The sequence below is a fragment of the Pseudomonas furukawaii genome (assembly GCF_002355475.1).
Lineage (GTDB): Bacteria > Pseudomonadota > Gammaproteobacteria > Pseudomonadales > Pseudomonadaceae > Metapseudomonas > Metapseudomonas furukawaii.
In genome coordinates this window covers 1,303,960-1,358,903 of record NZ_AP014862.1, presented here as the reverse complement: position 1 = coordinate 1,358,903, position 54,944 = coordinate 1,303,960, and the positions used below count along the sequence as shown (strand labels likewise).

The window sequence follows — 54,944 nt, the reverse complement described above, 5'->3', positions numbered from 1 at the left end:
GCAACCTCCAGGCCATCGGCTGGGCGGCGGTCAGCACCCTGCTGCTGGCGGCGCTCTGGCGTAGCCTGCGGGTACGCGCCTGATCCGGCCCCCACATTGGGAAAAGAAAAAGGACGCCCAGGGCGTCCTTTTTCGTATCCGGCGAGCCGGTCAGCCCCGCGCGGGAGACCGCACCAGGCGCAGGCCGGCAATGACGCAGGCGAAGACCGCGAGGCTCGCGGTGTAGAGCACCAGCGCCGGCAGGGCGAACAACAGCGCCAGCAAGGCCAGTCCCCAGCCGGCGCGAGCGGGCACGAAGAAGGCGACCAGCGCGGCCACCAGCGCGATCCAGGCAATGACGCGGAAGTGAATCAGCAGGCCGAGACCGGAGCGCACCTGGCACTCCCAGCGCTGGGCCTGATCCACGCACAGGCCGACCCACTGGCCGTCCTCCATCAGGGCGAAGCGGACCCCGTAGCTGGCCGCGAGCCAGAGCGGCAGCAGGATCAGCAGCAGGATGAGGGACGAACGGCTGGACATGATGGTCTCCAAGTGGGAAAGCGGCGCCAAGAATACGCACCCGCTCGCCGTATGCAAGGACCGCCGCATCCCCCGCCCCACCTCCGCCCTGACGGAAGGACCGCACTCCAGGGACTTGCGATTGTCATAGCTCCGGTATTCACTCGTGGCGTTTCCTCATGGGGAACGCCGCCCGAAGCACCGGGCGAGTGGCAGGAGCCCACCCTCGGGACAAGGCTCCGCAAGCTCTGAACAGGGACTCTTCCTATGCTATGTCGTCAACTTGCCACCCTGCTGGGTGGCCTGGCCTTCTGTGCGCACCTGCTGGCCGCGAACCCGGATGCGGAGAGCTACGGCTTCCCCATCACCAACCCGTTCGAGGCGACCATCGCCACCACGCCGCCGGACCTGCGCAGCCCGGTGCCGGCGGACAGCGACATCGACCAGGCCGACTACGCCATGCAACTGCGTCCGGAGCGGGAGAACGCACTGCCGGAGAACTTCTGGCCGGTGAAGAAGCTGCGCTATCGCCTGGCACGGCAGCAGGGGCCCGCGCCCCTGGTGTTCATCATCGCGGGCACCGGCGGCCACTACTCCAGCACCCACGCCGAGAACCTGAAGAAGCTGTTCTATGGCGCCGGCTACCATGTGGTGCAACTGTCCTCGCCAAGCAGCTACGACTTCATGGCTGCGGCGTCACGCCACGCCACCCCCGGACTGTCCAGCGAAGACGCCGATGACCTCTACCGGGTCATGCAGGCGGTGCGGGCCCAGCACCCCGGCCTGCCGATAACGGATTACCACCTCACCGGCTACAGCCTTGGCGCCCTCCAGGCCGCCTTCGTCAGCCACCTCGACGAGACCCGCCGCAGCTTCAACTTCAAGCGCGTGCTGCTGCTCAACCCGCCGGTGAACCTCTACACCTCGGTGACCAACCTGGACCGCCTGGTGCAGACCCGGGTCAAGGGCGTGGACGACGCCACCACCTTCTACCAGGTGGTGCTGGGCAAACTGACGCGCTACTTCCAGCAGAAGGGCTACATCGACCTGAACGACGCCCTGCTGTTCGACTTCCAGGAGTCCAGGCAGCGCCTGTCCAACGAGCAGATGGCGATGCTGATCGGCACCTCCTTCCGCTTTTCCGCCTCGGACATCGCCTTCACCTCCGACCTGATCAACCACCGTGGCCTGATCACGCCGGTGGACTACCCCATCAACGAAGGCACCAGCCTGACGCCCTTCTACAAACGCGCCCTGCAATGCGACTTCGACTGCTACATGACCGAGCAGTTGATCCCGTTCTGGCGTGCCCGCTACGACGGCGGCAGCGTGAACCAGCTGATCAACCAGGTCAGCCTCTACGCCCTGGAGAACTACCTGAAGCAGACGCCGAAGATCGCCGTGATGCACAACGCCGACGATGTGATTCTCGGGCCGGGCGACCTGGGCTTCCTGCGCCGGACCTTCGGCGACCGCCTCACCGTCTACCCCCACGGCGGCCACTGCGGCAACCTCAACTACCGCGTCAACGGCGACGCCATGCTGGAGTTCTTCCGTGGCTAAGAAAGCACTCTTGATCGCCCTGCTGCTGTCCAGCCGCCTCGTCCTGGCCCAGGAACCGGACGCCGACGGTTTCACCCAGCCCCTCAAGGACCTGAAGTTCAACCCCGGCCTGGACCAGCGCGAGTTCGAGCGATCCACCCTCGACGCGCTCACGGTCTACGACCCCTTCGAGTCCTGGAACCGCCGCATCTACCACTTCAACTACCGCTTCGACGAATGGGTCTTCCTCCCCGTGGTGCGCGGCTATCGGTACGTCACCCCCGGATTCGTGCGCAGTGGAGTCAGCAACTTCTTCAGCAACCTGGGGGATGTCCCCAACCTGCTGAACAGCGCGCTGCAGCTGAAGGGCCAGCGCTCGATGCAGATCACCGGCCGCCTGCTGCTCAATACCACCCTGGGCGTCGCCGGCCTCTGGGACCCGGCCACCCGCATGGGCCTGCCCAAGCAGAGTGAGGACTTCGGCCAGACCCTGGGTTACTACGGCGTGAGCGAAGGTCCCTACCTGATGCTGCCGATCCTCGGCCCCTCCAACCTGAGGGATACCGGCGGCCTGGTGGTGGATTACGCGGCGGACTACCAGATCAACTTCCTCAATGTCCCCGAGGTGAGCAGCAGTCACCCGGAGATCACCGCGCTGCGCGCGGTGGACAAGCGTCACACCACCGGCTTCCGCTACGGCCAGCTCAACTCCCCCTTCGAGTACGAGAAGATCCGCTACGTCTACACCGAGTCGCGCAAGCTGCAGATCGCCCAGTAGGACCCGCCCGGGTCAGATCGCGGGGATGGTCTGCGGGCGCACGGGGGCGGACTCGAGGCCGAGGAAGCGCTGCAGGTCGCCGCGCTTGGCCATCGCGTCCTGGTAGCCCAGTTCGATCAGCTCGTTGCAATAGCCCGGCTCGAACAGGAGGTAGCTGAGCACGCCGGCCCCGCTCGCCCGGGTCGCGCCCGGCCCGCGCAGGAAGGTGCGGATCGCCCGGGGCATCTCCCGTCGGTGGCGGGCGGCGATCTCGTCCAGGGGCCGGCTGGGGGAGATGACCAGCACGTCCACCTGCTCGGAGCTGAGGTTGCGGGGCCGCGCATCCGGCTCGATGGCCCGGCTCATGTGGTTGATACGCTCCAGCAGCTCGATGTCGCTTTCGAGGTTGTCGATGAAGGTGCTGTTGAGCAGGTGCCCACCGATCTGCGCCAGGGTCGGCGGCCGTCCGGCCGGCGGCTGCGGCGCCTCCAGCCGGACATCCGGCCCCACCGGGTTGCCGCTCACCCCGACCACCAGCACGCGACTGGCCCCCAGGTGCAGCGCCGGGCTGATGGGCGCCGTCTGGCGCACCGCGCCGTCACCGAAGTACTCGCGCCCCAGGCGCACCGCCGGGAACAGCAGCGGGATGGCGGCGCTGGCCATCAGGTGCTCGATCCCCAGGCGCGTCGGCACCCCCACGCGGCGATGGCGGAACCAGGGGTCGATGGTGGCGCGCCCCTGGTAGAAGGTCGTCGCCTGGCCGCTTTCGTAGCCGAACGCGGTGACGGCCACCGCCCGCAGCTGGCGGGTGCGCACGGCGGCGGAAATACCGGAGAAGTCCAGTTCGCGTGCGAGCAGGTCGCGCAGGGGCGCGTTGTCCAGCAGCGCCACCGGGATGTCCTTGCCCAACCCCAGCAGGCTGTGACCGAGGAACCGGGTGCTCTGGCGCAGCACGCCGGGCCAGTCGCTGCGATAGACCCGTCCGCAGTGGAAGTTCTGCCAGACGCCGATGAGGCGGTGGATCGCCTGGGTGAAATGCATCGCCCCGCAAGCCAGCCCAACGGCGTTTACCGCGCCGGCGGAGGTCCCGACTATCACCGGAAAAGGGTTTCGGGCGGCATCCGGCAACAGGTCGGCGATGGCGCCGAGCACCCCCACCTGGTAGGCCGCCCGGGAGCCGCCACCGGACAGGATCAGCCCGGTCACGGGCTTCGAGTGAGCGGCGCTGGCATCCATGATCGGCTCTCCGGGTAGATCATCCGAGTATAGGTTTCAGTAGAGCCTGGGCGCGCCTTCGGGGCGGGTCTTGAAGCGACGATGGGCCCAGAGGTACTGCTCGGGACACTCACGGATCGCCGCCTCCACCCACTGGTTGATACGCAGGCAATCGGCTTCCTCCGACTCGCCCGGGAAATCCTCCAGGGGCGGATGGATCACCAGGCGGTAGCCGGACCCATCCTCCAGGCGGCGCTGGGTGAAGGGCAGGACGATGGCGCGCCCCAGGCGGGCGAACTTGGTGGTGGCGGTGACGGTGGCCGCCTCGATGCCGAACAGCGGCACGAAAATGCTCTGCTTGCGGCCATAGTCCTGGTCCGGCGCGTACCAGATGGCGCGGCCCGCCCGCAGCACCTTGAGCATGGCGCGCACGTCCTCACGCTCGATGGCGGTGGCATCGAGATTGTGGCGCTCACGCCCCCGGCGCTGGATGAAGTCGAACAGGGCGTTCTTGTGCTCGCGGTACATCCCGTCGATGGTGTGCACCTGCCCCAGCAGCGCGGCACCGATCTCCAGGTTGGTGAAGTGCAGGGCCATGAGGATCACCCCCCGCCCGTCCGCCTGGGCCTTCTGCAGATGCTCCAGGCCCTCGATGTGCGACAGTCGCGCCAGGCGCTCCCGTGGCCACCACCAGCTCATGGCCATCTCGAAGAAGGCGATGCCGGTGGAAGCGAAGTTCTCCTTCAGCAGTCGCGCACGCTCGGAGGAGGACAGCTCCGGGAAGCACAGCTCCAGATTGCGCCGCGCGATCCCGCGCCGGGAACCGGCCACCCTCAGCATCAGGGCCCCCAGCAGGCGCCCCAGGCCCAACTGCACCCGATAGGGCAGCAAGGTCACCAGCCAGAGCAGGCCGAGCCCCAGCCACAGCGCCCAGTAGCGCGGGTGGAGGAACTGCGGGCGAAATCGAGGTCTATCCATTGCTGAATCCGCTGAGCGAGAAAACCGCGCATTCTACTCCAATTGCGCCGGGCCCTTCCGGCTTGCGAGCGCCGGACGATCTCGCTATAAGTCCTCGCCATTCACGACTGCAGGCAGACCATGAGCCAACCCGACCTTCTCGACCAAGAACCCGTGTTCCAGCTCAAGGGCAGCATGCTCGCCATCACCGTGATGGAACTGGCCCACAACGACCTGGAACGCCTCGACCGGCAACTGGACGAGAAAGTCGCCCAGGCCCCCAACTTCTTCCAGAACACCCCCCTGGTCATGGCGTTGGACAAGCTGCCCGAGAACGAGCCGCCCCTGGACCTGCCGGCGCTGCTGGAGGTCTGCCGCCGCCACGGCCTGCGGACCCTGGCCGTCCGCGCCAGCCGCGAAGACCATGTGGCCGCAGCCGACGCGCTGGACATCCCGGTGCTCCCGCCCTCGGGCGCCCGCGAGCGCGCCATCGACCCGATCGAGCCCGGGGCGAGGAAGAAGCCCGAGAAACCCGCCGAGCCGCCCAAGCCCGAGGTGCAACCCACCCGGATAGTGACCACGCCGGTACGGGGCGGCCAGCAGGTCTACGCGCCCGGTGGCGACCTCGTGGTCCTGGCGGCCGTCAGCCCCGGAGCGGAACTTCTCGCCGACGGCAACATCCATGTGTACGGTCCCATGCGCGGCCGTGCCCTGGCAGGCATCAAGGGCGATACCAAGGCGCGGATCTTCTGCCGCCAGCTCTCCGCGGAGCTGCTGTCGGTGGCCGGTCAGTACAAGGTTGCCGAAGAACTGCGACGCGACCCGCTCTGGGGTCATCAGGTGCAGGTCAGCCTGTCGGGAGACGTGTTGAACATCACCCGCCTTTAACGGATACTGCCGCGAATTTTCAGGGACCTGAAAAAGGGAAGAAGGACGGCTCAGAGAGCTCGAAACTTCCCGGTTCTACTTTTCCATTTGGGGTGAATCACCTTGGCCAAGATCCTCGTTGTCACGTCCGGCAAGGGTGGCGTGGGTAAAACCACCACCAGCGCCGCCATCGGTACCGGTCTCGCTCTGCGCGGTCACAAGACCGTCATCGTCGACTTCGACGTTGGCCTGCGTAACCTTGACCTGATCATGGGTTGCGAACGCCGCGTGGTGTATGACTTCGTCAACGTCATCAACGGCGAAGCCTCCCTCACCCAGGCCCTGATCAAGGACAAGCGCCTTGAAAACCTTTACGTCCTGGCCGCCAGCCAGACTCGCGACAAGGACGCCCTCACCCTCGAAGGCGTCGGCAAGGTCCTCGAGGAGCTGGCGCAGAACTTCGAATACGTGGTCTGCGACTCGCCGGCCGGTATCGAGAAGGGCGCCCACCTGGCCATGTACTACGCCGATGAGGCGATCGTCGTGACCAACCCGGAAGTCTCTTCCGTACGCGACTCCGACCGTATGCTCGGCCTGCTGGCCAGCAAGTCCCGTCGCGCCGAGAAGGGCGAAGATCCGATCAAGGAGCGCCTGCTCCTGACTCGCTACAACCCCGAGCGCGTCACCAAGGGCGAAATGCTCGGCGTCGAAGACGTCGAGGAAATCCTCGCCATCAACCTGCTCGGTGTCATCCCGGAATCCCAGGCGGTACTCAAGGCCTCCAACCAGGGCATTCCGGTCATCCTCGACGACCAGAGCGACGCCGGCCAGGCGTACAGCGATGCCGTCGACCGCCTGCTCGGCAAGGAACTGCCCCACCGCTTCCTTGACGTGCAGAAGAAAGGACTCTTGCAACGCCTGTTCGGAGGCCGTGAATGAACATTTTCGACTTCTTTCGCGAGCGGAAGAAGCAGAACAGCGCTTCGATCGCTAAAGAACGACTTCAGATCATCGTGGCCCACGAACGTGGCCAACGCAGCCAGCCGGACTACCTGCCGGCACTGCAGAAGGATCTGGTGGACGTGATTCGCAAATACGTCGACATCGACCAGGAGCAGGTCCAGGTGATGCTGGAGAACCAGGGCAGCTGCTCCATCCTCGAGCTGAACATCACCCTGCCCGATCGTTGATCGAACGCTAGTCAGACGGTGGCGGCCCAGGCCGCCATCGTCGTTTCCGGACCCGCCAATGCCGCTTTCCCAGATCGAGTTCATCCACAGGGACGACGCCCTGCTGGTGGTCAACAAACCCACCCTGCTGCTGTCGGTACCGGGCCGGGCCGATGACAACAAGGACTGCCTGATCACCCGCCTGCAGGAGAACGGCTACCCGGAGGCGCGCATCGTCCATCGCCTGGATTGGGAAACCTCCGGCCTCATCGTCCTCGCCCGCGATGCGGACAGCCACCGCGAGCTGTCCCGGCAGTTCCACGACCGCGAGACCGAGAAGGCCTACACCGCCCTGTGCTGGGGCGAGCCGGAACTGGACAGCGGCCGCATCGAACTGCCCCTGCGCTACGATCCGCCCACCAAGCCGCGCCATGTGGTGGACTTCGAGCAGGGTCGCCACGCCCTGACCTTCTGGCGCGTGCTGGAGCGTTGTGGCCACTACAGCCGGGTCGAGCTGACGCCGATCACCGGCCGCTCGCACCAGCTGCGGGTACACATGCTGTCCATCGGCCATCCGTTGCTGGGGGACCGTCTCTACGCCAATCCCGAAGCCCTGGCCGCCCACGAGCGGCTGTGCCTGCACGCCAGCCTGCTCTGCCTCACCCACCCGCAGACCGGCGAACGCCTGCGCTTTGAGTGCCCGGCGCCCTTCTGAGGCCATGACCGACACCCTCTATTACGACCGCACGGAAGGCGCCCCAGCCTGGCCCACCCTGCTGATGGCCCTCGACGCCCTCGGAAGGACTGGCGGACAAGGCATCGACCTGGGTTGCGGCGCCGGCCGCGACACCCTGGAGATGCTCCGCCGCGGCTGGGACGTCCTGGCCATCGACCGCGAGCCCCTCGCCATCCAGCGCCTGCTCGGCCAGGTCCAGCCCGATCAGGTGCCGCGCCTCCAGACCCGCTGCGCGCGTTTCGAGGACTGCGAACTGCCCAGCGCCGACATCATCAACAGCGCCTTCGCCCTGCCCTTCTGCCCGCCGGATGACTTCCCCCGGCTGTGGCAACGCATCGACAAGGCCCTGGCGGGTGGCGGCATCTTCTGTGGCAACTTCTTCGGCGAGCGCGATGCGTGGGCCGGCCCCGAGCTGACCATTCACCGCCAGGACGAACTGGAACGCCTGTTCGCCGGCTGGCGATGGCTGCATTTCGAGGTGATCGACCGCCAGGGCACCACGGCACGGGGACGCACCAAGCACTGGCATCTGTTCTCGGTGGTGGCCCAGCGTCCCTGACTATCACCCCCTTGGAAAAATTCAACGGCCGCCGACCTCCTATTGCACGCAAGCGATGGGATAAACTCGCGGCACTGCTGTCCGGAGTCCCCCCATGCGCGAAGAGTTGAACCAGGGCCTGATCGATTTCCTCAAGGCCTCGCCCACCCCCTTCCACGCCACCCGCAGCCTGGCCAAGCGCCTGGAGGCTGCCGGTTATGTGCGCCTCGACGAACGCGAGGCCTGGCGTATCGAGAGCGGTGGCCGTTACTACGTCACCCGCAACGACTCCTCCATCGTCGCCATCAAGCTGGGCAAGCGCCCGGTGCTCGAAGGCGGCCTGCGCCTCGTCGGTGCCCACACCGACAGCCCCTGCCTGCGGGTCAAGCCCAATCCCGAGCTGAACAAGCAGGGCTTCTGGCAACTGGGCGTCGAAGTCTATGGCGGCGCCCTGCTGGCCCCCTGGTTCGACCGCGACCTGTCCATTGCCGGCCGCGTCACCTACCGCGCGGCGGGCATGGTGGAGAGCCAGCTGGTGGACTTCCAGGCGCCCATCGCCGTGATCCCCAACCTCGCCATCCACCTCAACCGCGAAGCCAACCAGGGCTGGGCGATCAATGCCCAGACCGAGCTGCCGCCGATCCTGGCGCAACTGGCCGCTGGCGAGGTGCGTGATTTCCGCGACCTGCTGGCCGAACAACTGACCCTGGAGCACGGCATCGTCGCCGACGCGGTACTGGACTACGAGCTGTCCCTCTACGACACCCAGAGCGCGGCCGTGGTGGGTCTCGGCGGTGACTTCATCGCTGGCGCGCGCCTGGACAACCTGCTGTCCTGCTACGCCGGCCTGCAGGCCCTGCTCAGTGCCGAAGCCGACGAGAACTGCGTACTGGTGTGCAACGACCATGAAGAAGTCGGCTCCTGCTCCGCCTGCGGCGCCGATGGGCCGATGCTGGAGCAGATCCTGCGCCGCGTGCTGCCCGATGGCGATGCCTTCGCCCGGATCATCCAGCGCTCGCTGCTGGTTTCCGCCGACAACGCCCACGGCGTGCACCCCAACTACGCCGACAAGCACGACGGCAACCATGGCCCGAAGCTCAATGCGGGCCCGGTGATCAAGGTCAACAGCAACCAGCGCTACGCCACCAACAGCGAAACCGCCGGCTTCTTCCGCCACCTCTGCCTGGAAAACGAAGTCCCGGTGCAGAGCTTCGTCACCCGGAGCGACATGGGTTGCGGCTCCACCATCGGGCCCATCACCGCCAGCCAGCTGGGGGTGCGCACCGTGGACATCGGCCTGCCCACCTTTGCCATGCACTCCATCCGCGAGCTGGCCGGGAGCCATGACCTGGCCCACCTGGTGAAGGTGCTGACCGCCTTCTACTCCAGCCACGACCTGCCCTGATCACGAGGAGCGCCCCATGCTCGACCACATCCGCAACAGCCTGGAGGAAGCCCGTACCGCGCTCGACAACTTCATCGCCAATGAACAGGCGCTGAAGGGCATCGAGCGGGCGGCGGACCTTCTGGTGCAGAGCTTCGAGCAGCAGGGCAAGGCCTTTTCCTGCGGTAACGGCGGCTCCATGTGCGACGCCATGCACTTCGCCGAGGAACTGACCGGCCGCTACCGCAGGAACCGCCCCGGCATCGCCGCCGTGTCCATCAGCGACGCCAGCCATATCAGCTGCGTCGCCAATGACTTCGGCTACGACTACATCTTCTCCCGCTACATCGAATCCCACGGCCGTGCGGGCGACGTGCTGATCGCCATCAGCACCAGCGGCAAGAGCCCCAACGTCATCAAGGCCGCCGAAGCCGCCCGCGCCCTGGGCGTGAAGGTGGTGGCACTGACCGGCAAGCCGGGCTCGGTGCTGGAGGAACTCGCCGACGTGTGCATCTGCGCCCCTGGCGGCGACTACGCCGATCGCGTCCAGGAGTTGCACATCAAGGTGCTGCATATCCTGATCGAGCTGATCGAACGCAAGCTGGCGCCCGAGAACTACGCCTGATCGCCTGCGCCCCCATCGCTGGGGGCGAACTCCTCTGAACGAATGAAACCATCCCGGCAGGACGCCTCCTGGTAGCCCTTATGGAATCCGGGGACGTTCCCAGCGCCGCACCCGGATTCCATCCGGCCTACGACTCATTCATTCGCGATAGTCGCCCATCACTCCGGCACCTCCACGCTGACGTGGATCGCATCGTGCCGCCAGAACTCCAGGTCGCAGTCGATCAGCCGGCCGTGCTGGTCACGGTTGATCCGGGTGATCTTCAGCGCCGGGCTGCCGGCTGAAACCTTCAGCGGTGCCGCGGCCTCCGGGTGCAGCGCGGTGGGCACCATGTCGAAGCGCACCCGGCCGTAGCGGATGCCATAACGGCTGTCGTAGAGCTCGGTCAGGGACTGGGTGAGGTCCTCGTCGATGATCCCGGGAAAATAGGCCGGGTTCAGGTAGTGCTCCACATAGAGCACCAACCGGCCATCGATACGGCGTGCACGGCGGATCTGGTAGACGCTGGACAGGGCCGGCAGCTCCAGCAACTCGCAGATCTCCACGCTGGCGGGAATCAGCCGCGCGCCCAGCACTTCGGTGGCGGGGGTTCGGCCCTGGCCGGCCACCATGGCATGGAAGTGGCTGCGTACCAGGGGGTTGTAGGCCAGACGTGGCGGGGAAACGAACCAGCCACGCCGCTCCTCGCGGTAGATCAGCCCCTGGGCCTCCAGCTGCCCCAGGGCCTCGCGCAGGGTTATCCGCGTCGTGTTGAACAACTCGCTCAGCTTGCGCTCGGCGGGCAGCTTGCCGCCGTGGGGCAGCAGGCCATGCTCGATCTGCTCCTGCAGGGCGCTGCAGATCGCGGTCAGGGTACGGGGCGCCTCATCGCGCATCGAAAGACTCCAATCTGGAATAGACCAGCACCACCAGGGTGCGTCGAGGTCGTGGACAACGGCCATCCTAGGCAGCCTAGATGACCCTGGCGTGACAGCCAGACCACGCTGCATGCGGCATGCCATTGCCCGGCACGACAGGCCATGGAATCAGCCGCCGGCCCATGGTCTACGCTTTTCAGGCGTTCGCCGCCGCCGCATCCAGCGGCGCCCCTGCAATCAAACCGTCATTCAGAGCTTTTAGATTTGGCCTGGGTCTTGCTGATCTAGACCAACCTCAAAACCTGCTAAGGAGCTTCACATGAAACGCCTGTTGCTGGCTTCACTGATGGGATCGGCCATTGCCCTGGGAACCCAGGCCATGGCAAGCGACGCAGATATGAAGAGTCTCGAACAAGCCGCCCGCCAGGAAGGCGAGGTGAACAGCGTGGGCATGCCCGACAGCTGGGCGAACTGGAAGGACACCTGGGCGGACCTGAACAGGCTCTACGGCCTGAAGCACATGGACACCGACATGAGCTCGGCCCAGGAGATCGCCAAGTTCGCCGCCGAGAAGGACAACGCCACCGCCGACATCGGCGACGTGGGTGCGGCCTTCGGTCCCATCGCGGTGCAGCAGGGTGTCACCCAAGCCTACAAGCCCAGCACCTGGGCGCAGATCCCTGACTGGGCCAAGGACGCCGACGGCCACTGGATGCTGGCCTATACCGGCTCCATCGCCTTCATCGTCAACAAGCAACTGGTGAAGGAGTCGCCGAAATCCTGGGCGGACCTCAAGCAGGGCAAGTACAAGGTCGCCATCGGTGACGTCAGCGCCGCCGCCCAGGCCGTGAACGGCGTGCTGGCGGCCGCCATCGCCAACGGCGGCGACGAGAAGAACATCCAGCCGGGCCTCGACTTCTTCGCCGAGATCGCCAAGCAGGGCCGCCTGTCACTCTCCAACCCCACCATCCAGACCCTGGAGAAGGGCGAGGTGGAAGTGGGCATCGTCTGGGACTTCAACGGCCTCTCCTACCGCGACCAGATCGACCCCAGCCGCTTCGACGTGCTGATCCCCTCCGACGGCTCGGTGATCTCCGGCTACACCACCATCATCAACAAGTACGCCAAACACCCCAACGCCGCCAAGCTGGCCCGCGAGTACATCCTCAGCGATGCCGGCCAGATCAACCTGGCCAAGGGCAACGCCCGGCCGATCCGCGCCGAGCACCTGACCCTGCCTGCGGACGTCCAGGCCAAGCTGCTGCCCAACGAGCAGTACGCCAAGGTGCAGCCGATCAAGGACGCCAAGGCCTGGGAAGCGACCTCCAAGGCGCTGCCGCAGCTGTGGCAGGAACACGTGATCATCGAGATGGAGTAAGGGCCTCACGATCCCCGGCCGCGTGTGCGCATGCCGCGCCGGCCCGGAGTTCGAACGGCTTTTACGGAGTGCATGATGAAACGCAAAGTCATCCTGGTCCTTCTGGATGGCCTGAACTTCGAGGTGGCCCGGCACGCGCTGGGCCACCTCCAGGCCTGGTGCGGCGCCGGTCGGGCGGCGCTGTACAAGCTCCAGTGCGAGCTGCCGGCGCTGTCCCGGCCGCTCTACGAGTGCGTACTCACGGGTGTCCCGCCCATCGAAAGCGGCATCGTCCACAACGACGTGACGCGCCTCTCGAAGGAACGCAGCATCTTCCACTACGCCCGCGAAGACGGTCGTACCACGGCAGCGGCGGCCTATCACTGGGTCAGCGAGCTGTACAACCGCTCGCCCTTCGACGCGACCCGCGACCGGCACACCGATGATCCGGCGCTGCCGATCCAGCACGGCCATTTCTACTACGCCGACCACTACCCGGACTCGCACCTGTTCGCCGATGCCCAGAGCCTGCTGGTGCGCCACGCCCCGGACTTCCTCCTGGTGCATCCGATGAACATCGACGACGCCGGCCACCAGTACGGCCTCGACAGCCCGCAATACCGCAACGCCGCCCGCCGGGCCGACGTGATCCTCGCCGACTGCCTCCAGGGCTGGATCGATGCCGGCTATCAGGTGCTGGTGACTGCCGACCACGGCATGAACAACGACCGCTCCCACAACGGCCTGCTGTCGGAGGAGCGGGAAGTGCCGCTGTTCGTGGTCGGCAACGCCTTCAGCCTGGACGCCAGCGCGCAGCCACGGCAGACCGATCTCTGCGGTACCGTCTGCGAACTGCTGGGCGTTCCCCATGACAAGCCCTTCTGCCGGGAGCTGCTGACGTGAATGCATCCCACCGGGGCCGGTGGCTGGCGCTGCTCTGCCTCCTGCCCTTCGCCCTGTTCTTCATCCTGTTCCAGATCGCGCCGCTGGCCTGGGTCGCCCTCAACAGCCTGAACACACCCGATGGCTGGGGCCTGGGCAACTTCAGCAAGGTGTTCAGCTCGCGGTTCTACCTCCAGGCCATCAAGCACAGCCTGCAGATCGCCTTCTGGTCGAGCCTGATCGGCATCGTCATCGCGGTGATCGGTGCCTACTCCCTGCGCCAGGTGGACTCGAAGCTGCGGGACTTCGTCATGGCCTTCTCCAACATGACCAGCAACTTCGCCGGAGTGCCCCTGGCGTTCGCCTTCATCATCCTGCTGGGCTTCAACGGCACCCTCACCATCCTGCTCAAGCAGGCCGGCGTGATCGAGGACTTCAACCTCTACTCCAAGACCGGCCTGATCGTGCTCTACACCTACTTCCAGATTCCCCTGGGCGTGCTGCTGCTCTACCCCGCCTTCGACGCCTTGCGCGAGGACTGGCGCGAGTCGGCCGCCCTGCTGGGTGCCAGTCCCTGGCAGTTCTGGCGGCACATCGGCCTGCCGGTGCTGACGCCGGCGCTGCTGGGCACCTTCGTCATCCTGCTTGCCAACGCACTGGGCGCCTATGCCACGGTCTACGCCCTGACCACGGGCAACTTCAACGTGCTGACCATCCGCATCGCCGCCATGGTGGCGGGGGACATCTCCCTCGACCCGAACCTGGCCAGCGCCCTGTCCATGGTGCTGGTGGGGCTGATGGTGGTGATTACCCTGGTGCACCAGTGGCTGCTGAAGAGGAGCTACCATGTCGCGCGCTGAATCCCGCAATGGCGGCCTCTACCATCGGGTGGTGGTCTGGCTGCTGTTCCTGATCCTGCTGCTGCCCCTGGCGGGCACCCTGCTCTACTCCCTGTCCACCAGTTGGTCGGCCACCGTCCTGCCGGACGGCCTGACCTTCAGGTGGTACCTGCAACTCTGGAGCGACAGCCGCTTCCTCACCGCCTTCGGCCAGTCGCTGCTGGTCTGCTTCGGCGCCCTGGTGCTGTCGGTGGTGCTGATCCTGCCGCTGCTGTTCGTGGTGCACTATCACTTCCCGAAACTGGACGGGGTGATGAACGTGCTGATCCTGCTGCCCTTCGCGGTGCCGCCCGTGGTGTCCTCGGTGGGGCTCCTGCAGGTCTATGGCTCCGGTCCCCTGGCCATGGTGGGTACGCCCTGGATCCTGATCGGCTGCTACTTCACCGTGGCTCTGCCCTTCATGTACCGGGCCATCACCAACAATCTCCAGGCGATCAACCTGCGGGACCTGATGGACGCCGCCCACCTGCTCGGCGCCAGCACCTGGAAAGCGGCCTTCCTGGTGGTGTTGCCGAACCTGCGCAAGGGCCTGATGGTGTCGCTGTTCCTGTCGTTCTCCTTCCTGTTCGGCGAGTTCGTCTTCGCCAACCTGCTGGTGGGCACCCGCTACGAAACCCTGCAGGTCTACCTGAACAACATGCGCAACAGCAGCGGCCACTTCAACAGCGCCCTGGTGATCTCCTACTTCTTCTTCGTGCTGCTGTTCACCTGGGCAGCCAACCGTCTGAACAAGGACAAGGCATGAGCTTTCTTTCCATTCGCGGCCTGCACAAGCGCTACGGCCAGACCGCCATCTTCAGCGACATCGACTGCGAGATCGGCAAGGGCGAGTTCGTCACCCTGCTGGGCCCCTCCGGCTGCGGCAAGTCCACGCTGCTGCGTTGCATCGCCGGACTCACGGAGGTGAACGGCGGGCAGATCCTGCTGGACGGCCAGGACCTGGTGCCCCTGTCGCCGCAGAAGCGCGGCATCGGCATGGTGTTTCAGAGTTACGCGCTCTTCCCCAACATGACGGTGCAACAGAACGTCGCCTTCGGCCTGCGCATGCAGAAGGTGGAGGCCACCGACAGCAAGCGCCGGGTGGACGAAGTCCTGGCCCTGGTGGAGCTGACGGACTTCGCCGGCCGTTACCCGCACCAGCTCTCCGGCGGCCAGTGCCAGCGCGTGGCCCTGGCCCGCTCCCTGGTGACCCGCCCGCGCCTGCTGTTGCTGGACGAACCCCTCTCGGCCCTGGACGCGCGCATCCGCAAGCACCTGCGGGAACAGATACGCGCCATCCAGCAGGAACTGGGGCTGACCACCATTTTCGTCACCCACGACCAGGAAGAAGCCCTGACCCTGTCGGATCGCATCTTCCTGATGAACGCCGGCCGCATCGTCCAGAGCGGCGACGCGGAAACCCTCTACACCGCGCCCGTGGACGCCTTCGCCGCCGGCTTCATCGGCAGCTACAACCTGCTGGACGCCGACGCCGCCAGCCGCCTGCTGCAGCGGCCGGTGCAGGGACGCATCGCCATTCGTCCCGAGGCCATCGGCCTCAGCCAGGAGGGCGGCATCGAGGCGGAAGTCCGCAGCCACAGCCTGCTGGGCAACGTGGTGCGCTACCGCGTGGAAGCCCGGGGCGTAGAACTGGTGGTGGACGTGCTCAACCGCTCCGCGGAAGACCTGCATCGCAAGGGCCAGCGCATCGGCCTGCGCATCGACGAACACGCCATTCGGGAGGTGGCCTGATGGCCCTGGCAATCTTCGACCTTGACGACACCCTGATCGACGGCGACTGCGCCAGCCTCTGGAGTGCCCACATGGCCGAACTGGGCTGGGTCGACGGCGAATCCTTCATTCGCAAGGACCGGCAGCTCATGGCGCTCTACGCCGAAGGCAAGCTGGCCATGGAGGACTACATGGCCTTCAGCCTGTCGCCGCTGGTGGGGCGCACGGCGGAAGAAGTGGCGTTCGTGGTGGAGCCCTTCGTGGAGGAGGTGATCGAACCGCTGATCCACTCCGACGCCATGCGCTGCCTGGCCAGGCATCGGGGCGCCGGCGACCGCCTGCTGATCATCTCGGCCTCGGCGCACTTCCTGGTCAGCGCCATCGCCGAGCGCCTGGGCGTCGAGGAGGTGCTGGCCATCGACCTCGACGAGCAGCACGGCCACTACAGCGGCAGGACCCGGGGCGTGCTCACCTACCGCGAGGGCAAGGTGACCCGCCTGCACGCCTGGCTGGAGCAGGAAGGAGAAAGTCTGGAAGGGGCCTACTTCTACTCCGACTCGCGCAACGACCTGCCGCTGCTGAGCCGGGTGGACAAGCCCCACACGGTCAACCCCGACCCGACCCTGCGCGCCCATGCCGAACAGGCGGGCTGGCCGATCCTCGACTGGCGCTGAGCCGCCGGGCGCGCCGCAAACAGCTCCCCGGCGGGCGGATAGGGTCATAGCGCATCAGGGAAAAATTGACTTTAAAGTCAGACCATAAAGATAATGCGCCGCCACTCGCTATATATTTTTATACATAGCGACTTCCAGCCACGACAACATCCCGCCAGGAGCTACCATGAGCCACCCCGCCAGCCGCCTCGCCGCAGCCCTCTTCGCCGTCCTCACCCTGGGCAGCGCCTCGGCCGCCGACGTCCAGGTGGCGGTCGCCGCCAACTTCACCGCGCCGATCCAGGCGATCGCCAAGGACTTCGAGAAGGACACCGGCCACCGGCTGATCGCCGCCTACGGCGCCACCGGCCAGTTCTACACCCAGATCAAGAACGGCGCGCCGTTCGAGGTCTTCCTGTCGGCTGACGACAGCACCCCGGCCAAGCTGGAAAAGGAAGGGGATGGTGTACCCGGATCGCGCTTCACCTATGCCATCGGCACCCTGGTGCTCTGGTCCGCCCAGGACGGTTATGTGGATGACCAGGGCGAGGTGCTGAAGACCGGCCAGTACAGGCACCTGTCCATCGCCAACCCGAAGACCGCGCCTTATGGCCAGGCAGCCACCCAGGTGCTGGAGAAGCTCGGCCTGACCGCCTCGGTCAAGCCCAGGCTGGTGGAAGGCCAGAACATCACCCAGGCCCTGCAGTTCGTTTCCAGCGGCAATGCGGAACTGGGCTTCGTGGCGCTTTCCCAGGTGTACAAGGACGGCAAGGTCACCAGCGGCTCGGCCTGGATAGTGCCAGCCGACCTGCATGACCCGATCAGGCAGGATGCGCTGATCCTGAAGAAAGGCGCAGCCAACCCCGCCGCCCAGGCGCTGGTGGACTACCTGAAAGGTCCGAAGGCGGCGCAGGTGATCAAGTCTTTCGGCTACGAGCTGTAAGGCAGCTGTCGGGTGGATGGCGCCCTCGCCAGCCACCCCGGCGACTCAGTCGTCACCCTTCTCCAGGGCGGCCTTGAGGGCCTCATAGGCGGGCGCTGCGTAGATCCCCACTTCCACCGCAAGCGCCATGACCCGTTCCAGGTCCTGCTTGTAGACCAACACGCACTGTAGCTCGTCATCCAGCGGCTCGCTGAAGTCCACCAGCACGTAACCGCCCTTCTCGGGATAGAGGCTGCCCATCTGCACCTGGATGCGATTGAGGGCCTTCAAGGGCTCGACCTTGGCCAACTGCTTGGGCTTGAGCACGAAACTCACGCCGGGACCGAAGGAATCCACCACCTGCTGGAACAACTGGTCGTAGCTGTCGGCCTGGAAGAGCACGGTGTCCGGCAGGCTGCCCACCACCACCCACTCGCCCAGGGGAATGGGGAAGCTGTCGTCGTAGTTGATATCCGGATTGGCGGCGAGGAAGGCGTCGGGATCGGCATAGGCCTGGGCCGCCTCATCCGCGACACGCTGGATCTCGTCCTCGGCCATGCAGCCGGAGCTGATGGCGGTGATCAGTTCGATGAGTTGCGGTTTCACGTCTTGCCCTGTCGCGAGGAATCGAAGCGGCGAAGGATACAGGGAAGCGATAAAAAAAGCGGAGGACCTGCCGGCCCTCCGCCACTTCAGCACACCACGCCGAATAATCAGGTTGTCCGGATCAGGTGATCGAAGGCGCTCAGCGACGCCTTGGCCCCCTCGCCCACGGCGATGACGATCTGCTTGTAGGGCACTGTGGTCACGTCGCCGGCGGCGAACACGCCCGGTACGCTGGTCTGGCCCTTGGCATCGACGATGATCTCGCCACGGGGCGACAGCTCCACCACGCCTTTCAGCCATTCGCTGTTGGGCAGCAGGCCGATCTGCACGAAGATGCCTTCCAGCTCCAGGGTCCGCAGTTCGTCATTGGTGCGGTCCTTGTAGACCAGGCCGTTGACCTTCTGCCCGTCGCCTTTCACCTCGGTGGTCAGCGCACTCTTGATGACGGTCACGTTGGGCAGGCTGGCCAGTTTCTTCTGCAGCACGGCATCGGCGCGCAGCTTGTCGTCGAACTCGATGAGGGTGACCTGGGCGACGATGCCCGCCAGGTCGATGGCCGCCTCGACGCCGGAGTTGCCGCCGCCGATGACCGCCACGCGCTTGCCCTTGAACAGCGGGCCGTCGCAGTGCGGGCAGTAGGCCACGCCGCGTCCCCGGTATTCCTGCTCACCCGAGACATTCATCTCGCGCCAGCGGGCGCCGGTGGAGAGGATCAGGGTCCTGGCCTTGAGGCTGGCTCCGCTCTCGAACTTCACTTCGTGCAGCTCGCCCTCGCCCTTGGCGGGAATCAGCGCGCTGGCGCGCTGCAGGTTCATCAGGTCCACCTCGTAGTGCTTCACATGCTCCTCGAGGGCACGGGCCAGCTTGGGACCTTCGGTCTCCGGCACGGAGATGAAGTTCTCGATGGCCAGGGTGTCCAGCACCTGGCCACCGAAACGCTCGGCGGCCACGCCGGTACGGATGCCCTTGCGGGCGGCGTAGATGGCGGCGGAGGCGCCGGCCGGGCCGCCGCCGATCACCAGCACGTCGAAGGCGGCCTTGGCGTTGAGCTTCTCGGCGTCGCGGGCGGCGGCGCCGGTGTCGATCCTGGCGAGGATTTCCTCCACGCCCATGCGGCCCTGGCCGAACAGCTCGCCATTCAGGTAGAGGCTCGGCACCGACATGATCTGACGCTCGTTGACCTCGTCCTGAAACAGCGCGCCGTCGATGGCGACGTGGCGGATGTTCGGGTTGAGCACGGCCATCAGGTTCAGCGCCTGCACCACGTCGGGGCAGTTCTGGCAGGACAGCGAGAAGTAGGTTTCGAAGTTGAACTCGCCCTCGATGGTTCTGATCTGGTCGATCACCTCCTGGGCGAGCTTGGACGGATGCCCGCCCACTTGCAGCAGGGCGAGGACCAGGGACGTGAACTCGTGGCCCATGGGAATGCCGGCGAAGCGCAGGGAAATATCGGCGCCGGGACGGTTCAGCGAGAACGATGGCCTGCGGGCGTCCGCGCCATCGGTCTTCAGGGTGATCTTGTCGGTGAGGCCGACGATGTCTTGCAAAAGACCCAGCAGCTCGCGGGATTTGTCGCTGTCATCGAGGGACGCGACGATCTCGAACGGCTGGGTGACCTTTTCGAGGTAGGCCTTCAACTGGGTTTTAAGATTGGCGTCCAACATGTGCGAATTCCTTTGTTGCGGGCATGAGCCATCCCTCGACGGTCGTCGCCGACCGCCCGGACAGGGCTAAGGGATGGGATGCAGGTGGATGACAGGTCATCCACCTGAGGATCGAGCGGTAGAACGGGACGGGAAGCGTGGTGAGCAAGCGCTGCAGCTTCCCGGCCGTTTTTAGATCTTGCCGACCAGATCGAGGGACGGAGCCAGGGTCGCTTCGCCTTCTTTCCACTTGGCCGGGCAGACTTCGCCCGGGTGAGCGGCGACGTACTGGGCAGCCTTGACCTTGCGCAGGAGCTCCTGGGCGTCACGGCCGATGCCACCGGCATTGACTTCGACGATCTGGATCTTGCCTTCCGGATCGATCACGAAGGTGCCGCGATCAGCCAGACCGGCTTCTTCGATCAGCACTTCGAAGTTCTTGGACAGCACCCAGGTGGGGTCGCCGACCAGCGGGTACTGGATCTTGCCGATGGTGTCGGAAGTGTCGTGCCAGGCCTTGTGGGTGAAGTGGGTGTCGGTGGACACGCCGTAGATTTCCACGCCCAGCTTCTGGAACTCGGCGTAGTTGTCAGCCAGGTCGCCCAGTTCGGTCGGGCAGACGAAGGTGAAGTCGGCCGGGTAGAAGAAGAACACGGACCACTTGCCCTTCAGGGAGGCTTCGGTGACTTCGACGAACTTGCCCTGATGGTAAGCGGTGGCTTTGAAAGGTTTGACTTCGGTGTTGATCAGAGACATCGCAACGTCCTCATGGGGGGTTAGAAATTTGACCCGACGAAGACTATCGACTTATTCCAAAAGGATCCTATTGATTGAGGCCATCAGATCAATTGATTACCTCAATGCCCCCTCGAACGCCCCGGACCATGGGGCGTTCGGGGTCCCTGCTCAGGCCAGGCTTTCGTCCAGCACCAGCACCAGCTTGCCCGATACGGTATTGCTCGCCAGCGCCTCGAACGCCTGCTGGGCGTCCGTCGCGGCGAAGGCCCGCTCCAGGCGCGGCTGCAGCCGGCCCTCCTCGAACAGCGGCCAGACATGCTGGCGCAACTCGGCGATCAGGTCCGCCTTGAACGGGTCGTCGCGGCTGCGAAGGGTGGAACCGATCAGTTGCACCCGCTTGCCCAGCAACAGCGCCAGGTCCAGCTCCGCCTTGCGTCCCCCCATCAGGCCGATATTCACCCAGCGGGCATCCACGGCGGCCAGTTGCAGGTTGAGGACGGCGTAGTTGGCGCCCACCGGATCGAGGATGACATCGAAGGGGCCGAAGTCCCGCAGGCTCTCCAGGTCCTCGCCGCGCAGCGCACCACCCTGGGCGCCCAGGGACTCGCAGTAGGCCAGCCGTTCGGCGGAGCCCACGCTGACCCAGCAGGGATTGCCGAAGGCCTTGCACAGCTGGATGGCGGCCGAGCCCACGCCGCTGGCACCCGCGTGCAGCAGCACCTTCTCGCCAGGCTTCAACGCCGCCAGCTGGAAGAGATTCAGCCAGGCCGTGGCATAGACCTCCGGAAGGGCCGCGGCTTCCGCCAGGCTCAGGCCCTCCGGCAACGGCAGCACATGGCGGGCATCCACCACCACCTCCTCGGCCATGCCGCCCCCCGCCAGCAGGCAGCAGACCTTGTCGCCGACCTGCCAGGCACCGCTGCCGGCGCCCACCTCGGTGATCACCCCGGACGCCTCCAGGCCCAGGATGTCGCTGGCGCCCGGCGGCGGCGGATAAAGCCCCGCGCACTGCAACAGGTCGGCACGGTTCAGGCCGGCCGCCGCCACACGAATCCGCACTTGCCCCACATCGCAGACCGGGCTGGCCCGCTCCCCCCACTCCACGCGCCCTTCGACGCCTTGCAATGCCTTCACGGTGCCTCCATAGTGATTCACAGTGGCCCGGCCAATCAGCCGGGCTTTCCCGTTGCGCCGAGGGAACCCAGCGCTCCCGAATACGGCCTAATATGCGTTATCACCTGTCCCGACGTCGAATCAGCATGAAGCGCTCCCTGATCAGTTCCGCCCTCGCCCTGGCCCTCAGCGTCAGTACCCTGCCGCTGCACGCCGCCACCACCTCCCCGAACAGCTGGGACGCCCTTCAGCCCGACCGCGAGCAGGTGATCGCCAGCCTCAACGTGGTGGAACTGCTCAAGCGCCACCACTACAACAAGCCGCCCCTCAACGATGCCCGCTCGGTGAAGATCTACGAGGGCTACCTGAAGCTGCTCGACCCGGCGCGGATGTACTTCACCGCAGGTGATATCGCCGAGTTCGACAAGTGGCGCACGCGCTTCGACGACCTGCTGAAAAGCGGCGACCTCGAACCGGGTTTCGCCATCTACAAGCGCCACCTCGATCGTCTCGAGGAGCGCCTGGAGTTCGCCCTGGCGATGCTCGACAAAGGCGTCGACAGCATCGACTTCAATGTCGACGAGACCCTCGAAACCGACCGCGAGAAAGCCCCCTGGGCCAAGGACCGCGCCGCCCTCGACGATCTCTGGCGCAAGCGCGTGAAGGACGAGGTCCTGCGCCTGAAGCTGGCGAAGAAGGAACCGAAGGCCATTCAGGAACTGCTGGTCAAGCGCTACAAGAACCAGTTGAGCCGCCTCGACCAGACCCGCGGCGAAGACATCTTCCAGGCCTACATCAACGCCTTCGCACAGACCTATGACCCGCATACCCAGTACCTGTCCCCGGACAATGCGGAAAACTTCGACATCAACATGAGCCTGTCCCTCGAGGGCATCGGCGCCGTGCTGCAGAGCGACAACGAGTACGTGAAGGTGGTCCGCCTGGTGCCCGCCGGTCCGGCCGAAAAGAGCAAGCAGGTGGCCCCGGCGGACAAGATCGTCGGCGTCGCCCAGGGTGACGGCGAGATGGTGGACGTGATCGGCTGGCGCCTGGACGAGGTGGTCAAGCTGATCCGCGGCCCCAAAGGCTCGGTGGTACGCCTGGAGGTGATTCCCGCCAGCAATGCGCCGAACGACCAGACCAGCAAGGTGGTTTCCATCACCCGCGAGGCCGTGAAGCTGGAAGAGCAGGCGGCGAAGAAGTCCGTTCTCAACCTCGAGCACGACGGCAGCACCTTCAAGCTGGGCGTGATCGAGGTGCCGGCCTTCTACCTGGACTTCAAGGCCTTCCGGGCCGGCGATCCCGAGTACAAGAGCACCACGCGGGACGTGAAGAAGCTCCTCAGCGAATTGCAGAAGGAAAAGGTCGACGGCGTGGTCATCGACCTGCGCAACAACGGCGGCGGCTCCCTGCAGGAAGCCACCGAACTCACCGGACTGTTCATCGACCAGGGCCCCACGGTGCTGGTGCGCAACAGCGATGGCCGCGTGGATGTCCTGGCCGACGACAGCACCGGCGCCTACTACACCGGCCCCATGGCCGTGCTGGTGAACCGCCTGTCCGCCTCGGCCTCGGAGATCTTCGCCGGTGCGATGCAGGACTATCATCGCGCGCTGATCATCGGTGGCCAGACCTTCGGCAAGGGCACCGTGCAGACCATCCAGCCGCTCAATCATGGCGAGCTCAAGCTGACACTGGCCAAGTTCTATCGCGTCTCCGGCCAGAGCACCCAGCACCAGGGCGTCCTTCCGGACATCGAGTACCCCTCGGTGGTGGATACCAAGCAGATCGGCGAAAGCGCCTTGCCGGAAGCCATGCCCTGGGACAGCATCCGCCCGGCCATCAAGCCGGAGCTGGACCCCTTCAAGCCCTTCCTGGCTGAGCTGAAGGCCCGCCACGATGCCCGCACGGCGAACAACCCGGACTTCGTCTACAGCCGCGAGCGCCTGGCCCTGACCCAGGCGCTGATGAAGGACACCGTGGTCAGCCTCAATGAAGCCAAGCGCCGCGCCGAGCAAAGCGACATCGAAGCCAAGCAGTTGGCCATGGAGAACACCCGCCGCAAGGCCAAGGGCGAGGAGCTGCTGAAGGAACTCAAGACCGAGGATGAGGACGCCCTGCCGGAAGAGGACGACAAGACCAAACCCGAGGATGACGCCTACCTCACGGAAACCGGACAGATCCTGCTGGATTATCTGGGCCTCAATGCGGCCCTGGCCAAACATTGAAATGATGTCATAAGGCTGTCATGCAACTGTCGTGAAATCCGGGGGCCGCACATGCGGCCCCTTTTCTTGTCACGAGAAACAGCATGACCGTCACCGAGCAGTTGAGCGCGCTGGGCCTGATCCTCGCTCACGGCGACCTGCACAGCCTGTTCCAGCCCATCCTGTCACTATCCGAACGGCGCATCCTCGGTTACGAGGCGCTGACCCGCGGCCCATCCAACAGCCCGCTGCACTCCCCCGTGACGCTGTTCGCCGTGGCGCGCCACGCCGGGCGGCTCAGCGAACTGGAGATGGCCTGCCGCAAGAGCGCCTGCCAGCGCTTCAAGGAACAGAAGCTCGACGGCCTGCTGTTCCTCAACGTGTCCCCCGAGTCCCTGCTGGACCCGGCCCACCAACCGGGTCGGACCCTGAAGATGCTCCAGGCCTTCGGCATCCCCCCCAGCCGGGTGGTGATCGAACTCACCGAACAGACCCCGACCGAGGACTTCGGCCTGCTGGACACCGCCCTGCATCACTACCGCGCCATGGGCTTCTCCATCGCCCTCGACGACCTGGGGGCCGGCTACTCCAGCCTGCGCCTGTGGTCCGAACTGCGCCCCGACTACGTGAAGATCGACCGCCACTTCATCGATGGCATCCATCAGGACGCGGTGAAGCGGGAGTTCGTCGAATCCATCCTGAAGATGGCGAAGGCTTCCCGGGCGCTGGTCATCGCCGAGGGCATCGAGTTGCCGGAAGAACTCGCGGTGTTGGCGGAAATGGGGGTCGACCTGGTGCAGGGCTACCTGCTCGGGCGTCCGCAGGAATCGCCATCGCGCGATGCTCGCGCCCTGCTGCCGACGCTGGAGTCGACTGCGGGCATCAATGAGGAAACCTGCGATCTTTCCGCCCTGCTGGCCGAACAGCCGGCGGTACCGGAACACACCCCGATCCATGAAGTACTGGAAGCCTTCCGCGCCCAGCCCAACCTGAACTCGCTGGCAGTGCTGGACAGACTGCAGCGCCCGGTGGGCGTGGTTCATCGACACTTGCTGTCCGAGGCGCTGCTGCGCCCTTTCGCCACCGACCTCTTCACCCGCAAGCCGGTGAACCGGTTGATGACCACCGATTTTCTCGCGGTGGAACTGGGCCAGTCCCTGCAGCAGGTCAGCCGACTGATCACCAGCCGTGCGCGACAGCGTATCGAGGAAGACTTCATCATCATCCAGGACGGCCGCTACCGGGGACTGGGACGGGTGATCGACGTACTCAAGCTGATCACCGAACTGAAGATCCAGCAGGCTCGCCATGCCAATCCCCTGACCCTGCTGCCCGGCAACGTGCCCATCCAGCAGTGCCTCACCCGGCTCCTGCAACAACGCCGCCCGGCAGTGGTGTGCTACGTGGACATCGACAGCTTCAAGCCCTTCAACGATCTCTACGGCTACGCCAGGGGCGATGAAGTACTGCTCTGCCTGGCGCAGTGCCTGAGCGAACGCGTCGATCCGGCCCGGGACTTCGTCGGCCATATCGGCGGGGATGACTTCATGCTGGTATTGGGCTCCGAGGACTGGCGGCTACGCCTCAACCAGCTCATGGAGGACTTCCAGGGACAGAGTCGACGCTTCTATCGCAGCGAGCATTTGCAGGCAGGCTGCTTTGTCGCCCACAACCGTCATGGTGAGCGGGAGGAGTACCCATTACTCTCGCTGTCCATCGGGGTGGTGAGCCTCACACCGGAAGATGCTGAACGCCTCGATGCCGACCAGTTGGCCAGCCTTGCCTCGGAAGCGAAGCGCCACGCCAAGGCGATGCCGGGATACAGCCTGCACATCCTCGAAGCGAGCTGATCGGAGCGATCAGAAGCCAAGTCGGGAGGCGCGCATCTCCGCCCGCTCGGCGGCTGCCGCGTCGGGCACCAGGCCCGGCCCACCCGCGCGGTAGAGCTCGACGAGCTTGCGTGCCGCCAGCGGGTGCCCCCGCTCCGCGGCCAGCTCCCACCAGCGCGCGGCTTGCGCAGCATCCGGAGCCTGGCGTGCATCGCCGTCCAGGCTCAGGACGCCCAACTGGTAGGCGGACTTGCCGTCACCCGCGCCAGCCGCGAGGCGCAGCAGGCGAATCCCCTCGTCACGGGCACCAAGCCCCTGCCCCCGATGAAGCAGCAGATGGCCGTAGAAGCTCTGCGCATCGCGGTCACCAAGCGCCGCCATGCGCGCGTACTGCCCTTGCATCCACCGCCAGGACCGGGGATTGGACACCAGCGAACGGAAACGCATCAGCCAACGGGCCACCCGGTAACCGATCCTGGCTCGCAGTGGCCAGAACATCACCCTTCCTCGGGATAGGAGAACTCGAATACACGCACCACTTCAGCGGCATGCCAGGACGCGGCGGCAGTGCCATCCGGTGGACCGGAGAAACGGCCCAGGCGCAGGGCGCACTCGAAGAACCCGGTGCGCGGGAGGCGGCTGGCGCCCTGGCTGATCACCAGGGAGCTGCGCAGCGGGCGTTCGGCGCGCGCATCGAGGGCGGCCAGGTGCTCCAGCGCCGCGGTCAGGGTCTGCATCGCCGGCGTCGGCAGCTGCAGGCGTTCGATCAAGGCCCGATAGGTCAGCAGGTGACGCTGACGGCGAGCGTCCTCCAGTTCATCGAGCAGGGCTTGCCAGTGCTGGCGGCTGATACGCAGACTCAAGACCCCGACTCCCACCCGGCAACGCCCAGGGCGCGGGCCAGGCCACGCTTGATGGCTTCATCGGGTTCCCGCTCACCGCTTTCTATGAGCCCCAGGTAATGGGGGCTGATGCCCACCGCACGGGCCAATTGCTCAAGGCTCTGCCCCTGGGATTCACGCAACGACTTGAGTTGGCCGAGCGCCGTTCTGGCGGACTCGGTAGCCGGCTCTCCGGCGGCCTGGCCGGCGGCGCGCAGCAGCGCCTGGTATTCGGCCCAGGGCAGCACTGCATACTCCGCCTGACCGTCCCGCATGATTACTTGCACACTCATTGAAGCTCCCCGTGGAACATGGTGCCGACTGCTTCAGCACCTCCATGCAGGCCGCCATATTAACAGGCCCGCCCCTCGCGAAGGGTGAACTATCTTGCGTCCGCTCCGACGGGAATCCTCGCGATTCCCAGGTCGTGGCCAGAGAGTCGGACGCCTGGAGAACCCACGACTCAGGGCTGCCGGGTATCGGGAGCTGGAAGTCGCTCAAGGGCCATGCGTCGCTCCGGCGCCTGCGCGGAACGCCAGGCACGGAAGGCGTCCAGCTCATCACTCCAGGTCTTCAGTACCCAGGCGAGCACCGCCAGGTCGTCGACGAAGCCCAAGCCCAGCAGCCAGTCCGGCAAGGCGTCGAGGGGGGTGACGAAGTAGATGAGCGCACCGACCACTGCAAGGAAGGCCTTGGGGTTGATCCGGCGATACTCGCCCCGCAACCAGGCGTTGGCCAGCGTCAGCAGCATCCCCAGGTCATCCTTCACGGCCCCCAGCCGGCCTCCCTGGCTTGCACGCTTGCGAGAAACGGCCAGCAACAGCGCGGGCAGCCGCCCGCCGGCGAGGAAACGCTGTGCCAGGGTCAGGTAACGCTGGAAATTCCAGGGTGCTTTCATGGGGTCTCCTCGGCGAAAGCCTGGCCTAGAGGGCTCGGCGTGGTTATCCACGGAATCTGTGGATAACCTTGTGAACATTCTCCCACGGACTCGGGAAAACGCCCACCTCACGCGGGCTGGCGTCAGATCGGGCAAATTTTACCCAGTGCCAAAAGGCCAGCAAAATCAAGCATTTGACCGGGCGGTCCGCAATGCGACTGCAGGTCGCATCAGGTTCATCCGTGGTTACCAGGTCATGTGCATAACCGTAACACTTCGGCCGCCGACCACCTCCGTTGTGACCAGAAGGCCGGTTCGCGGTTCAAGCCAGACCGACGCCCCAAACAAGAACGCCCCGTTGAAACGGGGCGCTTGTCGCAAGAGAGATGCCGCTTACTGCTGTTCGGCAGCCTGCTGATCCTCGGCGGACGGGTTCTTGATACCCAGCAGCTCCAGATCGAACACCAGTACCGAGTTGGCCGGAATGGCCGGGCTCGGGCTCTGCTCACCGTAAGCCAGCTCAGCGGGGATGAAGAGCTTGACCTTCTCGCCGACATGCATCAGTTGCAGACCTTCCACCCAACCCGGGATAACGCCGTTCACCGGCAGGTCGATGGGGCTGCCACGCTGGATGGAACTGTCGAACACGGTGCCATCGGTCAACTTGCCCTCGTAGTGCACGGTCACCACGTCGGTGGCCTTGGGCTGGGCGCCCTCGGCCTTCTTGACGATCTCGTACTGCAGGCCGGAGGCGGTGGTCACGACGCCTTCACGCTTGCCGTTATCTTCCAGGAACTTCTTCCCGGCCTTGGCGTTCTCGGCGTTCAGGGCGGTCATGCGCTCCTCGGCACGCTTCTGCAGGAAAGCGAAGGCTTCCACCAGCTCCTCATCCTTCAGGCGCTGCTCCTTCTTCCCGATGGCGTCTTCGATGCCCTGGGCAACAGCCTTGGGATCGAGGTCATCCATGCCTTCCTGGGCAAGGCTCTTGCCCATGTTCAGACCGATGCCGTAGGAGGCCTTCTGTGCCGGAGTCTTGAGCTCAACGCTGGTCTGCGAATCGCAGCCCGCGAGAACCAGGCCCACCAGGGCCACAGCGGCCGCCAACCGATGTTGTTTCATGCTGAATCCTTGTCTGTCGCCATGCTGGCAATACGATTGAGCGGCGAGCTTAGCAGGCCGCCGCGAGAAGTGGCTATGGGCAATAGGAACGGTGACTTGGCATTTAGTTCAGCGCTCCGGGGAAGATTGCCGCCGGCATTTCCCAGGAACTGCCGCCTTTTCTCGACCCATAGAAAAAGCCCCCAGGCATTGCTGCCTGAGGGCTTTTGGATGGCGCAGCGGACGGGACTCGAACCCGCGACCCCCGGCGTGACAGGCCGGTATTCTAACCGACTGAACTACCGCTGCGCGAAACCATGAAATGGTGGGTGGTGACGGGATCGAACCGCCGACCCTCTGCTTGTAAGGCAGATGCTCTCCCGGCTGAGCTAACCACCCAGACGCAAACCACAAGGGACTGCATCGAAGTAAAAACCCTCAGGCATTTCTACCTGAGGGTTTGAATATGGCGCAGCGGACGGGACTCGAACCCGCGACCCCCGGCGTGACAGGCCGGTATTCTAACCGACTGAACTACCGCTGCGCGTTACTGCAAGATTGGTGGGTGATGACGGGATCGAACCGCCGACCCTCTGCTTGTAAGGCAGATGCTCTCCCGGCTGAGCTAATCACCCTTCACTCTCGAAGTGGGGCGCATTCTAGAGAGGTATCCGTACCCTGACAAGCCCCTTTCGCAAAAAAAATTTCAGGCCTTCCAAAGGCTTAGCTCAGGGTTGAGCCAGGGCGCCGAGGGTGAGAATAATGCGCGCTTTGTGTCCGGAGATTTTCCCCCATGTGGTTTCGCAACCTGCTCGTCTACCGCCTCACCCAGGATCTGAACGTCGATGCCGAGGCGCTGGAAGCCGCGCTGGCCACCAAGCCGGCCCGTCCCTGCGCCAGCCAGGAGCTGACCACCTATGGTTTCGTCGCCCCCTTCGGCAAGGGCGCGGATGCACCGCTGGTGCATGTCAGTGAGGGCTTCTTCCTGGTGGCCGCACGCAAGGAAGAGCGCATCCTCCCTGGCAGCGTGGTGCGTGATGCGCTGAAGGAGAAGGTCGACGAGATCGAGCTGCAACAGATGCGCAAGGCCTACAAGAAGGAGCGCGACCAGCTGAAGGACGAGATCGTCCAGACCCTGCTGCCCCGCGCCTTCATCCGCAAGTCGGCCACCTTCGCCGCCATCGCCCCCGCCCAGGGCCTGATCCTGGTGGACGCCTCCAGCCCCAAGCGCGCCGAGGACCTGCTGTCCACCCTGCGCGAGGCCATCGGATCCCTGCCGGTGCGCCCGGCCTCGGTGAAGATCGCCCCCACCGCCACCCTCACCCAGTGGGTCAAGACCCAGGAAGCCGCCACCGACTTCTACGTACTGGACGAGTGCGAACTGCGGGATACCGACGAGGACGGCGGCGTGGTGCGCTGCAAGCGCCAGGACCTGACCAGCGACGAGATCCAGCTGCACCTGTCCTCCGGCAAGCTGGTCACCCAGCTGTCCCTGGCCTGGCAGGACAAGCTGTCCTTCATCCTCGACGACAAGCTGGTGATCAAGCGCCTGCGCTTCGAGGACCTGCTGCAGGAGAAGGCCGAGCAGGACGGCGGTGACGACGCCCTCAGCCAGCTGGACGCCAGCTTCACCCTGATGATGCTGACCCTGGTGGAGTTCATCCCGCAGCTGTTCGAAGCCCTGGGCGGCGAGGAAATCCCCCAAGGCGTCTGATGCCCACCGAGCGCCGGCCACGAGCCGGCGCTTTCACGATAACGACAAGGAACGATCATGCGCGCCCTCGCTGCCCTGAGCCGCTTCGTCGGCAACACCTTCGCCCTCTGGATCCTGCTGTTCGCGATCCTGGCCTTCTACCAGCCGGCCTGGTTCCTGCCCCTGACGAAATGGATAGTGCCGCTGCTGGGCCTGATCATGTTCGGCATGGGCCTGACCCTGAAGACCGAGGACTTCCGGGAGGTCGCGCGGCGCCCGCTGCGGGTGATGATCGGCGTGCTCGCCCAGTTCCTCATCATGCCGGGCCTCGCCTGGCTGCTTTGCCGTCTCCTGCAACTGCCGCCGGAAATCGCCGTGGGGGTCATCCTGGTGGGTTGCTGCCCGGGAGGGACCGCCTCCAACGTGATGACCTGGTTCTCCCGGGGCGACGTCGCCCTGTCGGTGGCCATCACCGCCGTGACCACCCTCCTCGCGCCCCTGGTCACACCCGCCCTGATCTGGCTGCTGGCCTCCGCCTGGCTGCCGGTGGAATTCGGCGCCCTGTTCAAGTCCATCCTCCAGGTGGTGCTCCTGCCCATCGCCCTCGGCCTGGTGGTCCAGCGACTGCTGGGCGATCGCGTGCGCCTGGCGGTGGATGTGCTGCCCCTGGTGTCGGTGGTGAGTATCGTCGCCATCGTCGCCGCCGTGGTCGCGGCGAGCCAGGCCAGGATCGCCGAATCCGGCCTGCTGATCATGGCCGTGGTGGTGCTGCACAACGGCCTGGGCCTCACCCTCGGCTACCTGGCCGGCCGCGCCTTCGGTCTGCCGCTGGCCCAGCGCAAGACGCTCTCCATCGAAGTGGGCATGCAGAATTCGGGACTCGGCGCGGCACTGGCCAGCGCCCATTTCTCGCCACTGGCCGCCGTGCCCAGCGCATTGTTCAGCGTCTGGCACAACCTGTCCGGCTCCCTGCTGGCTGCGGTCTACCGCCGCATGCATGACGACTCCGACAAGAGCTGACACCACTTTCCTACAATCGTCTGTCCGACCGGGCTTGTCCGGTCGGACAGGATGTGCAAAATACTGCGCACAGCAAGGACGACCTTGCCACTCGCCGCAGTGTTCGCCCGGGGACGGCCCCATCACTTGTTGCCACCCTGGAGACCGTCATGTCCTGGATCATCCTCTTCTTCGCCGGCCTGTTCGAAGTGGGCTGGGCCGTCGGCCTGAAATACACCGAAGGCTTCACCCGTCCCCTGCCCACCGCCCTGACCGTGCTCGCCATGGTCATCAGCCTCGGCCTCCTCGGCCTGGCGATGAAGGAACTGCCCCTGGGCACGGCCTATGCCATCTGGACCGGCGTCGGAGCCGTAGGCACCGTGATCGCCGGCGTCATCCTCTTCGGCGAGTCCATGGCACTGGTGCGCCTGCTCAGCGTCGCCCTGATCATCGGCGGCCTGATCGGCCTCAAGCTGAGCCACTGAGCCCAACATGAAGAAGCCCCGCCAATCGGCGGGGCTTCTTCATTTCGGCTGTCAGCGAGCGTCGCCCCTGAGGGCTGCGACCTGCATCTGCAGCGTCTTCCGGTCGGCCCGCTCGGGGGCGAGCGGCGCACCCGCCACCAACCGGATGCGCGACCAGAAGCGGCGGAACAAGCCCCTGGCCGGATCGCGGCTGAAGAAACTGCCCCAGAGTCCCTGCAGCGCCATGGGGATCACCGGCACCGGATTCTCCTCGAGGATGCGTTCAATGCCCGCCTTGAACTCGTTCAGCTCCCCGTCGCCGGTCAGCTTGCCTTCGGGGAAGATGCACACCACTTCGCCCGCCCGCAGGTACTCGGCGATGCGCTTGAAGGCCCGGTCATAGACCAGCAGGTCTTCCTGGCGCCCGGCGATGGGCACGGTGCCAGCGGTACGGAAGATGAAATTCAGCACCGGCAGGTCGTAGATCTTGTAGTACATGACGAAGCGCACCGGCCGGCGCACCGCACCGCCGATCAGCAGCGCGTCGACGAATGACACGTGGTTGCACACCAGCACCGCCGGCCCTTCCTCGGGAATCGCCTCCAGCCCCTTGTGCTCCACCCGGTACATGGAATGACCCAGGAGCCAGACCAGGAAGCGCATGGTGAACTCGGGGACGATCTTGAAGATGTAGCTGTTCACCGCGACGTTCATCAGCGACACCACCAGGAACAACTCGGGTATCGACAGGCCGGCCACGGAGAGGAGAAGGATCGACACCACCGCCGAGACCACCATGAACGCCGCGTTGAGGATGTTGTTGGCGGCGATCACCCGGGCGCGTTCGCTCTCCACCGTGCGTGCCTGGATCAGCGCATACAACGGCACGATATAGAAGCCGCCGAACAGGCCGATGCCGAGGATATCCGCAAGGATCAGCCAGGCCTGGCCATGGCCCAGCACGGCCAGCCAGTCATGGGGCTGCGCCGCCTGCGGGAAGCCGCCGGAATGCCACCAGAGCAGCAGGCCGAACAGGGTCAGGCCGATGGAGCCGAAGGGCACCAGGCCGATCTCCACCTTGCCGCCGGACAGGCGTTCGCAGAGCATCGAGCCCAGCGCGATGCCCACCGAGAACACCGTGAGGATCAACGTCACCACGCTCTCGTCGCCGTGGAGGAACTCCTTGGAATAGGCCGGAATCTGGGTCAGGTAGACCGCGCCCAGGAACCAGAACCAGGAGTTGCCCACCAGGGAGCGGGACACCGCAGGACGCTGGCCGAGCCCGAGGCGGAGGATCCGCCAGGACTGGCGGAAGATGTTCCAGTCCAGCGCCAGCGACGGCAGCGCCGCGGCGGCGCGGGGAATGCCGCGACTGGCCAGGTAGCCCAGGCAGGCGGTGAGGACGATGGCGCTCGCCACCACCGGCTCGTAGCCCTCCACCGACATCATGATGCCGGCGCTGATGGTGCCGGCGAGGATGGCCAGGAAGGTGCCCATCTCCACCAGGGCGTTGCCCCCCACCAGCTCGTCCTCCCGCAGCACCTGCGGCAGGATCGAGTACTTCACCGGGCCGAACAGCGCCGAGTGCGTGCCCATGGCGAACAACGCGGCGAACAGCAGTGGCAGGCTGTCCAGGTAGAAGCCCAGCGCCCCTACCGCCATGATCACCACCTCCGCCAGCTTGATCGCCCGGATCAGCGCGTCCTTGGCGAACTTCTCGCCGAACTGCCCGCCCAGGGCGGAGAAGAGGAAGAACGGCAGGATGAACAGCAATGCGCAGAGGTTGGTGAAGACGCTCTTGTCGCCGGCGATGGCGAGCTTGTAGAGGATTGCGAGGATCAGCGACTGCTTGAAGATGTTGTCGTTGAAAGCACCCAGCAACTGGGTCACGAAGAACGGCAGGAACCGCCGCGTGCCCAGCAGGGCGAATTGAGAGTGTTGGCTCATCTTCCATGGTACCTGGTGGTTGGTCTGGAACCGCACGTCGCAGATTGGACAGCACGACGGCACCAGAAAGCCACATTCGCCAGGAAGATCGCCCGAGTTAGATCGGCAACTGCCCCAGGGCCCAGCGCAACAGGAAGAACAGCGCCAGTCCTCCAAGGATGGTCGCCAGCAGATGGCGCGTCAGCGCGGCGATCAGAAGGGTCCCCAGCCCCGCCAGCAGGTAGGCGTTGTCCAACGCCAGGTCGAGGTGCTGGCCGTCGGGCATCAGCATCCCGGGCACCACGATGGCGGTGAGCACCGCCGTCGGCACGTAATGCAGACCCTGGCGCACCAGCGGCGGGAAGCTCAGGCTTGGCCAGGCGAACAGGCTGTAGCGGATGGCGAAGGTAATGGCCGCCATGCCGAGGATCAGGCTCCAGGTTTGCACGAGATGTCCTCCCGGATCAGGTCGAGTCGATAACGTCGCTCCAGCACAACCCCCACCAGGATGCCGCACAGCGCGGCCACCATCAGGCCGAGCTTGTAGGGCAGGCCGTGACAGGCCAGGGCGACGGCGCCGGCCACCAGGGCGGCGGCCACCTGGGGCTTGTTGCGCAGCATGGGCACGACGATGCCGATGAAGGTGGCGAGCATGGCGAAATCCAGGCCCCAGGCGGCGAGGTTGGGGACCGCCTGGCCGAAGATCACCCCCACCAGGGTGCAGAGCTGCCAGTTCAGGTACATCGCCAGCGCCCCGCCGAGGAAGTACCAGTGCTTGTGGGGCGAATCGTCCGGCTCCGCATAGCGGTGCTGGACCACGGCGAACGCCTCGTCGGTGAGCCAGAAGGCCAGCGGCATCCGCCAGCGGCTCGGCAAGTGACGGACGAAAGGTTGCAGGGTGGCGCTGTAGAGCGCATGGCGCAGGTTGACCACCAGGGTCGTCAGCAGCACCACCGCCGCGCCAGCGCCGCCGCCCAGCAGGGTGATGGCGATGAACTGGGCGGAGCCGGCGAACACCAGCATCGACATGCCCAGGGTCTGCCAGGCGGACAGCCCGGCGCCGGACGCCAGGGTGCCGAAGATGATGCCGAAGGGAATGGCGCCGACGATCATCGGAACGATGTCTCGGGCGCCGCGCGTGAACTCGGTGATGCGGGACATGGGGCCTCCTTGTCCCGGGAGCCTAACGCGCCCTCGTCAGTGGGTCTTGAACGATCTTGCGCAGGCGTTGCGGTATTCGCCCGGCCCGACGCCATAGGCCTGCTTGAACTGGCGGGTCAGGTGGCTCTGGTCTGCGAAACCCAACTGCGCCGCCACGTTCACCGGCGCGCACCCGGCCTTGAGCAGGGCCCGGGCCTGGTCCAGGCGCTGCTGCTTGAGCCAGGCATGGGGTGGCAGGCCCGTGGCACGGCGGAAGGTACGGGCGAAATGAAACGGCGACAGGTTCACCTCGGCCGCCAGCGCCTCCAGGGAAGGCGGCTCCGCCAGGCGCTCCCGCAACAGATCCTTGGCCCGCAGCACGGCCAGGGGCTCCCGTCCGGGCATGGCCGGATCAGGCAGCCGGGCGTGACGGCGGAACAGCGCCAGCAAGGCATCGCGCCAGGCGGTCTGCTGCTCCAGCGCGCTGGACGGGGATTCCAGCAGGCGATGCAGGCACAGGAAACCGTCCACCAGGTCGGCGTCGCGGTGCACGCTGCCCCGCAGCGCCGGCAGACCGGCAATCGGCAGCTCCAGCTCGTCGAGCACGGCACGGACCTGCTCCGCTTCGGGATAGAACACCCGGTAGCGCCAGCCGTCGTCATCACCCTTGGAGCCGGTATGCACCTCATCCGGGTTGATCAGCGCCAGGCTGCCGGCGGGCGCCAGGTGCTCGACACCCCGGTAGCGATAGCGCTCCGCCCCACTCTCGATCACAGCGATCGCGTAGCCATCGTGAGCGTGGGGCGCGAAGCGGTGATCGATGTAGCGCGCGGACAGCAGTTCCAGCCCACCCAGATGGCCGGCCTGCCAGAAATGCACGTTCTCCCGCGGCTCGCCCATCGTCATCAGGCGCTGAACAGCGCCTCCAGGCGTTGCTTCACCTCCGGCCAGTCCTTGTCGGTGATGCTGTACAACACGCTGTCATCCAGGCGGCCGTCGGCCAGCCGTCGATGGTTGCGCAACACGCCTTCGCGCAGGGCACCGAGTTTCTCGATGGCGCGCTGGGCACGCAGGTTGCTGGCGGCCGTCTTCAGTTGCACCCGCACCAGCTGCCAGTCCTCGAAGGCATGGCGCAACATCAGGTACTTGATCGAGGCGTTGAGGCCACTGCCGTGTTCGCTGCCGGCCAGCCAGGTCCAGCCGATCTCGGCGGCCGGCAGGCTGGGCATGAAGTCGGCGAAGCGCGTGGTGCCCACCAGGTTGTCGCCCAGGCGAATGGCGAAGACCAGGGCGTCGCCCTCCCGCTGGGCGGCCAGGCCCTGGCGATACCAGTCGGGACGCAAGGGGCCGCTCATGTAGACCAGGGCCTCGCGGTTGGCTTCGGCCAGGGTCACCAGGGCCGGGATGTCGGCCTCTGCCAGCGGGTCCAGGCGCAAGGCGCCTCGCTGCAGTGCGACCGGTTGTGGATTGAACATCTGCGCCCTCCTCAGGCGAAAGAACCCGCCCGGGCCGGACATCCCGGGGATGCCGCGACAGTGGGCGGACGCCCGCGCGGGACAAACGAAAGGGCGCGGGCGATGGAGCACGCTAGCAGCCCCGCTGCGGGGGCTCAAGAGCGCCTGCGACCTTGGTCGCAGCCGCCTGACGAAGTGCCGACTTTGGTGCGAAACTGCCGGAAGTCGAATCTCGGCGGGCCCCGCTCGCCCTCGCAGCATCCGGAGTCGCAATGTCGCTGTCCAGCGGGCTGATCGCCACGGTCGCCTTCCTCTACATGGCCATCCTCTTCGCCATCGCCTTCTACGGCGACCGGCGCAGCACCCCGCTGTCGCCCCGCCTGCGGGCCTGGGTATACAGCCTGTCGCTGGCGGTGTACTGCACCAGCTGGACCTTCTTCGGTGCCGTGGGCCAGGCCGCGGGCCAGGTCTGGAACTTTCTCCCCATCTACCTGGGTCCCATCCTGCTGTTGCTGGTGGCACCCTGGGTGGTGCAGAAGATGGTGCTGATCAGCAAGCAGGAGAACATCACCTCCATCGCCGACTTCATCGCCGCCCGCTACGGCAAGTCCCAGTCCCTGGCCGTGGTGGTGGCGCTGATCTGCCTGGTCAGCGTCCTGCCCTACATCGCCCTGCAGCTAAAGGGCATCGTGCTCGGGGTGAACCTGCTGGTCGGCTCCGGGGCCGAATCCACCGGGACCCGCGCCCAGGACACCGCCCTCATCGTCTCCCTGGTCCTGGCCCTGTTCACCATCCTCTTCGGCACCCGCAACCTGGATGCCACCGAGCACCACAGGGGCATGGTGCTGGCCATCGCCTTCGAATCCCTGGTCAAGCTGCTGGCCTTCCTGGCGGTGGGCGCCTACGTCACCTTCGGCCTGTTCGACGGCTTCGACGACCTCTTCGCCCGAGCCCTGGAAGCCCCCCAGCTGGAGCACTACTGGAAACAGTCCACGGACTGGTCGGCGCTGCTGGTGCAGACCGGCGTGGCCGTGCTCGCCATCATCTGCCTGCCCCGGCAGTTCCACGTCACCGTGGTGGAGAACATCGAGCCGAAAGACCTGCGCCAGGCCCGCTGGGTGTTCCCGATCTACCTTGCCCTCGCCGCCCTGTTCGTCGTCCCCATCGCCCTGGCCGGCCAGATGCTGCTGCCCGCCGGCGTGATGCCGGATTCCTTCGTCATCAGCCTGCCGCTGGCCGAAGCCCACCCGGCGCTGGCCCTGCTGGCGTTCATCGGCGGCGCCTCGGCCGCCACCGGCATGGTGATCGTCGAGGCCGTCGCCCTCTCCACCATGGTCTCCAACGACATGCTGCTGCCCTGGCTGCTGCGCAGGCAGAACGCCGAGCGGCCCTTCGAGGTGTTCCGCCACTGGATGCTCTCGGTCCGCCGCATCAGCATCGTAGTGATCATCCTGCTCGGCTACGTCAGCTACCGGCTGCTGGGTTCCACCGCGAGCCTGGCCACCATTGGCCAGATCGCCTTCGCCGCCATCTCGCAGCTGGGCCCGGCGATGCTCGGCGCGCTGTTCTGGAAACAGGCCAACCGCCGGGGCGTGTTCGCCGGTCTCGCCGCCGGCGCCGCGCTCTGGGCCTACACCCTGGTGCTGCCCGTCATGGCCCGGGGCCTGGGTTGGCCGCTGGAGGCCTTCCCCGGCCTCGTCTGGCTGATGAGCAACCCGCTGAACCTGCCCATCGAGCCCCAGACCCAGGGCGTGGTGCTGTCGCTCGCCGGCAACTGGATCCTCTTCGCCTGGGTCTCGCTGTTCTCCCGCACCCGCGTGTCCGAGCACTGGCAGGCCAGCCGCTTCATCGGCCAGCAGCTGCCGGCCCGCGCCAGCTCGCGCTCGCTGCTGGCGGTCCAGGTGGACGACCTGCTGATGCTGGCCTCGCGCTTCGTCGGCGAGGAGCGTGCGCGGCAGAGCTTCATCCGCTTCGCCTACCGCTCCGGCATCAGCTTCAACCCGGCGCAGAACGCCAACCAGGACTGGATCACCCACACCGAGCGCCTGCTCGCCGGCGTGCTCGGCGCGTCGTCCGCCCGGGCCGTGGTGAAGGCCGCCATCGAAGGCCGCGAGATGCAGGTGGAGGACGTGGTACGCATCGCCGACGAAGCCTCCGAGGTGCTGCAGTTCAACCGCGCCTTGCTGCAGGGCGCCATCGAGAACATCAACCAGGGCATCAGCGTGGTGGACCAGTCCCTGCGCCTGGTGGCCTGGAATCGCCGCTACCTGGAGCTGTTCGAGTACCCGGACGGCCTCATCAGCGTCGGCCGGCCCATCGCCGAGATCATCCGCTACAACGCCGAGCGCGGCCTCTGCGGCCCCGGCGAGGTGGAATCCCATGTGGCCCGTCGCCTGTTCTGGATGCGCCAGGGGACGCCCCACACCTCCGAACGGCTGTTCCCCAACGGCCGGGTCATCGAACTGATCGGCAACCCCATGCCCGGCGGCGGCTTCGTCATGAGCTTCACCGACATCACGGCCTACCGCCAGGCCGAACAGGCGCTCAAGGACGCCAACGAGGGGCTGGAGCAGCGGGTCACCGAACGCACCCTGGAACTCTCGCAACTGAACCAGGCGCTGATCGAAGCCAAGGGCACGGCGGAATCCGCCAACCAGTCCAAGACCCGCTTCCTCGCTGCGGTCAGCCACGACCTGATGCAGCCCCTGAACGCCGCGCGGCTGTTCTCCGCCGCCCTCGCCCACCAGCAGGAGGCCCTGCCACGGGAAGCCCGTGAGCTGGTCGGCCACCTGGACAGCTCCCTGCGCTCGGCGGAGGACCTGATCACCGACCTGCTGGATATCTCGCGCCTGGAGAGCGGCCGCATCACCCCGGACCGCACCGCCTTCCCCCTGGCCGCCCTGTTCGACACCCTGGGCGCCGAGTTCAAGGCACTGGCCCAGGAGCAGGACATGGACTTCCGCCTGCGCGGCAGCACGCTGCGGGTGGAGAGCGACATGAAGCTCCTGCGCCGGGTGCTGCAGAACTTCCTCACCAACGCCTTCCGCTATGCCCAGGGCCGCGTGTTGCTGGGCGCGCGCCGCGACGGCGCCAACCTGCGGCTGGAAGTCTGGGACCGTGGGCCGGGCATTCCCGAGGACAAGCGCAAGGTCATCTTCGAGGAGTTCAAGCGCCTGGACAGCCACCAGACCCGCGCGGAGAAAGGCCTGGGCCTGGGCCTGGCCATCGCCGACGGGCTCTGTCGCGTGCTCGGCCACAAGCTGGAAGTACGTTCCTGGCCGGGCAAGGGCAGCGTGTTCAGCGTCACCGTGCCCCTGGCCCGTCCCCAGCAGCCGTCGCCCGCCCTGAAGAAACAGGCCGAGGTGAATGGCCAGGCCCTCTCCGGCACCCAGGTGCTGTGCATCGACAACGAAGACAGCATCCTCACCGGCATGCACAGCCTGCTGTCACGCTGGGGCTGCCAGGTCTGGACCGCCCGCAACCGGCTGGAGTGCGAACACCTGCTGGCGGAGGACGTTCGCCCGCAACTGGCCCTGGTGGACTATCACCTGGATGAGGGGGAAACCGGGACCGAACTCATGGCCTGGCTGCGTACCCGCCTGGGCGTGCCGCTGCCGGGGGTGGTGATCAGCGCCGACGGCCGCGCCGAACTGGTGGCGGAAGTCCACGCCGCCGGCCTGGACTACCTGGCCAAGCCGGTGAAACCCGCCGCCCTGCGCGCGTTGATCAGCCGGCATGTGAACCTGCGCTGACGCCCGCAAGGCACCGTAGCCGTAGGATGCGGTAGAGCGAAGCGAAACCCATCAGCCCCGCCCCACTCCGGGAAGCCCCCACCGCCGTTCCCGGATTCCATCCGGGCTACCGACTGCACCGGCACCCGCAGGCGCCGTAGGATGGGTAGAGCGAAGCGAAACCCATCAGCCCCGCTCCGCTCCGGGACGCCCCCACCGCCGTTCCCGGATTCCATCCGGGCTACCGACCGCACCGGCACCCGCAGGCGCCGTAGGATGCGGTAGAGCGGAGCGAAACCCATCAGCCCCGCTCCGCTCCGGGACGCCCCCACCGCCGTTCCCGGATTCCATCCGGGCTACCGACCGCACCGGCACCCGCAGGCGCCGTAATTGGATGGGTTGAGCGAAGCGAAACCCATCAGCCCCGCCCCACTCCGGGAAGCCCCCACTGCCGCTCCCGGATTCCATCCGGGCTACCGACTGCACCCGCACCCGCAGGCGCCGTAGGATGGGTAGAGCGAAGCGAAACCCATCAGCCCCGCCCCACTCCGGGACGCCCCCACTGCCGCTCCCGGATTCCATCCGGGCTACCGACTGCACCGGCACCCGCAGGCGCCGTAGGATGGGTAGAGCGAAGCGAAACCCATCAGCCCCCACTCCGGGAAGCCCCCACCGCCTGCGCTGACGCTCGCAAGGCGCCCTGCAAAGGCAGGCCGAGACAGCTGGAACGGCCTGCCCGATCAACGACTCAGGTCGGCAGCACCTCGCGCTGGCGCGCAAGGGTCAGGGCGAGGTCTTCGATCATGTCCTCCTGCCCGCCCACGGTGCCGCGACGGCCCAGTTCCACCAGCAGCTCGCGGGCCTGGATGCCGTACTTCCGCTCGGCGCGCTTGGCGAACAGCAGGAAGGAGCTGTAGACGCCGGCGTAGCCCAGAGTCAGGGCATCGCGGTCGACGCGGATCGGCTGGTCCATCATCGGCACCACCAGGTCCTCGGCCACATCCATGATCCTGTACAGGTCGATGCCGGTGTCCACGCCCATGCGCGCCAGCACGGCGACGAAGACCTCCAGCGGCGTGTTGCCGGCACCCGCGCCCAGGCCGGCGACCGAGCCGTCGATGCGTGCGGCACCGGCCTCGATGGCGGCCAGGGAGTTGGCGATGGCCATGCCCATGTTGTGGTGGCCGTGGAAACCGACCTCGGTGCCGGCGCTCAACCCGGCACGGAGCACGCCGATCTTCTCGGTCACTTCGTCCGGCAGCATGTAGCCCGCCGAGTCGGTGCAGTAAATGCAGTTGGCGCCGTAGCTTTCCATCAGCCGCGCCTGCTCCAGCAATTTCTCGGCGCTGATCATGTGCGCCATCATCAGGAAGCCGACGGTGTCCAGGCCCATCTTCGCCGCCATGCCGATGTGCTGGCCGGAGACATCGGCCTCGGTGCAATGGGTGGCGACGCGGAGGGTGGATACGCCGCAGTCGTGGGCCATCTTCAGGTGATCGACGGTGCCGATGCCCGGCAGCAGCAGGGCGGACACCTTCGCCTGCTTCAGCCTGGGAATCACCGCGTCGAAATATTCCTCGTCGGAATGGGCCGGGAAGCCGTAGTTCAGCGAACTGCCCCCCAGGCCATCGCCGTGGGTGATCTCGATCAGCGGCACGCCGGCGGCGTCGAGGCCGGTGGCCACGGCGACCATCTCGTCCAGGCTGATCTGGTGGCGCTTGGCGTGCATGCCGTCGCGCAGGCTCATGTCGTGCAGGCGCACAGTCTTGCCTTGAAGGTTCATGGGGTATCTCCAATCAACGGACGGGGAGCACGAGGCTGCCCTTGTGGGCCTCTTCGGCGAACATCTCGGCGGTGCGCAGGCCGGCGGCGGTCATGATGTCGAGGTTGCCGGCGGACTTGGGCAGGAAGTCCCCCAGCCCCTCCACCTCGATGAAGATCGACACCTTGCGGCCGTCGAATACCGGCCCGTTGATCAGCTTGTAGCCGGGCACGTAGCGCTGCACCTCCTTGACCATGTGCAGCACCGAGGCGCGGATTTCCGCCTGGTCCGGCTCGCCTTCGGTGAGGCAATGGATGGTGTCGCGCATCATCAGCGGCGGCTCGGCCGGGTTGATCACGATGATCGCCTTGCCGCGCTTCGCCCCGCCGATCTTCTCCACCGCGCCGGCGGTGGTGCGGGTGAACTCGTCGATGTTCTGCCGGGTGCCCGGCCCCACCGAGCGGGAGGACACCGTGGCGACTATCTCGCCGTACTCCACCGGCTGCACGCGGGACACCGCCGCCACCATGGGAATGGTGGCCTGGCCGCCGCAGGTGACCATGTTGACGTTCAGCGCCAGGGACTCGGCGTGCGCCTTGAGGTTGACCGGCGGCACGCAATAAGGGCCGATGGCCGCCGGCGTGAGGTCGATCATGATCACCCCCAGCGCGTTGAGCTTGCGGCTGTTCTCGGCGTGTACATAGGCCGAGGTGGCATCGAAGGCGATGCGGATATCGTCGTCCAGCACATGGGGCAGCAGGCCGTCGACGCCTTCCGCGGTGGTCTTCAGGCCGAATTCGGCGGCGCGCTTGAGGCCCTCGGATTCCGGGTCCACGCCCACCATCCAGACCGGTTCGATCCAGTCCGACCGGCGCATCTTGATCAACAGATCGGTGCCGATATTGCCCGGCCCGATGATGGCCGCCTTGAGTTTCTTGCTCATGCTCGCTCCCCGGAGTCAGTCGCGGAAGGACACCCGGGCGCTGCCCAGGCCGTCGATGGTCAGTTCGAAATGGTCGCCGGCGCGGGCCGGCTCCAGCGGCACCAGGGAACCGGAGAGGATGATCTCGCCGGCCTTGAAGGGGATGCCGAAGGCCCCCAGGGTGTTGGCCAGCCAGGCCACCGCCGTGAGCGGGTTGCCCTGCACCGCCGAGCCCAGCCCCTGGCTGATCTGCGCACCGTTCTTGAACACCGTCATGCTCAGGTTGGGCAGGTCCAGCGTGCGCGGGTCCACCTGCTCGCGGCCGAGCACGAACACGCCGCAGGAGGCGTTGTCGGCCACGGTGTCCTGGATACGGATCTTCCAGTCGTGGATGCGCGAATCGACGATCTCGAAGCAGGGCATCACGCACTCGGTGGCCTCCAGCACGTCCCGCTCGGTCACGCCGGGCCCCTGCAGGTCGCGCTTCAGCTTGAAGGCGATCTCCCCCTCCGCGCGCGGCTGGATCAGGCGATTGGCGGACAGGGAAATCACCGCGCCATCGTCGAAGCCCATGTCGCGGGTGATGAAGCCGAAGTCCGGCTGGTGCACATCCAGCATCCGTTGCACCGCCTCGGAGGTGACGCCGATCTTCTTGCCGACGATGAGGTCGCCGGCCGCCACCCGGCGCTCGATGGCGTAGAGCGAGATGCGGTAGGCATCCTCGATGGTGATCCCGGGCCAGCGGCTGGTCAGGGGCTCCAGGGTGCGCCCGGCCAGCAGCGCCTGGTACAGCGCCTCGCCATGTTCGCGTTGCAGGGACTGGCTCATGCGCGGCCCTCCGCGAGGAAGTCCAGGCAGGTGCGGTTGAACAGCGCGCGGTGCTCCACCATCACCCAGTGCCCGCACTCGCTGAGCAGCACGAAGCGGATATCACGGCAGCGCTCCATCATGGTCTGCGCCCCGGAGGACGGGCAGAAACGGTCGTCCATGCCCCAGAAGCCGAGGATCGGGCAGCACAGCTCGCCCAGGCGCGACGCCAGGTTCGGCACCTGCATGGTGCCGAGCACGCAACGGGGTTGCTGCCGGACCACGGCCACCCGCTCCGCCACGGTCTCGTCGCTGATCAGCGATGCATCGAACAGCTGCAGGGCGAGCAGGCGGCGCATCCCTTCGGCGTCGTTCAGCTCGCCGCCGGCGAAGGCCGCGGCCATCTTCTGGATGCCCTCCATCTGCAGGTAGTACTGCTCCTTTTCCATCAGCCCGCCCGGCGCCATCAGCACCAGCCGGCTGACCCGCTGCGGCGCATCCAGCGCCAGCTTGAGGGCGATGGCACCACCCAGGGAGTTGCCCACCAGCACGCAGCGCCCGATGTCCAGGGCGTCCAGCAGGCCACGCAGGGCGTCGACGAAGAAGTCCAGGCTGTAGGTGGTTTCCGGCTTGTCGGATGCGCCATAGCCCGGCAGGTCCGGCACTATCGCCCGATAGCCCGCATCGGCGAACACCGGGTAGTTCTGCTTGAAGTTGCTCTGGCCGCTGGCGCCGGGGCCGCTGCCATGGATGAACACCACCGGCTCGCCCGCGCCGGTATCCAGGTAGTGCAGTCGCAGGCCATCCGGCAGCGTGACGAATCGCCCTTGCGGTAGCGCGCCCATGGGACTCTCCTCGGCTTGTGGTTGTGCCGGGATTATTCGGGCGCGCCCGCCGCGCAACATCGTCCGAGAGGACTAGCGATCGGTGACGGGAACAGGTCGTCGTCCCTAGTCCCCTCGGACGTAGGCGCCCTGCCCGGCCCGCCCTAGCCTCTGTCCATCGACATACGGCAGACGAGGCAGCCATGGGCGACCCGATGGATTTCAGCGACAAGGTGGTACTGGTGACCGGCGGCGGCAAGGGCGTGGGACGGGGCATCAGCCAGCGCTTCCTGGAGCGCGGCGCGCAGGTGGTGATATGCGGCCGCAACGCACCCGACAGCCCGCCGGCCCACCACGGCCGCGAAGCACTCTTCCTGCCCTGCGACGTGCGCGACCTGGAGCAGTTGCGCGCCCTGCTGGACGCCATCCGCGAACGCTTCGGCCGCCTCGACGTGCTGGTCAACAACGCCGGCGGGGCGCCCCATGCGGACGCGGCGACGGCCTCGCCGCGCTTCTCCGAGTCCATCATCCGACTCAACCTGCTGGCACCGCTGAACCTCTGCCAGTTGGCCAACCAGCTGATGCAGGCACAGCCGCAAGGCGGCGTCATCATCAATATCTGCAGCGTCAGCGCCATCCGCCCCTCCCCCGGCACCGCCGCCTACGGCGCGGCCAAGGCCGGCCTGCTCAACCTGACCCGTTCACTGGCCGTGGAATGGGCGCCCAGGGTCCGGGTGAACGCGGTGACGGCCGGGCTGATCCTCACCGAGCAGGCGGACCAGCACTATGGCGATGCCGAAGGCGTGGCGCGGGTGGCGGCGGGCATCCCCCTGCAACGCATGGCCACGCCGGAAGACATAGGCGATGCGTGCCTGTACCTCGCGTCACCGATGGCCAGCTATGTGAGCGGTGTGGACATCTGCGTGCATGGCGGCGGGGAGCGGCCGGCGTTCCTTGATGCCGCAGGAGTGAATCCGTAGGTTGGTGCTGAGCCTGCGAAGCCCAACATGGCCGGGTCGCGTCGGGCCTCGCTCCGCTCGGCACCAACCTAGGGTGCCGGGCTGCGTTCCACCATCGAATGCGCCCTGAACACCGTGGCGACGATCTTCCACTGCCCGTCGATGCACCGATAACGGTCCTGGTAGACCCCGCCCAACTGGCGCGTGGCGCCGGTCTCGGCGTCCAGGTTGAAGTAGTAGAGCGCCCAGCGCCCCACCGCCTCGTCCTCGCCCAGCAGCTCCAGCTCCGGATTGGCGCCGTGGTGCAGGTCGATCACCCGTTCGTTGCAGGCCAGGGACTGGTAAAGCGCGACGAAGCTGTCGCGGTCGCCGAAGAGGCCGACCGGGCCGTAGTCGATGGCGATCTCGCCCTCCGCGAAGCAGGCGCGGATCACCTCCACCTGTTTGAGATCGCAGGCGTTCAGGTAGCGATGCTTGAGTTCGCGGATGGCCTCCAGCGCCTCCAGGCGGGCGATGCGTTGCTCCAGGTTCATGGCTGTCCCCTCGCGACCATGTTGGCCTCGCCCCAATAGGCTTTCATGCTGCGGATGCGGCCATCGGCGTCGAACTCCATCACGTCGATCACCTCGATGGTACGGGCCTGCCCAGCCCAGTCGAGATCGACGCAGAAGGGCACGGCCCCGCAGCCCCGGGTGGCGCGAATAGCGCCATCGAGCCTGGCCGTGGCGTCGAGGCGCCCCAGGCCTTCCCGGTAGAAGCGCGAGATGGCCTCGATGCCGACGTGGGCGGGCTTGCCCACCGGGTCCTCGACCCTGGCGTCCTCGGCGTAGAGCGCAAGAATGCCGTCCATATCCCCGGCACCCACCAATTCCACGTAGCGGGCCAGGGTCGCCCGAACCTGTTCTTCACTGATCATTCAGGCCTCCTCAAGCCACTTCAAAGAGGGCGGCGGCCCCCATGCCGCCACCGATGCACATGCTCACCACCACGTAGCGCAGGCCCCGGCGCTTACCCTCGATCAGGGCATGGCCGACCATGCGCGCGCCGGACATGCCGAAGGGGTGGCCGATGGCGATGGCACCGCCGTTGACGTTCAGGCGCTCGTCGGGGATGCCCAGGGTGTCGCGGCAATGGATCACCTGGCAGGCGAAGGCCTCGTTCAGTTCCCAGAGGCCGATATGGTCCAGGGACAGGCCATGGCGCTTGAGCAGCTTGGGAATGGCGAACACCGGCCCGATGCCCATCTCGTCGGCGTCGCAACCGGCCACCGCCAGGCCCCGGTAGATGCCCAGGGGTTCCAGGCCTCGGCGCTCGGCCATCCGGGCGCTCATCAGCACCGAAGCCGAAGCGCCATCGGAGAGCTGGGAAGCGTTGCCGGCGGTGACGAAGCGCCCGGGCCCGGTCCACTGGCCGCCCTGCCACACCGGTTCCAGGGCCCGCAGGCTCTCGCGGGTGGTGTCGGCGCGGTTGCACTCGTCGCGGGTGAGCACCACCGACTCGTAGCGCCCCTCGCCGCTGGCCTTGTCCAGCACCCACTTGCGCGCCGTCAGCGGCGCCAGTTCGGCGTCGAACAGGCCGGCACTCTGGGCCACGGCGGTACGCATCTGGCTGTGATAGGCGTATTCATCCTGCAGCTCGCGGCTGATTCGGTAGCGTTCGGAGACGATCTCCGCCGTCTCGATCATCGGGATGTAGGCGCGGGGATCGCGCTGCAGCACCGCCTCGGACTGGTTGCGGTAGCTGTTCTTGTGCTTGTTCTGCACCAGGGAAATGGACTCCAGGCCGCCAGCGACCGCGATGTCGATCTCATCGCACATGATGCCCTTGGCGGCCAGGGCGATGCTCATCAGCCCCGAGGAGCACTGCCGCTCCACCGCCATGCCGGCCACGCTGGCCGGCAGCCCGGCGGCCATGGCGCACAGGCGTCCGAGGTTGTAGGACTGGGTCCCCTGCTGGGCGGCGGCGCCCATGATCACGTCGTCGACTTCACCGGGCTCGATACCCGCTCGACGCACGGCCTCGCGCACCACATGGCCGCCCATCAGCGGGGCCTCGGTGTCGTTCAACGCCCCCCGGAAGGCCTTGCCGATGGGGGTGCGGGCGGTGGAGACGATTACGGCTTCTTTCATCCTGGGTTCCTCGGAATAGATGCGGGGCAAGGGCTTCCCTCACCCCCGGCCCCTCTCCCGAAGGGAGAGGGGAGACAAAGGCGCTGCACGGACAGCCGCTCCCGCGCGGGAAGAGGGTCTAGGCCGGGTAATACCGACTGATGGTGTCCACCACGCAGCCCGGCCGCTGCTCGCCCTCGATGTCCACGCTGACGCGGATAGTGGCCTGGATGCCGCCCTTCACCTCCTCGGCGGCGATCAGCTGGGCGCTGCCGCGCACGCGGCTGCCGACACGCACCACATTGGGGAAACGCACCTTCTCGCAGCCGTAGTTCACCCCCATGGAAAGTCCGCGCACCTCGACGATCTGCGGCAGGAAGAGGTTGACCAGGGCCAGGGTCAGGTAGCCGTGGGCGATGCAGGCGCCGAAGGGACCGCTGGCGGCCCGGAGCGGATCGACGTGAATCCACTGGTGATCGCCCGTGGCCTCGGCGAACTGGTCGATGCGCGACTGCTCGATGGGAATCCAGTCGCTGTGGCCCAGGTGCTCGCCCAGGTGCTCCAGCAACTGCGCCGGGTGCTCGAAGACTCGGGTCATGCTCAGGCCCTCTGGCTGGAGACCGACAGCACTTCGCCGGTCATGTAGGAGCTGTAGTCGCTGGCCAGGAACATCATCACGTTGGCCACTTCCCAGACTTCCGCCGCGCGGCCGAAGGCTTCCCGGGACGCGAGCTGGTCCAGCAGCTCCCTGGGCGCCGACTTCTTCAGGAAATCGTGCAGCGCGATGCTCGGGCTCACGGCGTTGATGCGGATGCCATGCTCGGCCGCCTCCACCGCTGCGCAGCGGGTCAGCGCCATGACGCCGGCCTTGGCGGCGGCGTAGTGGCTCTGCTCCTTCTGCGCGCGCCAGCCGAGCACCGAGGCGTTGTTGACTATCACCCCCCGCGCCCGCTCGATCATCTTCGGCAGCATGGCGCGGGTCATGCGCATGGTGCCGGTGAGGGTCACGTCCAGCACCCGGTGCCATTCCTCGTCGCTCATCTCCACCAGGAGGCGCGAGCCGCCGAGGCCGGCGTTGTTGATCAGCACGTCGACGCCGCCCAGGTCACGCTCGGCGGCGGCCACCAGGGCCTGCACCTGGGCCTCGTCGGTGACGTTGCAGGGCTGGGAGTACACCGCCTGCAGGCCGCTGGCCTCGCGGATGCGCGCCGCCGCCTCGGCCAGCCGGCCCTCGTGGATATCGCTGATCATCAGCGCCCGGCAGCCTTCCTCGGCGGCGCGCAGGGCCGCGGAATAGCCGATGCCGGCTCCGGCGGCGGCGGTGATCAGCACCGACTTGCCGCGCAGCAGGCCGTGGCCGGGTACATAGTCTGGAGTGGTCATGAACAGTCCTCGGTTCAGGCGCGCGGGCGCGGCTCCCGGGGCATGCCCAGGGCGCGTTCGGCGATGATGTTGCGTTGGATTTCGTTGGTGCCGCCGTAGAGCGTGTCCGAGCGGCTGAAGAGGAACATCGCCTGCAGCCGCCCCAGCTCGTAGGGCTCACCCGCCAGCAGCTCGGCGTCGGGGCCGAGCACGTCCATGGCAAGCTTGCCGAGGTCGGCGTGCCAGCTCGCCCAGTTGAGCTTGTAGATCATCGCCTCGCGGCGCAGCGAACCGTCCTGGGGGCCGGAGAGCATGCGCAGGGAGTTGTAGCGAAGGATGCGCAGGCCGCACCAGGCCTCGGCGATCCGCTGGCGCAGCAGCGGGTCGCGGGCGGCGCCGTTCTCCCGGGCGATGCGGACGATCTCGTCCAGCTCGTTCTGGAACTGCATCTGCTGGCCGAGGGTCGACACGCCCCGCTCGAAGCCCAGCAGGGCCATGGCGATCTTCCAGCCGTCCCCCGGCGCGCCGAGGATATTGGCGGCGTCGGTCAGGGCCCCGTCGAAGAACACCTCGTTGAACTCCGAGGTGCCGGTGAGCTGCTCGATGGGCCGCACGCTGATGCCCGGCTGGTCCATGGGCACCAGCAGGAAGGACAGGCCCTGATGGCCGACGCTGCCGGCCTCGGTGCGGGCGATGACGAAGCACCAGTCGGATTCGTGGGCCAGCGACGTCCACACCTTCTGCCCGCTGATGCGCCAGGTATCGCCCTCCAGCACCGCGCGAGTGCGGACATTGGCGAGGTCCGAGCCGGCCCCCGGCTCGGAGTAGCCCTGGCACCAGAACTCGGTGCCCGCGACTATGCCCGGCAGCAGCCGGCGCTTCTGATCGAGGGTGCCGAAGGCAGCGATGGTCGGCCCGGCCAGCCCCTCGCCGATGTGACCCATGCGCCCGGGGCCGCCAGCGCGGGCGTACTCCTCGTGGAAGATCACCTGCTGGCTGATGGACAGCCCCCGGCCGCCGTGTTCCGGCGCCCAGCCCACGCAGGTCCAGCGGCCCTCGGCGAGCTTGCGCTCCCAGGCCTTGCGGGCCTCGGGGAAGCTGTGTTCGTCCCCCGGGCCGCCACGGAAGCGCAGGGCCGCGAACTCGCCCCGCAGGTGCTCGGCCAGCCAGGCGGCGACCTCGGCGCGGAAGGCTTCGTCCGCATCGCTGAATCGGATCTTCATGCCGGTTCTCCCAATAGCGCGGTGGCGATGCGCTCCCGGTGCCAGGACGGCGCGCCGAGGAAGGCCTCGCTGGCGCGGGCGCGCTTGAAGTAGAGGTGCGGGTCGTATTCCCAGGTGAAGCCGACGCCGCCATGCAGCTGGATCGACTCGGCGGCGCAGTGGAAGAAGGCCTCCGAGCAGCGCGCCTTGGCCAGCGCCGAGGCCAGCGGCAACTCGGCGGCCACCTGCGCATCACCGCCGGCGACCAGCGCCTCCTCGGCGACGCAGGCGGCATAGAGCGCGGCGGAACGGGCGCACTCCAGCTGCAGCATCATGTCCGCCATGCGGTGCTTGATGGCCTGGAAGCTGGCGATGCTGCGGCCGAACTGCTGGCGCTCGGACACATAGGCCAGGGTCAGGTCCAGAGCCTGCTGGGCGCCGCCCACCTGCTCGGCGGCCTGGGCCACGCAGGCCAGTTGCAGGACCTTCTCCAGCAGCGCGGCGCCCTGCCCGTCCTCATCCAGCCGTGCCTCCGGCCCCAGGTAGACATGCGCCAGCTCCACCTCGGCGAGCTTGCGGGTCTGGTCCAGGGTCGGCAGCAGGCGCCGGCGCACGCCGGGGGTATCGGCCGGCACCGCAAACAGCGCGATGCCCGATGCCCCGCGCGCTGCGACGATCAGCAGGCCGGCGCTATGGCCATCCACCACCTGCCGCAGCCGGCCTTCGATGACGTAGCCCTTGCCCTCGGCGCGAACGCTCGCATGCACCGCCTCCAGGCCATTGGCGCTGTTGCTGGCATAGGCCAGGGTCGCGGTCAGGCTGCCGTCGGCCAGTTGCGGCAACCAGCGCGCCTTCGGCGCCTCGTTGCCGGCCAGCAGCAGGGCCGGCGTGGCCAGGCAGGCCGTGGCGAAGAAGGGGGAACAGAACAGCCGGCGCCCCATCTGCTCCAGCAGGATCGCCAACTCGACGAACCCCAGCCCCAGCCCGCCATGGGCCTCGGGAATGTGGATCGCCGGCCAGACCATCTCGCGGCACAGACGCTGCCAGAGTTCCGGGTCGTAGCCCCGCTCGGAGGCCATCGCCGCACGCACGGCGGCGGAGTCGGATACATCCGCGAGAAAGCTCTCGGCGGACTCGCGGATCATCTCCTGCTCATCGCTGAACGCGAATTCCATAAGGCTGCCTTTCTTGTGATTCCCAGGGCTCGGGAAGAAGTCTGGCGACTTGGCAGCGGCAGGGAATCGTCCGGATGGACGACAGGGCGCTTGTGCGTGCGAAAGGCCGTTGCAGGGAGGCGGGATAGCGCGCAGGTAAAGGCAAGGAGGGATCAGACAGGCATTGGGGCCGAGGGGCTGCGCAAGGCCTGTGCCCCGGGGCAAGGCATCTTATGAAGAGCGCGGAGGGGCTTGAGACGAGGTCGCGGTACTGTTGAGCAGCCAGGACGCATTAGCGCAGGAAAGATAGGCACGTCCTCTTCTCCGTCAGGGCGATGGCAATAGCCGAGGCTTCCCCGGCTATCGCCATTACCTACTTGCCGTGTCAGCTGGACTTGAAGCCAGGAAGTCCGTTGGCCGCACGCCACTTCTTCACCTCTTCTAACAAACCCTCGGGGCCGTCATCTACTCCAGGAGCGGGGTAGAAGATCAAATCCGAGCCTCTGGGGTGTTCTGTGACTTTTACGAAATGATCGGCAAGTTTGCTGATATAGCGCTCAAGCTCCGCTCCTCTCAAGTTCTTGGTGTCTTCGAAGAACTCTCGAAGAAAGGAGAGGAATTCAGCTTCCGTGTATTCAGAAAGATTTGTCTTGTCCTGAAAGTCCATCACTGTCCCTCATACGGACACGAGGAACCTTGTCAACCGTTATACGCGAGCATCCCCACAGTGCCCTGAAATACCGCTCACCTCGGGAGTTCAGGCGCTCAGCTGAGGCGTCAACTTAACGGGGTGCCGGTGTCCGGTTTGATAGGAGCAAGTCCACTGCACCGTGGAGTGACGATAGCCGAGGCTTCCCCGGCTATTGTCACTCCCCGTTTGTCGTGTCAGTTGGATTTGAAACCAGGAAGTCCGTTGGCTGCACGCCACTCTTTCACTGTGCGCGTTACACCCTCGGGGGAACTGTCCGCACCCGGTTCAGGGTAGTAGATGAGGTCTGATCCGTCGGGATGTTCGCTCACCTTTTCAAAGTGAAGAAGCAGAACATCAGCACGCTCGTCTGTATCCGCAGCATCCTCCTTGTACAGCTCCCTCAGCAGTTGGACAAACTCGGCTTCCGTGTAATCGGAGAATCTGTCTTTCATAAGGTTATCCATGAGCTATTTACCACCTCGATGCAGGTCAATATGGTTTCTGGGAGTGTTGATCCGGAGGTTGTCGACATCATAGACACCGCCACCTTTGGACACGTTGTCCAAGTGATGCAACTCAAATGAGCGTCTACCTCCAACACTGTCCTTCCTACGGACACGAGGAGCCTTGCCAACCGTCATACGCGTAGTGTTCTGCGGAATGAATTGCGCCGTTAGTACAGGATCGTTAGACACAGCCTTCCAGAAAGCCCTCCTAAAGGCATCGAAGCTATTAAAGCTCCTGCCTCGCAGTTCATTCGCAACATTTTTCGGAATCGGCGCCCCAAGCCCTTCGCTGGCACCTGCCAACCAGATCCCGAACACATCCTCGCCAGTCCCAGTGACAACTCCCGGGTCATGCCGGGCATTCATCACGATGTAGAGCGGCGCAATTCCGGATCCCGCCGGAAACACCAGGATGAAATCCCGATACTCCGGCGGGTAGATTGGATTGACGATGAGCCTGTCGGACTGCTCTGCAGGTGGGTAGATAGTGATCTGCGGTGCCTGGGGAGCCGCGTCCAGGGCGGGGATGCCCAGCGTGTCAGAAGGAGTGGCGGCAGGCGTCCAGATCAGCTCAACACCGCCGCCGAAGTCGGCGACCATCTGGCTACCGATTGGGGTGAACTGAACAACCGGGATCATTTCCCAATCGCTGCGCAGCTGCGTGTTGTAGCCGTAGCCTTTCAGGCTGCCGTCGGACTGCTGTTCAACCCGAATCCGAACCCGGGTTCGCCCCTGCTTCATCGCGCGAAGCTGCTCTTCCGTGTAGAGCGCGCTATCCCCCAAGCCGGACGGCCAGAGCATCGCTACGACACCCAGCAGCGCACCGCCGACGACCCCGCCCGTGAGGATGCCGCTACCGACCGCGCGACCGCCAGCGCCAACGACGACACGCCCACCACCAGCCACCGCTCCGCCTGCGGAAGCCGCATCACAGAGTCCGCCACAGGACTCCACAGCCCCCGAAGGCGCAAGTCCACGCACTGCCAAGGAGCCAAAACCAGCGGGAGGATTTCCGCTGATCTTCTGGAGCCGCACGTTGCCACTGTCATCCAGCTCACGCCCCCCCAACAGCACGAGGTTGCCGTAATCACTCACGTCATCGACCGGGAAGGAACCTGAAGTCGTGTTGTAGTCGATTACCGAGTTGGGCAGCTTCACACACTTGGCGAAGACGCAGCCCTTTGGCGAGAGCACACCAGCCGGATTTCCGGCAGACACATTTTCGGCCAGAGATGCGCGCTCCGGCGGCCTGGATAGGGACTGCCGGGCATGCCCCGCAGGTACTGCTGGAAAGGGGGTGGAGGCTGCCCCGGGAGAAGGAGCCGACTTATAGGTCGCACTTGGCAAAGAGTGGATCAAGCGAGCGTTACAAGGACAGGTGCTAAAGCTATCCAGCGTGCCAGCCACACGCCCTTTCGCCATGAAATGCTGAATACCTCCAGCAATCACATAGCGCTGACCATCCTTGCCGCAGGTGACGGGATCCCCCTCTCGCGCCACGGGAATACCGTGCATGCGAAAGCTCGGGTGGCCATCCAGGACCACCCCTCCACAGGTTGTTCTATCGCCCTTTCGAATGAAATATCCAACGGCCATATCCTTTTCCCGATCGTAGAAACTGAGCCGCAATCAAGGCACATACCACGAGCCGGTGGCTGTAGGATCAATCTGGAACTGGTCAAAAAAACACCTGAATAGATAGCCTTAATGGAGCACTTGAGGTTGTTGACCCTGGCCGAAGCGCACTTCTTGCTCTTACCCCGGGTCCGGCTCCCTGGACAGGCGGGCGACAATCGCTGGAATACAAATGTGGTGAAAGTTGCCGGTGGAATACGGCAGCTCCCCACCTGTAGCCGAATCACAAGAACTGTTGGTCCAACGCAACAACTTCCCCCGCGCGACCAATTCCTACAGATATCTCTGACTGTAATTTCTCCAACCTACAGAGAAATTTCCCACCCACCATTAGCCTTGAGGCCCTACGCGCGCCCTGGCTAGTGTCCGCTCCGTCACGGTCAATCCCGTGGCCGGGTTTGACAGCCCGAAGCAACATTGGCGCGATTGCGCCGCAGGGTGCATGCGGAAAACGGCGGACGTTTTTTGCAGGCTCTTGCACGCATATGCAGCACTCAGCTGCACTGCTCCATGGCAGGTCGCGCGGGGAGGTCCTCGTGGCCTGCCGGTTCCAATGTTGCCGGTCTGTCAACCCCGCGTGACTTGCCCCCCTCGAATGACGGCGTGGGCGGCGGTCGTCAACTCAACATTGGAGTTACGCCATGCACGACGCATACACCCCCCTCGTATTCCTCCGCGACACCCATCGCCTGCGCGCCCTGATGGTCGACAACCAGCCCTGGTTCGTCGCCCGGGACTTCGCCCGGCTGATCGGCCAACGGGATGCCCGCCCCCTGCTCCAGGCCCTTGCGCCCTACGAGCAACGCCGGCTGCGTCTCGACTACGGCCATGACGGTCACGAGGAGGTGGCGGCCATCAGCGATGGCGGTGCCTACAAGGCGCTGTTCCGGTTCGGCGGGCCGGAGCATGACGGAATAGGCCGCTGGCTCGGCGAGGTGCTGGTGCCGACGCTGCATGACTATCACCGGGTGCCGGATGCGGCGCCGCGCCGGGACCTCCTGACCTGTGACGGCCGACAGATTGCGGTGGTGCGCTGGCAAGGCGA

Annotated in this window: 57 protein-coding genes and 4 tRNA genes (2 of these 61 only partly in view); 25 read left to right on the top strand and 36 right to left on the bottom strand. The window is 66.1% G+C overall.

The window, feature by feature from the left end:
- On the top strand, positions 1–83 hold the final stretch of the coding sequence (locus KF707C_RS06360; RefSeq protein ID WP_003453517.1) for a glycoside hydrolase family 17 protein. The gene continues 1,468 nt to the left of window position 1, outside the view; the window shows 83 of its 1,551 coding nt (coding positions 1,469–1,551); the start codon falls outside the window, past its left edge; its stop codon occupies positions 81–83.
- Between the two features lie 67 nt (positions 84–150).
- On the opposite strand, the gene KF707C_RS06355 is transcribed toward KF707C_RS06360, so the two are convergent.
- On the bottom strand, positions 151–519 hold the full coding sequence (locus tag KF707C_RS06355) for a hypothetical protein (RefSeq protein ID WP_003453518.1): 369 nt from the start codon (positions 517–519) through the stop codon (positions 151–153).
- Between the two features lie 246 nt (positions 520–765).
- Here KF707C_RS06355 and KF707C_RS06350 point away from each other — a divergent pair, with 246 nt between their 5' ends.
- Entirely contained in the window at positions 766–2,061 is a 1,296-nt protein-coding gene (locus KF707C_RS06350) for an alpha/beta fold hydrolase family protein (RefSeq protein WP_003453520.1), read from the top strand.
- Positions 2,054–2,818, top strand: a complete 765-nt coding sequence (locus KF707C_RS06345) for an MlaA family lipoprotein (protein WP_003453521.1) — start codon at positions 2,054–2,056, stop codon at positions 2,816–2,818. Before KF707C_RS06350 ends, KF707C_RS06345 begins: the two co-directional genes overlap by 8 nt.
- A 12-nt stretch (positions 2,819–2,830) precedes the next feature.
- On the opposite strand, the gene KF707C_RS06340 is transcribed toward KF707C_RS06345, so the two are convergent.
- Together KF707C_RS06340 and KF707C_RS06335 are read right to left on the bottom strand one after the other, a co-directional pair.
- Positions 2,831–4,033: a patatin-like phospholipase family protein gene (locus KF707C_RS06340; protein WP_003453524.1), complete on the bottom strand. Its 1,203-nt coding sequence runs from the start codon at positions 4,031–4,033 to the stop codon at positions 2,831–2,833.
- 36 nt (positions 4,034–4,069) lie between these two features.
- Positions 4,070–4,990, bottom strand: coding sequence for a lipid A biosynthesis lauroyl acyltransferase (locus KF707C_RS06335; protein WP_003453527.1), 921 nt, complete (start codon positions 4,988–4,990; stop codon positions 4,070–4,072).
- A 120-nt stretch (positions 4,991–5,110) separates the two neighbouring features.
- On the opposite strand from KF707C_RS06335, the gene minC reads away from it, so the two are divergent.
- The 7 genes from minC to lpcA all read left to right on the top strand — a co-directional run bounded on the left by minC (position 5,111) and on the right by lpcA (position 10,288).
- A complete protein-coding gene (gene minC / locus KF707C_RS06330) occupies positions 5,111–5,857 on the top strand; it encodes a septum site-determining protein MinC (protein ID WP_036993318.1) in 747 nt (248 codons plus the stop codon).
- 102 nt (positions 5,858–5,959) lie between these two features.
- On the top strand, positions 5,960–6,775 hold the full coding sequence (gene minD, locus KF707C_RS06325) for a septum site-determining protein MinD (RefSeq protein WP_003453532.1): 816 nt from the start codon (positions 5,960–5,962) through the stop codon (positions 6,773–6,775).
- Positions 6,772–7,026, top strand: coding sequence for a cell division topological specificity factor MinE (minE, locus tag KF707C_RS06320; RefSeq protein WP_003453534.1), 255 nt, complete (start codon positions 6,772–6,774; stop codon positions 7,024–7,026). Before minD ends, minE begins: the two co-directional genes overlap by 4 nt.
- Before the next feature lie 58 nt (positions 7,027–7,084).
- Positions 7,085–7,720, top strand: a complete 636-nt coding sequence (locus tag KF707C_RS06315) for an RluA family pseudouridine synthase (RefSeq protein WP_003453537.1) — start codon at positions 7,085–7,087, stop codon at positions 7,718–7,720.
- A 4-nt stretch (positions 7,721–7,724) separates the two neighbouring features.
- Positions 7,725–8,300, top strand: coding sequence for a class I SAM-dependent methyltransferase (locus KF707C_RS06310; RefSeq protein ID WP_003453541.1), 576 nt, complete (start codon positions 7,725–7,727; stop codon positions 8,298–8,300).
- A gap of 94 nt (positions 8,301–8,394) precedes the next feature.
- Positions 8,395–9,684, top strand: coding sequence for a M18 family aminopeptidase (locus KF707C_RS06305; RefSeq protein WP_003453543.1), 1,290 nt, complete (start codon positions 8,395–8,397; stop codon positions 9,682–9,684).
- A gap of 16 nt (positions 9,685–9,700) precedes the next feature.
- On the top strand, positions 9,701–10,288 hold the full coding sequence (lpcA, locus tag KF707C_RS06300) for a D-sedoheptulose 7-phosphate isomerase (protein ID WP_003453550.1): 588 nt from the start codon (positions 9,701–9,703) through the stop codon (positions 10,286–10,288).
- A gap of 158 nt (positions 10,289–10,446) precedes the next feature.
- Here lpcA and KF707C_RS06295 read toward each other — a convergent pair whose 3' ends face one another.
- Positions 10,447–11,163, bottom strand: coding sequence for a UTRA domain-containing protein (locus KF707C_RS06295; RefSeq protein WP_003453558.1), 717 nt, complete (start codon positions 11,161–11,163; stop codon positions 10,447–10,449).
- A gap of 301 nt (positions 11,164–11,464) precedes the next feature.
- Between KF707C_RS06295 and KF707C_RS06290 the strand changes: the two genes are divergently transcribed.
- The 7 genes from KF707C_RS06290 (at position 11,465) to modA (ending at position 17,589) form a co-directional block, all read left to right on the top strand.
- Positions 11,465–12,523 (top strand): ABC transporter substrate-binding protein, encoded by a 1,059-nt coding sequence (locus tag KF707C_RS06290; RefSeq protein WP_003453559.1) that lies wholly within the window; start codon positions 11,465–11,467, stop codon positions 12,521–12,523.
- Between the two features lie 75 nt (positions 12,524–12,598).
- Entirely contained in the window at positions 12,599–13,405 is an 807-nt protein-coding gene (locus tag KF707C_RS06285; protein WP_036993320.1) for an alkaline phosphatase family protein, read from the top strand.
- Complete coding sequence (locus KF707C_RS06280) at positions 13,402–14,244, top strand: ABC transporter permease (protein WP_003453563.1); 843 nt, start codon at positions 13,402–13,404, stop codon at positions 14,242–14,244. The genes KF707C_RS06285 and KF707C_RS06280 overlap by 4 nt, the downstream gene beginning before the upstream one ends.
- A complete protein-coding gene (locus KF707C_RS06275) occupies positions 14,231–15,028 on the top strand; it encodes an ABC transporter permease (protein ID WP_003453565.1) in 798 nt (265 codons plus the stop codon). The genes KF707C_RS06280 and KF707C_RS06275 overlap by 14 nt, the downstream gene beginning before the upstream one ends.
- Complete coding sequence (locus KF707C_RS06270; RefSeq protein WP_003453573.1) at positions 15,025–16,014, top strand: ABC transporter ATP-binding protein; 990 nt, start codon at positions 15,025–15,027, stop codon at positions 16,012–16,014. The genes KF707C_RS06275 and KF707C_RS06270 overlap by 4 nt, the downstream gene beginning before the upstream one ends.
- The gene (locus KF707C_RS06265; protein WP_003453580.1) at positions 16,014–16,667 is read left to right on the top strand and encodes an HAD family hydrolase; all 654 of its coding nucleotides are present in this window, start codon (positions 16,014–16,016) and stop codon (positions 16,665–16,667) included. The genes KF707C_RS06270 and KF707C_RS06265 overlap by 1 nt, the downstream gene beginning before the upstream one ends.
- Before the next feature lie 166 nt (positions 16,668–16,833).
- The gene (gene modA / locus KF707C_RS06260; protein ID WP_003453581.1) at positions 16,834–17,589 is read left to right on the top strand and encodes a molybdate ABC transporter substrate-binding protein; all 756 of its coding nucleotides are present in this window, start codon (positions 16,834–16,836) and stop codon (positions 17,587–17,589) included.
- 45 nt (positions 17,590–17,634) lie between these two features.
- Here the strand turns inward: modA and KF707C_RS06255 are convergent, their stop codons facing one another.
- The 4 genes from KF707C_RS06255 to KF707C_RS06240 all read right to left on the bottom strand — a co-directional run bounded on the left by KF707C_RS06255 (position 17,635) and on the right by KF707C_RS06240 (position 21,689).
- On the bottom strand, positions 17,635–18,174 hold the full coding sequence (locus KF707C_RS06255; protein WP_003453583.1) for a hypothetical protein: 540 nt from the start codon (positions 18,172–18,174) through the stop codon (positions 17,635–17,637).
- Between the two features lie 107 nt (positions 18,175–18,281).
- The gene (gene ahpF, locus KF707C_RS06250; protein ID WP_003453586.1) at positions 18,282–19,838 is read right to left on the bottom strand and encodes an alkyl hydroperoxide reductase subunit F; all 1,557 of its coding nucleotides are present in this window, start codon (positions 19,836–19,838) and stop codon (positions 18,282–18,284) included.
- Between the two features lie 171 nt (positions 19,839–20,009).
- Entirely contained in the window at positions 20,010–20,573 is a 564-nt protein-coding gene (gene ahpC, locus KF707C_RS06245; RefSeq protein ID WP_003453589.1) for an alkyl hydroperoxide reductase subunit C, read from the bottom strand.
- Positions 20,574–20,723: 150 nt separating this feature from the next.
- Entirely contained in the window at positions 20,724–21,689 is a 966-nt protein-coding gene (locus KF707C_RS06240) for an NAD(P)H-quinone oxidoreductase (protein ID WP_003453592.1), read from the bottom strand.
- 125 nt (positions 21,690–21,814) lie between these two features.
- Here KF707C_RS06240 and KF707C_RS06235 point away from each other — a divergent pair, with 125 nt between their 5' ends.
- Positions 21,815–23,896 (top strand): carboxy terminal-processing peptidase, encoded by a 2,082-nt coding sequence (locus KF707C_RS06235; protein WP_036993321.1) that lies wholly within the window; start codon positions 21,815–21,817, stop codon positions 23,894–23,896.
- Between the two features lie 83 nt (positions 23,897–23,979).
- Positions 23,980–25,725, top strand: coding sequence for a bifunctional diguanylate cyclase/phosphodiesterase (locus tag KF707C_RS06230; RefSeq protein ID WP_003453596.1), 1,746 nt, complete (start codon positions 23,980–23,982; stop codon positions 25,723–25,725).
- A gap of 9 nt (positions 25,726–25,734) precedes the next feature.
- Here KF707C_RS06230 and KF707C_RS06225 read toward each other — a convergent pair whose 3' ends face one another.
- From KF707C_RS06225 to KF707C_RS06185, 9 genes are all read right to left on the bottom strand, one after another.
- Positions 25,735–26,202: a tetratricopeptide repeat protein gene (locus tag KF707C_RS06225; RefSeq protein WP_003453599.1), complete on the bottom strand. Its 468-nt coding sequence runs from the start codon at positions 26,200–26,202 to the stop codon at positions 25,735–25,737.
- Positions 26,202–26,567, bottom strand: coding sequence for a hypothetical protein (locus KF707C_RS06220; RefSeq protein WP_003453601.1), 366 nt, complete (start codon positions 26,565–26,567; stop codon positions 26,202–26,204). The genes KF707C_RS06225 and KF707C_RS06220 overlap by 1 nt, the downstream gene beginning before the upstream one ends.
- On the bottom strand, positions 26,564–26,878 hold the full coding sequence (locus KF707C_RS06215) for a helix-turn-helix domain-containing protein (RefSeq protein ID WP_036993323.1): 315 nt from the start codon (positions 26,876–26,878) through the stop codon (positions 26,564–26,566). Before KF707C_RS06215 ends, KF707C_RS06220 begins: the two co-directional genes overlap by 4 nt.
- A 170-nt stretch (positions 26,879–27,048) precedes the next feature.
- Positions 27,049–27,483 carry a YkvA family protein gene (locus KF707C_RS06210; RefSeq protein ID WP_003453607.1) on the bottom strand — a complete coding sequence of 145 codons (435 nt, stop codon included), beginning with the start codon at positions 27,481–27,483 and terminating at the stop codon, positions 27,049–27,051.
- Positions 27,484–27,855: 372 nt separating this feature from the next.
- Positions 27,856–28,581, bottom strand: coding sequence for an FKBP-type peptidyl-prolyl cis-trans isomerase (locus tag KF707C_RS06205; protein ID WP_003453609.1), 726 nt, complete (start codon positions 28,579–28,581; stop codon positions 27,856–27,858).
- Between the two features lie 211 nt (positions 28,582–28,792).
- Positions 28,793–28,869: transfer RNA gene (locus KF707C_RS06200), tRNA-Asp, on the bottom strand.
- Positions 28,870–28,883: 14 nt separating this feature from the next.
- Positions 28,884–28,959 (bottom strand) — tRNA-Val (locus KF707C_RS06195).
- 68 nt (positions 28,960–29,027) lie between these two features.
- A tRNA-Asp gene (locus tag KF707C_RS06190) sits at positions 29,028–29,104 on the bottom strand.
- Between the two features lie 15 nt (positions 29,105–29,119).
- Positions 29,120–29,195: transfer RNA gene (locus tag KF707C_RS06185), tRNA-Val, on the bottom strand.
- 158 nt (positions 29,196–29,353) lie between these two features.
- Between KF707C_RS06185 and rdgC the strand changes: the two genes are divergently transcribed.
- The 3 genes from rdgC to sugE all read left to right on the top strand — a co-directional run bounded on the left by rdgC (position 29,354) and on the right by sugE (position 31,737).
- Positions 29,354–30,274, top strand: coding sequence for a recombination-associated protein RdgC (gene rdgC, locus KF707C_RS06180; RefSeq protein ID WP_003451710.1), 921 nt, complete (start codon positions 29,354–29,356; stop codon positions 30,272–30,274).
- Positions 30,275–30,331: 57 nt separating this feature from the next.
- Positions 30,332–31,273, top strand: a complete 942-nt coding sequence (locus tag KF707C_RS06175; RefSeq protein ID WP_003451708.1) for a bile acid:sodium symporter family protein — start codon at positions 30,332–30,334, stop codon at positions 31,271–31,273.
- A 149-nt stretch (positions 31,274–31,422) separates the two neighbouring features.
- Positions 31,423–31,737 carry a quaternary ammonium compound efflux SMR transporter SugE gene (gene sugE / locus KF707C_RS06170; protein WP_003451706.1) on the top strand — a complete coding sequence of 105 codons (315 nt, stop codon included), beginning with the start codon at positions 31,423–31,425 and terminating at the stop codon, positions 31,735–31,737.
- 51 nt (positions 31,738–31,788) lie between these two features.
- On the opposite strand, the gene KF707C_RS06165 is transcribed toward sugE, so the two are convergent.
- From KF707C_RS06165 to KF707C_RS06145, 5 genes are all read right to left on the bottom strand, one after another.
- Positions 31,789–33,663 (bottom strand): MFS transporter, encoded by a 1,875-nt coding sequence (locus KF707C_RS06165; RefSeq protein WP_003451704.1) that lies wholly within the window; start codon positions 33,661–33,663, stop codon positions 31,789–31,791.
- Positions 33,664–33,760: 97 nt separating this feature from the next.
- Entirely contained in the window at positions 33,761–34,090 is a 330-nt protein-coding gene (locus KF707C_RS06160; protein WP_003451701.1) for an AzlD domain-containing protein, read from the bottom strand.
- Complete coding sequence (locus KF707C_RS06155; RefSeq protein WP_003451697.1) at positions 34,072–34,803, bottom strand: AzlC family ABC transporter permease; 732 nt, start codon at positions 34,801–34,803, stop codon at positions 34,072–34,074. The genes KF707C_RS06160 and KF707C_RS06155 overlap by 19 nt, the downstream gene beginning before the upstream one ends.
- Positions 34,804–34,839: 36 nt before the next feature.
- The gene (locus KF707C_RS06150; protein ID WP_003451694.1) at positions 34,840–35,682 is read right to left on the bottom strand and encodes an AraC family transcriptional regulator; all 843 of its coding nucleotides are present in this window, start codon (positions 35,680–35,682) and stop codon (positions 34,840–34,842) included.
- Positions 35,683–35,687: 5 nt separating this feature from the next.
- A complete protein-coding gene (locus KF707C_RS06145; RefSeq protein ID WP_003451691.1) occupies positions 35,688–36,257 on the bottom strand; it encodes a GNAT family N-acetyltransferase in 570 nt (189 codons plus the stop codon).
- A 251-nt stretch (positions 36,258–36,508) separates the two neighbouring features.
- On the opposite strand from KF707C_RS06145, the gene KF707C_RS06140 reads away from it, so the two are divergent.
- Positions 36,509–39,988: a hybrid sensor histidine kinase/response regulator gene (locus KF707C_RS06140; protein ID WP_003451688.1), complete on the top strand. Its 3,480-nt coding sequence runs from the start codon at positions 36,509–36,511 to the stop codon at positions 39,986–39,988.
- Positions 39,989–40,715: 727 nt separating this feature from the next.
- Here the strand turns inward: KF707C_RS06140 and dmpG are convergent.
- The 4 genes from dmpG to KF707C_RS06120 are packed head-to-tail and all read right to left on the bottom strand — an operon-like array spanning position 40,716 to position 44,303.
- Positions 40,716–41,750, bottom strand: coding sequence for a 4-hydroxy-2-oxovalerate aldolase (gene dmpG, locus KF707C_RS06135; protein WP_003453752.1), 1,035 nt, complete (start codon positions 41,748–41,750; stop codon positions 40,716–40,718).
- A 13-nt stretch (positions 41,751–41,763) separates the two neighbouring features.
- Positions 41,764–42,672: an acetaldehyde dehydrogenase (acetylating) gene (locus KF707C_RS06130; protein WP_003453750.1), complete on the bottom strand. Its 909-nt coding sequence runs from the start codon at positions 42,670–42,672 to the stop codon at positions 41,764–41,766.
- A 15-nt stretch (positions 42,673–42,687) separates the two neighbouring features.
- Positions 42,688–43,479, bottom strand: a complete 792-nt coding sequence (locus KF707C_RS06125) for a fumarylacetoacetate hydrolase family protein (protein WP_003453747.1) — start codon at positions 43,477–43,479, stop codon at positions 42,688–42,690.
- On the bottom strand, positions 43,476–44,303 hold the full coding sequence (locus tag KF707C_RS06120; RefSeq protein WP_003453744.1) for an alpha/beta fold hydrolase: 828 nt from the start codon (positions 44,301–44,303) through the stop codon (positions 43,476–43,478). The genes KF707C_RS06125 and KF707C_RS06120 overlap by 4 nt, the downstream gene beginning before the upstream one ends.
- Positions 44,304–44,485: 182 nt before the next feature.
- On the opposite strand from KF707C_RS06120, the gene KF707C_RS06115 reads away from it, so the two are divergent.
- Positions 44,486–45,262 carry an SDR family oxidoreductase gene (locus tag KF707C_RS06115; protein ID WP_003453741.1) on the top strand — a complete coding sequence of 259 codons (777 nt, stop codon included), beginning with the start codon at positions 44,486–44,488 and terminating at the stop codon, positions 45,260–45,262.
- 68 nt (positions 45,263–45,330) lie between these two features.
- On the opposite strand, the gene KF707C_RS06110 is transcribed toward KF707C_RS06115, so the two are convergent.
- The 10 genes from KF707C_RS06110 to KF707C_RS06065 form a co-directional block, all read right to left on the bottom strand.
- Positions 45,331–45,774: a nuclear transport factor 2 family protein gene (locus KF707C_RS06110; RefSeq protein ID WP_003453739.1), complete on the bottom strand. Its 444-nt coding sequence runs from the start codon at positions 45,772–45,774 to the stop codon at positions 45,331–45,333.
- On the bottom strand, positions 45,771–46,157 hold the full coding sequence (locus KF707C_RS06105) for a nuclear transport factor 2 family protein (protein ID WP_003453737.1): 387 nt from the start codon (positions 46,155–46,157) through the stop codon (positions 45,771–45,773). The genes KF707C_RS06110 and KF707C_RS06105 overlap by 4 nt, the downstream gene beginning before the upstream one ends.
- 10 nt (positions 46,158–46,167) lie before the next feature.
- Positions 46,168–47,370: an acetyl-CoA C-acyltransferase gene (locus tag KF707C_RS06100; RefSeq protein WP_003453735.1), complete on the bottom strand. Its 1,203-nt coding sequence runs from the start codon at positions 47,368–47,370 to the stop codon at positions 46,168–46,170.
- 118 nt (positions 47,371–47,488) lie between these two features.
- Positions 47,489–47,947 carry a MaoC family dehydratase gene (locus tag KF707C_RS06095; protein ID WP_003453734.1) on the bottom strand — a complete coding sequence of 153 codons (459 nt, stop codon included), beginning with the start codon at positions 47,945–47,947 and terminating at the stop codon, positions 47,489–47,491.
- Positions 47,948–47,949: 2 nt separating this feature from the next.
- Positions 47,950–48,732 (bottom strand): SDR family oxidoreductase, encoded by a 783-nt coding sequence (locus KF707C_RS06090; RefSeq protein ID WP_003453732.1) that lies wholly within the window; start codon positions 48,730–48,732, stop codon positions 47,950–47,952.
- Between the two features lie 14 nt (positions 48,733–48,746).
- Positions 48,747–49,934, bottom strand: a complete 1,188-nt coding sequence (locus tag KF707C_RS06085) for an acyl-CoA dehydrogenase family protein (protein WP_003453729.1) — start codon at positions 49,932–49,934, stop codon at positions 48,747–48,749.
- On the bottom strand, positions 49,931–51,088 hold the full coding sequence (locus KF707C_RS06080) for an acyl-CoA dehydrogenase family protein (RefSeq protein WP_003453728.1): 1,158 nt from the start codon (positions 51,086–51,088) through the stop codon (positions 49,931–49,933). The genes KF707C_RS06085 and KF707C_RS06080 overlap by 4 nt, the downstream gene beginning before the upstream one ends.
- A gap of 364 nt (positions 51,089–51,452) precedes the next feature.
- Positions 51,453–51,734, bottom strand: a complete 282-nt coding sequence (locus KF707C_RS06075; RefSeq protein ID WP_036993340.1) for a bacteriocin immunity protein — start codon at positions 51,732–51,734, stop codon at positions 51,453–51,455.
- Positions 51,735–51,952: 218 nt separating this feature from the next.
- Positions 51,953–52,210 (bottom strand): bacteriocin immunity protein, encoded by a 258-nt coding sequence (locus KF707C_RS06070; RefSeq protein ID WP_036993339.1) that lies wholly within the window; start codon positions 52,208–52,210, stop codon positions 51,953–51,955.
- 15 nt (positions 52,211–52,225) lie between these two features.
- Complete coding sequence (locus KF707C_RS06065) at positions 52,226–53,860, bottom strand: S-type pyocin domain-containing protein (protein WP_003453722.1); 1,635 nt, start codon at positions 53,858–53,860, stop codon at positions 52,226–52,228.
- A gap of 680 nt (positions 53,861–54,540) precedes the next feature.
- Here KF707C_RS06065 and KF707C_RS06060 point away from each other — a divergent pair.
- A protein-coding gene (locus KF707C_RS06060; protein WP_003453719.1) for a BRO-N domain-containing protein crosses the window boundary here: on the top strand, positions 54,541–54,944 show its 5' portion. Its footprint extends 64 nt past the window's final position; the window shows 404 of its 468 coding nt (coding positions 1–404); it begins with the start codon at positions 54,541–54,543; its stop codon lies beyond the right edge, outside the window.

Excerpts from the sequence above, each read along its gene's own strand:
- KF707C_RS06355 (WP_003453518.1), bottom strand. The coding sequence starts at position 519 with ATGTCCAGCCGTTCGTCCCTCATCCTGCTGCTGATCCTGCTGCCGCTC.
- KF707C_RS06350 (WP_003453520.1), top strand. The coding sequence starts at position 766 with ATGCTATGTCGTCAACTTGCCACCCTGCTGGGTGGCCTGGCCTTCTGT.
- KF707C_RS06340 (WP_003453524.1), bottom strand. The coding sequence starts at position 4,033 with ATGGATGCCAGCGCCGCTCACTCGAAGCCCGTGACCGGGCTGATCCTG.
- KF707C_RS06335 (WP_003453527.1), bottom strand. The coding sequence starts at position 4,990 with ATGGATAGACCTCGATTTCGCCCGCAGTTCCTCCACCCGCGCTACTGG.
- minC (WP_036993318.1), top strand. The coding sequence starts at position 5,111 with ATGAGCCAACCCGACCTTCTCGACCAAGAACCCGTGTTCCAGCTCAAG.
- minE (WP_003453534.1), top strand. The coding sequence starts at position 6,772 with ATGAACATTTTCGACTTCTTTCGCGAGCGGAAGAAGCAGAACAGCGCT.
- KF707C_RS06315 (WP_003453537.1), top strand. The coding sequence starts at position 7,085 with ATGCCGCTTTCCCAGATCGAGTTCATCCACAGGGACGACGCCCTGCTG.
- KF707C_RS06310 (WP_003453541.1), top strand. The coding sequence starts at position 7,725 with ATGACCGACACCCTCTATTACGACCGCACGGAAGGCGCCCCAGCCTGG.
- KF707C_RS06305 (WP_003453543.1), top strand. The coding sequence starts at position 8,395 with ATGCGCGAAGAGTTGAACCAGGGCCTGATCGATTTCCTCAAGGCCTCG.
- lpcA (WP_003453550.1), top strand. The coding sequence starts at position 9,701 with ATGCTCGACCACATCCGCAACAGCCTGGAGGAAGCCCGTACCGCGCTC.
- KF707C_RS06295 (WP_003453558.1), bottom strand. The coding sequence starts at position 11,163 with ATGCGCGATGAGGCGCCCCGTACCCTGACCGCGATCTGCAGCGCCCTG.
- KF707C_RS06290 (WP_003453559.1), top strand. The coding sequence starts at position 11,465 with ATGAAACGCCTGTTGCTGGCTTCACTGATGGGATCGGCCATTGCCCTG.
- KF707C_RS06285 (WP_036993320.1), top strand. The coding sequence starts at position 12,599 with ATGAAACGCAAAGTCATCCTGGTCCTTCTGGATGGCCTGAACTTCGAG.
- KF707C_RS06275 (WP_003453565.1), top strand. The coding sequence starts at position 14,231 with ATGTCGCGCGCTGAATCCCGCAATGGCGGCCTCTACCATCGGGTGGTG.
- KF707C_RS06270 (WP_003453573.1), top strand. The coding sequence starts at position 15,025 with ATGAGCTTTCTTTCCATTCGCGGCCTGCACAAGCGCTACGGCCAGACC.
- KF707C_RS06265 (WP_003453580.1), top strand. The coding sequence starts at position 16,014 with ATGGCCCTGGCAATCTTCGACCTTGACGACACCCTGATCGACGGCGAC.
- modA (WP_003453581.1), top strand. The coding sequence starts at position 16,834 with ATGAGCCACCCCGCCAGCCGCCTCGCCGCAGCCCTCTTCGCCGTCCTC.
- ahpF (WP_003453586.1), bottom strand. The coding sequence starts at position 19,838 with ATGTTGGACGCCAATCTTAAAACCCAGTTGAAGGCCTACCTCGAAAAG.
- ahpC (WP_003453589.1), bottom strand. The coding sequence starts at position 20,573 with ATGTCTCTGATCAACACCGAAGTCAAACCTTTCAAAGCCACCGCTTAC.
- KF707C_RS06235 (WP_036993321.1), top strand. The coding sequence starts at position 21,815 with ATGAAGCGCTCCCTGATCAGTTCCGCCCTCGCCCTGGCCCTCAGCGTC.
- KF707C_RS06230 (WP_003453596.1), top strand. The coding sequence starts at position 23,980 with ATGACCGTCACCGAGCAGTTGAGCGCGCTGGGCCTGATCCTCGCTCAC.
- KF707C_RS06225 (WP_003453599.1), bottom strand. The coding sequence starts at position 26,202 with ATGTTCTGGCCACTGCGAGCCAGGATCGGTTACCGGGTGGCCCGTTGG.
- KF707C_RS06215 (WP_036993323.1), bottom strand. The coding sequence starts at position 26,878 with ATGAGTGTGCAAGTAATCATGCGGGACGGTCAGGCGGAGTATGCAGTG.
- KF707C_RS06210 (WP_003453607.1), bottom strand. The coding sequence starts at position 27,483 with ATGAAAGCACCCTGGAATTTCCAGCGTTACCTGACCCTGGCACAGCGT.
- KF707C_RS06205 (WP_003453609.1), bottom strand. The coding sequence starts at position 28,581 with ATGAAACAACATCGGTTGGCGGCCGCTGTGGCCCTGGTGGGCCTGGTT.
- rdgC (WP_003451710.1), top strand. The coding sequence starts at position 29,354 with ATGTGGTTTCGCAACCTGCTCGTCTACCGCCTCACCCAGGATCTGAAC.
- KF707C_RS06175 (WP_003451708.1), top strand. The coding sequence starts at position 30,332 with ATGCGCGCCCTCGCTGCCCTGAGCCGCTTCGTCGGCAACACCTTCGCC.
- sugE (WP_003451706.1), top strand. The coding sequence starts at position 31,423 with ATGTCCTGGATCATCCTCTTCTTCGCCGGCCTGTTCGAAGTGGGCTGG.
- KF707C_RS06165 (WP_003451704.1), bottom strand. The coding sequence starts at position 33,663 with ATGAGCCAACACTCTCAATTCGCCCTGCTGGGCACGCGGCGGTTCCTG.
- KF707C_RS06155 (WP_003451697.1), bottom strand. The coding sequence starts at position 34,803 with ATGTCCCGCATCACCGAGTTCACGCGCGGCGCCCGAGACATCGTTCCG.
- KF707C_RS06150 (WP_003451694.1), bottom strand. The coding sequence starts at position 35,682 with ATGGGCGAGCCGCGGGAGAACGTGCATTTCTGGCAGGCCGGCCATCTG.
- KF707C_RS06145 (WP_003451691.1), bottom strand. The coding sequence starts at position 36,257 with ATGTTCAATCCACAACCGGTCGCACTGCAGCGAGGCGCCTTGCGCCTG.
- KF707C_RS06140 (WP_003451688.1), top strand. The coding sequence starts at position 36,509 with ATGTCGCTGTCCAGCGGGCTGATCGCCACGGTCGCCTTCCTCTACATG.
- dmpG (WP_003453752.1), bottom strand. The coding sequence starts at position 41,750 with ATGAACCTTCAAGGCAAGACTGTGCGCCTGCACGACATGAGCCTGCGC.
- KF707C_RS06130 (WP_003453750.1), bottom strand. The coding sequence starts at position 42,672 with ATGAGCAAGAAACTCAAGGCGGCCATCATCGGGCCGGGCAATATCGGC.
- KF707C_RS06125 (WP_003453747.1), bottom strand. The coding sequence starts at position 43,479 with ATGAGCCAGTCCCTGCAACGCGAACATGGCGAGGCGCTGTACCAGGCG.
- KF707C_RS06120 (WP_003453744.1), bottom strand. The coding sequence starts at position 44,303 with ATGGGCGCGCTACCGCAAGGGCGATTCGTCACGCTGCCGGATGGCCTG.
- KF707C_RS06115 (WP_003453741.1), top strand. The coding sequence starts at position 44,486 with ATGGGCGACCCGATGGATTTCAGCGACAAGGTGGTACTGGTGACCGGC.
- KF707C_RS06110 (WP_003453739.1), bottom strand. The coding sequence starts at position 45,774 with ATGAACCTGGAGCAACGCATCGCCCGCCTGGAGGCGCTGGAGGCCATC.
- KF707C_RS06105 (WP_003453737.1), bottom strand. The coding sequence starts at position 46,157 with ATGATCAGTGAAGAACAGGTTCGGGCGACCCTGGCCCGCTACGTGGAA.
- KF707C_RS06100 (WP_003453735.1), bottom strand. The coding sequence starts at position 47,370 with ATGAAAGAAGCCGTAATCGTCTCCACCGCCCGCACCCCCATCGGCAAG.
- KF707C_RS06095 (WP_003453734.1), bottom strand. The coding sequence starts at position 47,947 with ATGACCCGAGTCTTCGAGCACCCGGCGCAGTTGCTGGAGCACCTGGGC.
- KF707C_RS06090 (WP_003453732.1), bottom strand. The coding sequence starts at position 48,732 with ATGACCACTCCAGACTATGTACCCGGCCACGGCCTGCTGCGCGGCAAG.
- KF707C_RS06085 (WP_003453729.1), bottom strand. The coding sequence starts at position 49,934 with ATGAAGATCCGATTCAGCGATGCGGACGAAGCCTTCCGCGCCGAGGTC.
- KF707C_RS06080 (WP_003453728.1), bottom strand. The coding sequence starts at position 51,088 with ATGGAATTCGCGTTCAGCGATGAGCAGGAGATGATCCGCGAGTCCGCC.
- KF707C_RS06075 (WP_036993340.1), bottom strand. The coding sequence starts at position 51,734 with ATGGACTTTCAGGACAAGACAAATCTTTCTGAATACACGGAAGCTGAA.
- KF707C_RS06070 (WP_036993339.1), bottom strand. The coding sequence starts at position 52,210 with ATGAAAGACAGATTCTCCGATTACACGGAAGCCGAGTTTGTCCAACTG.
- KF707C_RS06065 (WP_003453722.1), bottom strand. The coding sequence starts at position 53,860 with ATGGCCGTTGGATATTTCATTCGAAAGGGCGATAGAACAACCTGTGGA.